Origin of the sequence: Paenibacillus sp. 4624, assembly GCF_050435065.1 — a bacterium.
Taxonomy (GTDB): domain Bacteria; phylum Bacillota; class Bacilli; order Paenibacillales; family Paenibacillaceae; genus Paenibacillus; species Paenibacillus amylolyticus_D.
Genome location: NZ_JBNDJR010000013.1, coordinates 1 through 57,671, shown reverse-complemented (window position 1 = coordinate 57,671; position 57,671 = coordinate 1). Strand labels below are relative to the sequence as shown.

The 57,671-nt window shown below is 46.5% G+C and carries 55 protein-coding genes, 1 pseudogene and 1 riboswitch (1 of these 57 running past the window's edge); of the genes and pseudogenes, 40 read left to right on the top strand and 16 right to left on the bottom strand.

Going from position 1 to position 57,671, the window contains the following annotated elements; translation table 11 throughout:
- The 3 genes from ABIE27_RS25495 to ABIE27_RS25485 all read right to left on the bottom strand — a co-directional run.
- Positions 1-1,522, bottom strand: partial view of a bifunctional diguanylate cyclase/phosphohydrolase gene (locus tag ABIE27_RS25495; RefSeq protein ID WP_429351839.1) — the 5' portion only. The gene continues 311 nt to the left of window position 1, outside the view; 1,522 of the gene's 1,833 nt are visible here — the first part of the coding sequence; its start codon is at positions 1,520-1,522; its stop codon lies beyond the left edge, outside the window.
- A gap of 380 nt (positions 1,523-1,902) precedes the next feature.
- Positions 1,903-2,496, bottom strand: a complete 594-nt coding sequence (locus ABIE27_RS25490) for a DUF5317 domain-containing protein (protein WP_429351838.1) — start codon at positions 2,494-2,496, stop codon at positions 1,903-1,905.
- A gap of 244 nt (positions 2,497-2,740) precedes the next feature.
- On the bottom strand, positions 2,741-4,168 hold the full coding sequence (locus ABIE27_RS25485) for a hypothetical protein (protein ID WP_429351837.1): 1,428 nt from the start codon (positions 4,166-4,168) through the stop codon (positions 2,741-2,743).
- A gap of 277 nt (positions 4,169-4,445) precedes the next feature.
- On the opposite strand from ABIE27_RS25485, the gene ABIE27_RS25480 reads away from it, so the two are divergent.
- The 6 genes from ABIE27_RS25480 (at position 4,446) to ABIE27_RS25455 (ending at position 10,859) form a co-directional block, all read left to right on the top strand.
- Positions 4,446-5,477 carry a BMP family lipoprotein gene (locus ABIE27_RS25480; RefSeq protein ID WP_123065523.1) on the top strand — a complete coding sequence of 344 codons (1,032 nt, stop codon included), beginning with the start codon at positions 4,446-4,448 and terminating at the stop codon, positions 5,475-5,477.
- 393 nt (positions 5,478-5,870) lie between these two features.
- Positions 5,871-7,370, top strand: a complete 1,500-nt coding sequence (locus tag ABIE27_RS25475; protein WP_123065524.1) for an ABC transporter ATP-binding protein — start codon at positions 5,871-5,873, stop codon at positions 7,368-7,370.
- The gene (locus ABIE27_RS25470) at positions 7,367-8,434 is read left to right on the top strand and encodes an ABC transporter permease (protein WP_429351836.1); all 1,068 of its coding nucleotides are present in this window, start codon (positions 7,367-7,369) and stop codon (positions 8,432-8,434) included. The genes ABIE27_RS25475 and ABIE27_RS25470 overlap by 4 nt, the downstream gene beginning before the upstream one ends.
- Positions 8,418-9,341: an ABC transporter permease gene (locus tag ABIE27_RS25465; protein ID WP_123065526.1), complete on the top strand. Its 924-nt coding sequence runs from the start codon at positions 8,418-8,420 to the stop codon at positions 9,339-9,341. Before ABIE27_RS25470 ends, ABIE27_RS25465 begins: the two co-directional genes overlap by 17 nt.
- Positions 9,342-9,433: 92 nt before the next feature.
- A complete protein-coding gene (locus tag ABIE27_RS25460) occupies positions 9,434-10,105 on the top strand; it encodes a sulfite oxidase-like oxidoreductase (protein ID WP_123065527.1) in 672 nt (223 codons plus the stop codon).
- Position 10,106: 1 nt separating this feature from the next.
- The gene (locus ABIE27_RS25455) at positions 10,107-10,859 is read left to right on the top strand and encodes a nucleoside phosphorylase (RefSeq protein ID WP_123065528.1); all 753 of its coding nucleotides are present in this window, start codon (positions 10,107-10,109) and stop codon (positions 10,857-10,859) included.
- Between the two features lie 104 nt (positions 10,860-10,963).
- Here ABIE27_RS25455 and ABIE27_RS25450 read toward each other — a convergent pair whose 3' ends face one another.
- Positions 10,964-11,842, bottom strand: a complete 879-nt coding sequence (locus tag ABIE27_RS25450) for a hypothetical protein (RefSeq protein WP_429351835.1) — start codon at positions 11,840-11,842, stop codon at positions 10,964-10,966.
- Between the two features lie 223 nt (positions 11,843-12,065).
- Here ABIE27_RS25450 and ABIE27_RS25445 point away from each other — a divergent pair, with 223 nt between their 5' ends.
- The 8 genes from ABIE27_RS25445 (at position 12,066) to nfsA (ending at position 19,304) form a co-directional block, all read left to right on the top strand.
- Entirely contained in the window at positions 12,066-12,254 is a 189-nt protein-coding gene (locus ABIE27_RS25445) for a hypothetical protein (protein WP_123065530.1), read from the top strand.
- Between the two features lie 94 nt (positions 12,255-12,348).
- Positions 12,349-12,834, top strand: a complete 486-nt coding sequence (locus ABIE27_RS25440; RefSeq protein ID WP_123065531.1) for a GNAT family N-acetyltransferase — start codon at positions 12,349-12,351, stop codon at positions 12,832-12,834.
- Positions 12,835-12,973: 139 nt separating this feature from the next.
- A complete protein-coding gene (locus ABIE27_RS25435) occupies positions 12,974-13,360 on the top strand; it encodes a metal-sensitive transcriptional regulator (protein WP_123065532.1) in 387 nt (128 codons plus the stop codon).
- Between the two features lie 69 nt (positions 13,361-13,429).
- Complete coding sequence (locus ABIE27_RS25430) at positions 13,430-13,630, top strand: copper ion binding protein (protein WP_090918799.1); 201 nt, start codon at positions 13,430-13,432, stop codon at positions 13,628-13,630.
- Positions 13,631-13,840: 210 nt separating this feature from the next.
- Complete coding sequence (locus tag ABIE27_RS25425; protein ID WP_123065641.1) at positions 13,841-16,348, top strand: heavy metal translocating P-type ATPase; 2,508 nt, start codon at positions 13,841-13,843, stop codon at positions 16,346-16,348.
- 304 nt (positions 16,349-16,652) lie between these two features.
- The gene (locus tag ABIE27_RS25420; RefSeq protein ID WP_123065533.1) at positions 16,653-17,813 is read left to right on the top strand and encodes a YhgE/Pip domain-containing protein; all 1,161 of its coding nucleotides are present in this window, start codon (positions 16,653-16,655) and stop codon (positions 17,811-17,813) included.
- A 158-nt stretch (positions 17,814-17,971) separates the two neighbouring features.
- The gene (locus ABIE27_RS25415; RefSeq protein WP_123065534.1) at positions 17,972-18,568 is read left to right on the top strand and encodes a TetR family transcriptional regulator; all 597 of its coding nucleotides are present in this window, start codon (positions 17,972-17,974) and stop codon (positions 18,566-18,568) included.
- Positions 18,561-19,304, top strand: a complete 744-nt coding sequence (gene nfsA / locus ABIE27_RS25410) for an oxygen-insensitive NADPH nitroreductase (RefSeq protein WP_123065535.1) — start codon at positions 18,561-18,563, stop codon at positions 19,302-19,304. The genes ABIE27_RS25415 and nfsA overlap by 8 nt, the downstream gene beginning before the upstream one ends.
- 664 nt (positions 19,305-19,968) lie before the next feature.
- Here the strand turns inward: nfsA and ABIE27_RS25405 are convergent.
- The 7 genes from ABIE27_RS25405 to ABIE27_RS25375 form a co-directional block, all read right to left on the bottom strand.
- The gene (locus ABIE27_RS25405) at positions 19,969-20,607 is read right to left on the bottom strand and encodes a hypothetical protein (protein WP_123065536.1); all 639 of its coding nucleotides are present in this window, start codon (positions 20,605-20,607) and stop codon (positions 19,969-19,971) included.
- 13 nt (positions 20,608-20,620) lie between these two features.
- Entirely contained in the window at positions 20,621-21,565 is a 945-nt protein-coding gene (locus ABIE27_RS25400; RefSeq protein ID WP_123065537.1) for a hypothetical protein, read from the bottom strand.
- Between the two features lie 414 nt (positions 21,566-21,979).
- The gene (locus ABIE27_RS25395; protein WP_123065538.1) at positions 21,980-22,789 is read right to left on the bottom strand and encodes a TatD family hydrolase; all 810 of its coding nucleotides are present in this window, start codon (positions 22,787-22,789) and stop codon (positions 21,980-21,982) included.
- Positions 22,790-22,894: 105 nt separating this feature from the next.
- A complete protein-coding gene (locus tag ABIE27_RS25390; protein ID WP_429351888.1) occupies positions 22,895-23,665 on the bottom strand; it encodes an ABC transporter ATP-binding protein in 771 nt (256 codons plus the stop codon).
- 299 nt (positions 23,666-23,964) lie between these two features.
- On the bottom strand, positions 23,965-24,723 hold the full coding sequence (locus ABIE27_RS25385; protein ID WP_123065539.1) for an ABC transporter permease: 759 nt from the start codon (positions 24,721-24,723) through the stop codon (positions 23,965-23,967).
- Positions 24,723-25,013, bottom strand: coding sequence for an MTH1187 family thiamine-binding protein (locus ABIE27_RS25380; protein WP_123065540.1), 291 nt, complete (start codon positions 25,011-25,013; stop codon positions 24,723-24,725). The genes ABIE27_RS25385 and ABIE27_RS25380 overlap by 1 nt, the downstream gene beginning before the upstream one ends.
- A 594-nt stretch (positions 25,014-25,607) precedes the next feature.
- The gene (locus ABIE27_RS25375; protein ID WP_123065541.1) at positions 25,608-26,648 is read right to left on the bottom strand and encodes an ABC transporter substrate-binding protein; all 1,041 of its coding nucleotides are present in this window, start codon (positions 26,646-26,648) and stop codon (positions 25,608-25,610) included.
- 215 nt (positions 26,649-26,863) lie between these two features.
- Positions 26,864-26,976, bottom strand: a riboswitch (TPP riboswitch).
- Between the two features lie 120 nt (positions 26,977-27,096).
- Between ABIE27_RS25375 and ABIE27_RS25370 the strand changes: the two genes are divergently transcribed.
- Positions 27,097-27,612, top strand: a complete 516-nt coding sequence (locus ABIE27_RS25370) for a hypothetical protein (protein WP_429351887.1) — start codon at positions 27,097-27,099, stop codon at positions 27,610-27,612.
- Between the two features lie 54 nt (positions 27,613-27,666).
- Here the strand turns inward: ABIE27_RS25370 and ABIE27_RS25365 are convergent, their stop codons facing one another.
- The gene (locus ABIE27_RS25365) at positions 27,667-27,846 is read right to left on the bottom strand and encodes a hypothetical protein (RefSeq protein ID WP_123065542.1); all 180 of its coding nucleotides are present in this window, start codon (positions 27,844-27,846) and stop codon (positions 27,667-27,669) included.
- 713 nt (positions 27,847-28,559) lie between these two features.
- Here ABIE27_RS25365 and serS point away from each other — a divergent pair.
- Complete coding sequence (serS, locus tag ABIE27_RS25360; RefSeq protein ID WP_123065544.1) at positions 28,560-29,858, top strand: serine--tRNA ligase; 1,299 nt, start codon at positions 28,560-28,562, stop codon at positions 29,856-29,858.
- A gap of 71 nt (positions 29,859-29,929) precedes the next feature.
- On the opposite strand, the gene ABIE27_RS25355 is transcribed toward serS, so the two are convergent.
- The gene (locus ABIE27_RS25355) at positions 29,930-30,547 is read right to left on the bottom strand and encodes a UbiD family decarboxylase (RefSeq protein ID WP_123065545.1); all 618 of its coding nucleotides are present in this window, start codon (positions 30,545-30,547) and stop codon (positions 29,930-29,932) included.
- A gap of 15 nt (positions 30,548-30,562) precedes the next feature.
- Positions 30,563-30,766, bottom strand: coding sequence for a hypothetical protein (locus tag ABIE27_RS25350; RefSeq protein WP_123065546.1), 204 nt, complete (start codon positions 30,764-30,766; stop codon positions 30,563-30,565).
- Between the two features lie 211 nt (positions 30,767-30,977).
- On the opposite strand from ABIE27_RS25350, the gene ABIE27_RS25345 reads away from it, so the two are divergent.
- The 20 genes from ABIE27_RS25345 (at position 30,978) to pstB (ending at position 51,514) form a co-directional block, all read left to right on the top strand.
- On the top strand, positions 30,978-32,090 hold the full coding sequence (locus ABIE27_RS25345) for an Ig-like domain-containing protein (protein ID WP_123065547.1): 1,113 nt from the start codon (positions 30,978-30,980) through the stop codon (positions 32,088-32,090).
- Positions 32,091-32,213: 123 nt separating this feature from the next.
- Entirely contained in the window at positions 32,214-32,765 is a 552-nt protein-coding gene (locus ABIE27_RS25340; RefSeq protein ID WP_429351834.1) for a GrpB family protein, read from the top strand.
- Complete coding sequence (locus ABIE27_RS25335; protein WP_240037008.1) at positions 32,762-33,187, top strand: DUF2809 domain-containing protein; 426 nt, start codon at positions 32,762-32,764, stop codon at positions 33,185-33,187. The genes ABIE27_RS25340 and ABIE27_RS25335 overlap by 4 nt, the downstream gene beginning before the upstream one ends.
- A 16-nt stretch (positions 33,188-33,203) precedes the next feature.
- Complete coding sequence (locus ABIE27_RS25330) at positions 33,204-33,761, top strand: GNAT family N-acetyltransferase (protein WP_123065549.1); 558 nt, start codon at positions 33,204-33,206, stop codon at positions 33,759-33,761.
- 51 nt (positions 33,762-33,812) lie between these two features.
- Positions 33,813-34,142 (top strand): DUF952 domain-containing protein, encoded by a 330-nt coding sequence (locus ABIE27_RS25325; protein ID WP_123065550.1) that lies wholly within the window; start codon positions 33,813-33,815, stop codon positions 34,140-34,142.
- A gap of 24 nt (positions 34,143-34,166) precedes the next feature.
- Positions 34,167-34,733, top strand: a complete 567-nt coding sequence (locus ABIE27_RS25320; RefSeq protein WP_123065551.1) for a DUF1572 family protein — start codon at positions 34,167-34,169, stop codon at positions 34,731-34,733.
- Positions 34,734-34,761: 28 nt separating this feature from the next.
- Entirely contained in the window at positions 34,762-35,337 is a 576-nt protein-coding gene (locus ABIE27_RS25315; RefSeq protein WP_123065552.1) for a histidine phosphatase family protein, read from the top strand.
- Positions 35,338-35,346: 9 nt separating this feature from the next.
- Positions 35,347-36,159, top strand: a complete 813-nt coding sequence (gene pxpB / locus ABIE27_RS25310; RefSeq protein WP_240037010.1) for a 5-oxoprolinase subunit PxpB — start codon at positions 35,347-35,349, stop codon at positions 36,157-36,159.
- Positions 36,156-37,181, top strand: a complete 1,026-nt coding sequence (locus tag ABIE27_RS25305) for a biotin-dependent carboxyltransferase family protein (RefSeq protein ID WP_429351833.1) — start codon at positions 36,156-36,158, stop codon at positions 37,179-37,181. The genes pxpB and ABIE27_RS25305 overlap by 4 nt, the downstream gene beginning before the upstream one ends.
- On the top strand, positions 37,178-37,957 hold the full coding sequence (locus ABIE27_RS25300) for a LamB/YcsF family protein (RefSeq protein ID WP_123065554.1): 780 nt from the start codon (positions 37,178-37,180) through the stop codon (positions 37,955-37,957). The genes ABIE27_RS25305 and ABIE27_RS25300 overlap by 4 nt, the downstream gene beginning before the upstream one ends.
- Before the next feature lie 26 nt (positions 37,958-37,983).
- Positions 37,984-38,442, top strand: coding sequence for an NUDIX domain-containing protein (locus tag ABIE27_RS25295; RefSeq protein ID WP_123065555.1), 459 nt, complete (start codon positions 37,984-37,986; stop codon positions 38,440-38,442).
- Positions 38,443-38,966: 524 nt separating this feature from the next.
- Positions 38,967-39,383: a pyridoxamine 5'-phosphate oxidase family protein gene (locus ABIE27_RS25290; RefSeq protein WP_090918752.1), complete on the top strand. Its 417-nt coding sequence runs from the start codon at positions 38,967-38,969 to the stop codon at positions 39,381-39,383.
- 500 nt (positions 39,384-39,883) lie between these two features.
- Positions 39,884-42,163, top strand: coding sequence for a bifunctional 2',3'-cyclic-nucleotide 2'-phosphodiesterase/3'-nucleotidase (locus ABIE27_RS25285; RefSeq protein WP_429351832.1), 2,280 nt, complete (start codon positions 39,884-39,886; stop codon positions 42,161-42,163).
- A 218-nt stretch (positions 42,164-42,381) separates the two neighbouring features.
- A complete protein-coding gene (locus ABIE27_RS25280) occupies positions 42,382-43,446 on the top strand; it encodes an EAL domain-containing protein (protein WP_429351831.1) in 1,065 nt (354 codons plus the stop codon).
- A 200-nt stretch (positions 43,447-43,646) separates the two neighbouring features.
- On the top strand, positions 43,647-45,737 hold the full coding sequence (locus ABIE27_RS25275) for a methyl-accepting chemotaxis protein (protein WP_429351830.1): 2,091 nt from the start codon (positions 43,647-43,649) through the stop codon (positions 45,735-45,737).
- A 169-nt stretch (positions 45,738-45,906) separates the two neighbouring features.
- The gene (locus ABIE27_RS25270; protein WP_429351829.1) at positions 45,907-47,199 is read left to right on the top strand and encodes an arsenic transporter; all 1,293 of its coding nucleotides are present in this window, start codon (positions 45,907-45,909) and stop codon (positions 47,197-47,199) included.
- 669 nt (positions 47,200-47,868) lie between these two features.
- Positions 47,869-48,801, top strand: a complete 933-nt coding sequence (locus ABIE27_RS25265; protein ID WP_123065561.1) for a phosphate ABC transporter substrate-binding protein — start codon at positions 47,869-47,871, stop codon at positions 48,799-48,801.
- A 145-nt stretch (positions 48,802-48,946) separates the two neighbouring features.
- The gene (gene pstC / locus ABIE27_RS25260; RefSeq protein WP_090919026.1) at positions 48,947-49,855 is read left to right on the top strand and encodes a phosphate ABC transporter permease subunit PstC; all 909 of its coding nucleotides are present in this window, start codon (positions 48,947-48,949) and stop codon (positions 49,853-49,855) included.
- Between the two features lie 2 nt (positions 49,856-49,857).
- Positions 49,858-50,745 (top strand): phosphate ABC transporter permease PstA, encoded by an 888-nt coding sequence (gene pstA / locus ABIE27_RS25255; RefSeq protein ID WP_123065646.1) that lies wholly within the window; start codon positions 49,858-49,860, stop codon positions 50,743-50,745.
- Between the two features lie 13 nt (positions 50,746-50,758).
- Positions 50,759-51,514: a phosphate ABC transporter ATP-binding protein PstB gene (gene pstB / locus ABIE27_RS25250; protein WP_123065562.1), complete on the top strand. Its 756-nt coding sequence runs from the start codon at positions 50,759-50,761 to the stop codon at positions 51,512-51,514.
- Between the two features lie 133 nt (positions 51,515-51,647).
- On the opposite strand, the gene ABIE27_RS25245 is transcribed toward pstB, so the two are convergent.
- Together ABIE27_RS25245 and ABIE27_RS25240 are read right to left on the bottom strand one after the other, a co-directional pair.
- Entirely contained in the window at positions 51,648-52,274 is a 627-nt protein-coding gene (locus tag ABIE27_RS25245; RefSeq protein WP_123065563.1) for an HXXEE domain-containing protein, read from the bottom strand.
- Positions 52,275-52,303: 29 nt separating this feature from the next.
- Entirely contained in the window at positions 52,304-52,876 is a 573-nt protein-coding gene (locus ABIE27_RS25240) for a TetR/AcrR family transcriptional regulator (protein ID WP_429351828.1), read from the bottom strand.
- 323 nt (positions 52,877-53,199) lie between these two features.
- On the opposite strand from ABIE27_RS25240, the gene ABIE27_RS25235 reads away from it, so the two are divergent.
- The 4 genes and pseudogenes from ABIE27_RS25235 to ABIE27_RS25220 form a co-directional block, all read left to right on the top strand.
- Positions 53,200-53,910, top strand: a complete 711-nt coding sequence (locus tag ABIE27_RS25235) for a response regulator transcription factor (protein WP_123065564.1) — start codon at positions 53,200-53,202, stop codon at positions 53,908-53,910.
- The gene (locus ABIE27_RS25230) at positions 53,907-55,412 is read left to right on the top strand and encodes a sensor histidine kinase (protein WP_429351827.1); all 1,506 of its coding nucleotides are present in this window, start codon (positions 53,907-53,909) and stop codon (positions 55,410-55,412) included. Before ABIE27_RS25235 ends, ABIE27_RS25230 begins: the two co-directional genes overlap by 4 nt.
- Before the next feature lie 5 nt (positions 55,413-55,417).
- Complete coding sequence (locus tag ABIE27_RS25225; RefSeq protein ID WP_429351826.1) at positions 55,418-56,509, top strand: LolA family protein; 1,092 nt, start codon at positions 55,418-55,420, stop codon at positions 56,507-56,509.
- Between the two features lie 161 nt (positions 56,510-56,670).
- A pseudogene (locus ABIE27_RS25220) lies at positions 56,671-57,671 on the top strand (collagen-like triple helix repeat-containing protein); the annotation flags it as partial.

Genomic DNA, 57,671 nt, shown 5'->3' with positions numbered 1-57,671 from the left:
TGCCCCAAGTCACATGACCCTTGATGGTATCCCATTCCTCACATGTCAGCTTGTCTCTTTTGTTCAATATGGACCAGGGAATCTCCAGCTTGCCAATATCGTGAATCAGCGCCCCAAGCACGAAACGCCGCTTTTCTGCATTGTCTAGTCTGAGCACTTCGCTAATATCGAGCGCGTATTTATAGACCCGTTTGGAATGTTTGAACGTATCCATATCCTTGTATTGAAACAGGTTCAGCTGCTGCTCAATGTCGCGGACGTCTTGAACCAGATCGATCTCGTGCTCCATACCGTCATTGCTGCCATGGCGGTGCACATTGTTTTTGCCCTGCTTTTTGGCATAGTAAAGCGCTTTGTCTGCCTGATCCACCAGTTGAGACTTGTTATACATATCCACTTGGTATGCAGCAATTCCGGCAGAGAAAGAGAGACAGCCATGCGGTAATACCTCGACACCTTCAAAAGGGGTATCATTCAGCTGTTTACGTAACTTGTTCATAAATCTGTAGGCCTCATCGAGTTCCATGCCTGGCATCAGCAACGTGAATTCTTCTCCACCATATCGAAAAGCGGTAACCGATGTGCCTTCCGTCTTCCGGATGAGAAAATCCCCGAGCAATGCCAGCAGGCTATCGCCTTGAAGGTGACCAAACTGATCGTTATATTTTTTGAAATCATCAATATCAAGCAATCCTAGACAGAGGGGCGTTCCTTGCGTTCGAGCTTTGTTTAGCTCAGTTTCCAGCATGCTTTCGAAATAGCTATGGTTGAACAATCCTGTACGCTGATCCGAATTCGCCTTCTCTTCGATGGACTGGTACATGATGAACAGCTGTTTGAACGCATGGGACAACAAGATGCTGAGACTGAGATACAAAAATAGACCGAGCACACCGTTATGTACAACCAGAATGGTGAGCACAAGCGCCAAAATAAGCGTACAGAGATAGACCAGAAGGGATTCGGTTACGAATGCCCGTTTCATCTGTTGCAATGCATCTTTGGTTGAGAAATGAAAGAACAATCCTAGCGTAATGGTATTAATAATGAAATAGGCAGCCAGGGCTGCAACATAAGGAATCAGGTTATAGCTATCAATTGCACCGGTCTGACCACCTGTCCATTCGAACACAGTAGCAGCCCCGGTAATCATGAGACTATAGATACTGAAATTGACGACATGTTTCCACCAGGTAAGCTTGCGGTCTTTAATTAATAGAATGATAGAAATGGGCAACAACACCGAGAGGCTGAATGCCCCGCCAAACATAAATATGCAGGCCAGATACACAGAGGAGTCCATCGATTGCTGGTTACCCTTCGGGGGAATCTGGAATGTAAAATAGTCGAGGATGAGCGCGGCTCCCAGCATGGTGTAAACCATGACCCAATCGGTTGTAGTCAGATGTATATAAGACCACTGGTTCATATAGATAAAAACGCCAATCCCGGTGCAGCTAAGCAATAAAACATACATCATGCTTCGATCTGCTTTGCGGATAAGGTTACGAATAAAGTTCATAGAAAATCTCCTGCTTGGATTTAGTCAACTCGTGATGTTAAGTATAAACCAACGATGCAGTATCACGTCTTTTTTGAAGATAACAGACTCCTGCTCGATGCATTTATATTGGTTATTCTTGTATAGGTATATACTATATTTTTTTTAACATAACAAGATCGCTTGCAAAAATCCAGCAAGAAAAAACAGGCCGCTCGCAGCCTGTTTGTCTGGTGTGGCGGCAGAACCTAACCGCCGAGCTTGTATCCCGAAGTAAGTGCTACAACGACAGACGCTACGATGATGGCGTTGATGACAATGCGGGAATATTTGATACCCTCGAATTTCTTCATGGAAAAGACCTCCCTTCCTTGGAGTCTGGTCCGATGCTTACCCTATTCTCACTGGGTTTGGTATGTTTCTGCGGACGATACATCTTCTTTGCCCCGATTCACCATCATGTACTGGATAAACAGGAATATGCCAACATTCATCACGACATCACCAATGCTGATGACCTGTGTACGCGGATAAGGACTCGATAGCGGGATGATGTCACCGAGAAAAGAGAGGTGAGTAGACGCGTCCATCATATAATGCTTGGATACAGCGCCGCCTTCCCGAAGCAGATCGACATAATAAGGACCGAGCACAGCAGAGGCTTCCACCGAAACGGGCATGCGACCACCATTAAAAGCCATCACGATGAAGTTGAGAAGCACCCCGATCCAGATCAGCGTGAAACCCCGATGATGTCTGTTGAGCCATAAAAAGATGAGGCCGGTAATATACACAGCGGCAAACAGATAACCATTAATGGATGCTACCCAGCTCAACCGCTCCTGCATATAGAAAATGCCAAACTGGAAAAGTAACAGCAGCGGAAAGATCCAGCCGCCGCGCAGCTGGAGTGTTGCAAACTGGTTGAGCCCATAACGGACTCCACCCCTGAACAGACCAACAATCAAGCCGATCAGAATACCGTCGTATACCATGATTAACCCCTGTTCTTGCGGATGTGCGCAACAATACTTGCGTGTTTGTGTACATAAGAAATTCGACCTGATATTGGCAATTCCTGCATGGTTAAAATGATTTTTAAGAAGAATTTTGTAATTGTATACATAAAAGCCGTCTTCCCGAAAAATAGAGGTCGAAACCTGAATCCGAATCGGTGAAAACGGCTTTATATTTTGCTAAAAAATGATCATTTCAGTCAAGTGGTTATCTAAACGATATTTACTCCGAACCGCCATTCAAGTAATTAAAGAAAGGCTGATCCACCCAGAAGTTGTATGAGGTGATATTGGCTTCAGGAGCGAGATTGCGGAATCCTTCCTGAATAGCCTTGGCATTTTCTTTCAGCGAGAAAGATTGGGCATAATAATGACCAAGTGTAATTTTATTGTTCGTAATCACTGGGAAGTTAGCCAGTGCGGTTGGCGAATAATACAGCGGCTGCCACCAAGAGTTGATAATCAGTGGAGATTGACTGTTGCTGTTCTTTTTGGCAAATTTCAGAACGATGTCGTTGAAACGGGCTTTGTCAGCCGTATTGTTAAATTCAAACTGAATGTCATATTCCTTCGCATAAGCGATATAGTTGCCATTCTCAATCTGTGTAACTTTGTAGTCTGGTGTTTCCTTCGGCTCGCCCCACTCTTTCAAATAGATAAAAGCAGATGTCTTCGGCTGGAATTGCACATCGGCATCAATGCCTTCGCTGCGAAGCAGGCCAATCAGCTGTACTGCATGATTAATGCTGTCATGACCATAAGTTAACGTCAGTTCATCGATAAAGTTGGAGTCGAAACGGCTGTCTTTCAGGTTGTACCCTGTAACCAGATCTTCCCGCAGTGCCTGATCCACAATTTTTCTGAGTTCAGGAGCTTCAATCAGATCTGCTGTGCGATATGCAGCATATAGCTTGGCGTAGATATCTGCATCATTGGAGCGTCCAATTTCATTTTTATATTTACCTTGGCTGATCAACACACGTCCAAGCAGTATGTTCGCTGCATCCTTGCTTGCTGCGCCGCCCTTAACCAGGATAGGATACAGACTCTCCGGAACCAGTCCTGTATCAATGGCCGCAGCCAGTTCTTGCCCAGCTTGTCCTTGCAAACGATTTGGCTTGATGCCCGCTTTGGCAAGGGCTTTCGCTGTTTTGTCCGCAGGGTAGGTGTAAGCGAGTTCTTTGAATCCAGCTGCTTTGACTGCGAGGAATACTGCTGTGTAAATGCTCAGTTGATCATTCGCACGTACCTCCGTTGATGTTAAAACACCGTTATTGAACAGAGCAACAGCTGCCTCGTAGGCATCGTCACCCGATTTCAGGTCGCTGAAGGCAGGCGCCTTTGCGGCATCCGTACTTGTAGTGGTAGCGGAACTTGCTTCCGTAATAGCTGCTATGGCTTTGATAAAATCACCCTTGGATGCTTGCTGTGGCAATTGGATGCTGTACTTGGCTTGCAGGAATTGAGCGAAATCTGCTGCACTCTCTGTGTAGACAGCTGGTGTTTTTACTGCAGGGGAGCTCACATTCAACGTTTTAGGAGCAACTGGCGTTGCGGATGCTGCAGAAGCAGAAGCGGGCAAACTAAGACTGCCGAGAGTTACCGGAGCGGCGAGCAGAGCCGCCAGCGTGATCTGGGTGATTTTTTTCAAATGAAAGGCCTCCTTAAAATAGGGTTGAAAATGATAGGTGAATGCAATATAATCCTGACAAATCCTATCAGAATAGAATAATTGGATTGACTTTAGCACGGAGTCGCGCCAAATGTCAACGAAAAAAAGCCAGCCGTAATGCGGATTCCAGAGTCTGGAAGTCAGTGTTGTTACGATGATCTTCCATATGAGTGTATACGCTGAAAGTTTTATTGACAAGGATCGACATTATCCGATAGGATATAAAAAAAGATTATTGAAAAGGGGAATTTTCAAAATGAAAAGAGGTTTATCGTTCGTCTTATCAATTGTTATGGTCGCTATTTTGCTGGCTGCTTGTGGGAATTCAGCTACTAAAGACGAACAATCCGCTCAAGGCGGCGATTCTGGAAAATCCCTGCGGATGGCATTAGTACTACCTGAAAAAATAGGGGTCAACCCTTTCTTTGTACAAATGGATGAAGGTTTCAAAAAAGCAGGTAAAGAGTTTAAGGTGGATACCAAAACGATCGAATCAACAGACCCTGCAGCATTCGAGCAAAACCTGCGTGCAGCTGTTGCTGAGAATTACGACCTGATTATTACAGCAACGTTCCAGGCAGAAGATGCACTGAAAAAGGTCGCTGCCGAGAATCCAAACAAATCATTTGCTATTGTGGACACAACTGTAGATTTGCCTAACGTTCGCAGTGTTGGTTTCCGTGAGTATGAAGGAGCGTACCTGCTGGGTGCTGCCGCTGGACTCTCCACGAAAACAGACAAAGTGGGCATGATCGCTGCAATGGACGTACCTTTGATCAAGAAGTATACAGAAGGTTTCAAAGCGGGTCTGGAATCGGTTAATCCAAAAGCAGAATTCCTGGTGAACTATGTTGGTGGTTTCAATGACCCGGCTAAAGCGAAAGAATTGGCACTGGTGCAATTCGGTAAGGGTGCTGACTTTATCGCAGGGGCATCTGCTGTAGGTGACCTTGGTGTGTTCGAAGCAGCCAAAGAAAAAGGCTTCTATACTTCTGGACAAGATACAGACCGTACGGTAGAAGATCCGGAGCATATCGTACTTTCCCAGTTGAAATCTACGGATACGGTTGCGTACGAAACGGTGAAGGACTTTGCAGAAGGTACATTCAAAGCAGGTGCAGTGAACTACGGCCTGAAAGAAGACGGTGTTGGTCTGACATACGTTACGCGTGACAGTGAGTCTCCGCTGAATGCATTTGTTGGTCAAGAAGTTATCGACAAAGTAAAAGCGATCAAAGATGATATCATCTCTGGTAAAATTGTAGTGAAAGATCCATTGCAACAATAGTAGACCTAGAAAATCATATCTTGAGAATGATCTGAAAAGTTTCATATGAAGAAGAGCAATGAATTGATGGATGTGTAATCAATCTAGTAAGCCGGCTGCCCAACCAGGCAGCCGGTTTTGCTACTGTTTACAGTGACCTTATATGTTGAACGTAACGTTTACACGATAACGGATAGGACAGAAGAAACCTGGAGAAGCGGAGCGGTTGCCTAAAAGCTTTCTGCAAGAAAGCTACATGGTAAGCATACGCTTATCACCGGATTTTCCCCTTATAAAAGGGAGTTCAAAAAAATCCGGGGATAACAGCGATCGAAAGGTTGTTCTGTCATCGGAGTGTCCAGTGTAACCATTTCACGTTGAACTTACATCACCCGAGAGGAGCGAACGCAAGATATGCTGTTGGAGATGGAGCAAATTACGAAGAAATACGGCAACTTCACGGCGAACAAGGAGATCCATTTTAATCTGCGCGAGGGGGAGATTCATGCTCTTGTCGGGGAGAATGGAGCAGGGAAAACGACGCTAATGCGTATGCTATACGGGATGGAGCAGCCGACAACTGGCACGATTAAAGTCCGTGGGCGCGAGGTGAACTTTGCAACACCATCCCAGGCTATGGCGAGCGGGATCGGCATGGTGCACCAGCATTTCATGCTGTTTCCATCCTTTACGGTAGCGGAGAATATTGTCATTGGACGTGAGCCTGCGGCGGCAGGGGTATTTGATCGAAAAAAAGCGGCAGCTCAGGTCCATGAATTGGGCAGACAATACGGTATGCCGGTCGACCCGTGGAAAAAAGTTGCCGAATGTCCTCTGGGTATGCAGCAACGTGTAGAAATTCTCAAAGTGCTTCATCAGGGAGCGGACATTATTATATTGGATGAACCTTCTGCGGTGCTAACTCCGCTCGAAGTGAAAGAACTGCTGGCGAATATGAAATCGCTCGCGAAGCTAGGCAAAACCTTTGTCATCATCACACACAAGCTGCAAGAGGTGATGGATGTCGCGGATCGAATCACCGTACTGCGGGATGGACAAGTCACAGGTATATTGGAAGCAAAGGATACTAATGTAGAGGAACTGTCTCGCCTGATGGTGGGACGTGAACTGGTGCGTATGGATAAACCGTCATCTGTTCCGGGTGAAGCGGTGCTCCAGGTGGAAGGCATTCATCTCTCGGGAGCTAAAGATCGGTCTGCCCTCAAAGACATTCATATGCAAGTCCGAAAAGGTGAAGTCGTCGGGATTGCGGGTATTTCCGGCAACGGTCAATCCGAATTGATTCAAGTGATTGCCGGGCTGCGGAAGCCGGATGGAGGACGCGTGCTCTTATCCGGGCAGGACACGACCAACTGGCCGGTACGCCGCATTCGTGAGCATGGACTGGCGCATATTCCGGAAGACCGTTACATGTGGGGAGCAGCGAAGGATGCCAGTGTGAAGGAGAACGGACTGATGGGGCACCATCATCGTATGCAGAAGCGGGGCATGATCAAAGCCAGAGCAGCCAAAGCAATGGTGGAGAGCTGGATCAAGCAGTTTAGCATCAAGACAGGCTCGGCGGAAACGAAAGCCCAATTTCTATCAGGTGGTAATCTGCAGAAGCTGATTGCAGCACGTGAATTTGCGCAGGATACACCGTTCCTGATCGCAGCAGAGCCTACACGTGGGGTGGATATCGGTGCGATGGAGACCATCCATGCGGAATTGTTGCGCAAACGGAATGAGGGAGCAGGTATCTTGCTGATCTCATCCGAGTTGTCAGAAATTTTGCAATTATCGGATCGCATTATTGTGATGTATGAAGGCGAGATTGCCGGAGAACTTCCGGCAGCGGAAGCGACAGAAGAACAGATCAGCTTGTTGATGGCAGGAGGGAAAGAGCGGGTATGAATCGGTTAAAAGAAACACTTCGCGGACTTGTACAGCCGCTGCTTGCCGTATTGATCGGCTTACTCGCCGGGGCGATCGCCATTCTGGTCGTTGGCGGCAATGTCGTGGATACGTATGCCGAGATGTGGAAGGGTGCCTTCGGCAACTTCTACTTCTTCACCAATACATTGGCTCGTGCCACACCGATTATTTTGGCGGGACTCGGTGTGGCACTGGCATTCCGTGCCGGATTTTTCAATATGGGTGCGGAAGGTCAGATGATTCTGGGCGGACTCAGTGCGGCGCTCACAGCTCTTTATCTGCCAGGGCCGGGCTGGTTCGTATGTATTGCTGCCATTCTGGCGGGAATTATCGCCGGCGGGGTGTGGTCCCTTTTTGCAGGCTGGCTGGATGCACGCTTTGGGATGAACCTTTTGATTACCACACTACTGCTTAACTATATTGCGACGTATTTTGGCGGTTACATGGTTTCGTATCCATTTAAAGATCGAACGGGATCGGCAGCGATGGCGCAGACACCAATGATTGATCAGAGTATCTGGCTACCGAAGCTGTTTCAGGGCATGGGACTGCACGCAGGCTTCATTATAGCGATTGTAGCGGCGATGCTGATCTACTGGTTTACGCACAAAACGGTAACGGGTTATGAAATTCGTATGCTGGGCAGCAATCCGTCTTTTGCGGCTTATGGGGGTGTTCGCCGAATTCGTATGATGATGCTGTCCATGGTGATCAGTGGTGGGCTTGCGGGTCTTGCTGGTGCTGGCGAAGTGCTCGGTACACAGTACCGCTTCCTGGATGGCTCGCTATCCTCGGCTAGTTATGCGTGGAGTGGCATCATGGCTACACTGCTTGCACGCTCACATCCACTGGGCACAGCTGTAGCGGCCATTCTGCTCGCGGCATTACAGACAGGTGCAATGGGCATGGAGCGCAACACGGATGTCCCTCTGGAAGTTGGCAGTGTAATTCAGGCAGTGTTGACACTGTTTGTCTCGGCACAGATCGGTTATTCCTTCCTGAAGCGGAGAAAGGAGAAAAAGTCCAATGCAACAACTGTTTGATGCAGCCATGTTTGGCTCAACCTTGCGGATTATGACGCCGATTCTGCTCGCAGCACTTGGTGGGGCCTTATGTTCGCGCGTAGGTCTGTTTAACGTGGGTTTGGAAGGACTGGTGCTGATCGGGGCATTCTCCGCGATTGTGGGCAACTACCTATTCGGTAACGTACTCTTGGCAGTGCTGTTTTCCATTATTATCGTGATGCTGTTCTCGGCGCTATTTGCATTTATAAGTATTAATCTAAAGGCTAATGCCATTGTCGTCGGTATATCGTTGAACTTTCTGGCGGCGGGACTCACGACCTTTGCCCTGCGGGCGATCTTCGATGTAAAAGGTGCATACTACGATAAGGATATGGTGGGACTCCCGAAATGGGACATTCCGCTGATCAAGGATATTCCTTGGGTGGGCACGGTGTTCTCAGGCCATAGTCCGCTCGTATATCTCGGCATTATTATTGTCATTGCTCTACAGTTCTATCTATTTAAAAGTGTATCCGGCTTCCGTCTGCGTTCCGTGGGTGAGAATCCGATTGCAGCACAGAGCATCGGCATCAAGGTACGCGGCATTCAGTATGGTGCTGTACTGATGTGCGGTGTACTGTGTGCACTGGCTGGAGCGCAGCTGTCGCTTGGTCAGGTGACGATGTTTACCGAAGGCATGACCGCAGGTCGGGGCTTCATCGCTTTGGTTGCTACGATGCTTGGACAAGCCAACCCGCTTGGGGTGATGGGGTCTAGCGTGTTGTTTGGATTCATGGAAGCACTTAGTATTCGTCTGCAAGGCTTCTCTCTGCCAACCCATTTCACCATGATGTTGCCGTATATTGTAACACTGGTGGCGATGTTCTTTTTCAAAGACCGGACGTATGCACAGGATGCATTGAAAGCGGGCGGAAGCTCACGTTAATCCTGTTGTGAACCCTAGCTATGATAGGATAGATATGTGAGTAACGGTTTCAGTTGCATAGTGACATCGTGAACAAAGGAGGAATCAGGGACGTGCATAACAAAGCTGAGCGTTTGAAAAAAACCAAAACACCACTACCGAAAGCTGGTGCCGATTACGGAGATCGGTTGCCGCCAGGTCAGGTGCTGACGGAGAAATTCCCGATTTTGCATGAAGGGGAGGTGCCGGAGTATGACCTTTCCACTTGGGATTTGAAGGTTTTTGGTGAAGTCGAAGAAGAGAAGGTGTTCTCTCTGGCTGAGCTTCAGGCGATGCCGCAGGTGAACATGGTTAGTGATATTCACTGTGTTACGCGCTGGTCGAAATTTGACACACCTTGGGAGGGTATTCGCTTCTCCGAATTCATGAAGCTGCTCGGGGTTAAACCAGAAGCGAAGTACGTCATGATTCACGCGGACCATGATTACGAGACCAATGTGCCACTTGAAGAACTGATGCATGATGATGTATTGCTTGCGTTTAAATATAATGGTGAGCCGCTCACGCCGAAGCATGGGTTCCCATTGCGACTGGTTGTGCCACAGCTGTATTTCTGGAAGAGTGCAAAGTGGGTGCGTGGACTGGAGTTTATGACAGAGGATCGCAACGGCTTCTGGGAAAGCAATGGCTTCCACCATTTTGCCGATCCGTTTAAGGAGCAACGCTTCTCGGGTGAAGATCTGCCGATTCCTGAGGATGAGTGGACGAAAAAGGAGTTTGATTAATATGTTGATGCCGATATTGCAGATTCATTCGGAAGATATGCCAGCTTATGCTATCGTGTGTGGCGACCCGGCTCGTGCGGAGAAAATTTCCCGCAAGCTGGAGAATGCCAGAGAGCTGGCGTTCAGCCGCGAATATCGCACATTTGTAGGAGAGTATGAAGGGGTTCAGATGGCGGTGGTCAGTCATGGCGTAGGTTCACCGGGCGCAGCGGTGTGCTTCGAGGAACTGATTCGCGCAGGAGTGAAAACCCTGATTCGAGTAGGCACAGCAGGCTCATATACAGCCGATTATCCAGCAGGCAGCGTTATTGTCAGCACTGCGGCTGTACGCTCCGATGGACTGACGCGTCAGCTAGTACCCGATGGTTTCCCTGCGGTAGCCGATATTGATGTAACCAGCGCATTGGTTGCTGCTGCACGGCAGACAGATCGTGGCATAAGTGAGGTTGCCAAAGTTGGCGTGGGTATCACGGTAACTTTGGATGCCTTTTTCACAGGGGTAGAAGAGATTCCTCACCGTAAATACAAACAGGCTGGAGCGCTTGCCGCCGAGATGGAGATCGCTGCGCTCTATATCGTCAGTACGTTGCGTGGTGCGCGAGCTGGAGCCATTGTGGCCATTGACGGCTTCGCAGACAGTGATCTTGCGGCTGAGTATGATCCGCATACCGATGCGGTCGCTAAGGCAGTAGAGCACGAGATCGAAGCTGCGCTTCGTGCGCTCGCTGCCCTTGCTCGCCAGGATCAGGCATAGGCAATAATGGAATAGAGTACACAAAATGGCGTCCCGAAAGGTCATAACTTGACCACCAGGGACGCCATTTTATGTTGTCGTTTTAAAAGAGAGGATCGTCACAGTTATTTATAGACAATATGCATGGAGTAGAAAGACCCATCGGAGTTGAAGCGGCCCTCCACGGTAGGAGCTCCTTTTTTCGTAAACAAGGCAAGATCAGAAGGGAATGCTTTTTTTTCCACCATATGACCATTCAGATCTATTCCGAACAGCAGCTCGGCTTGTGCCACACCGCTATCCTGTAATTGTCTTGCCGTGATAGCCTTTATTTTTTTATGATACTCATCAACAGCTTCCTGTCCTTTGTTAAAATAATCATCTGCCAGAGCCCTGGCATTAACCGCAACAACTATATGCGTGGCTTTGTCTACCCCAATCCAGGTTCCGTACTTATCGTTCGTGTACATCAATTCAATGATTTGTTTCTTTCCTTTGTGCTGTAACACAGCACCATCCAGTTCTCCCGATGGTAAATCTAGTTTGCTGAACACTTCTTCGGCTGCTTGAATGTCTTGTTCGGCAACGTCATTCATGTCTATGTTCTGTTGAGTGTAGCTTATTTTGTTGTTTTCAATGTAAAAGGTGATATGTTCTTCTTGTATATGTCCGGATTGAATATTCCCCTTCAAGTCCACCAGCAGTTGGCTTGGGAAAGGTGTGCCAAGGATGTTGAAATCCCAGCCGTAGTCGTCAATATAACTGCCTTTATCGAGCTTGTACGCTTTTTTGGTCAGTTTTTTGAGTGTTTGTTCTACTTTTTTAACAACCGCAGCTGACGCCTTTGTGTTTTTATTTGATTTTGTTGATGCAGTGTCAGCTGTCGTGGATACTTCAGCTTTGGTTTTGGCAGCGCTCGCTGGAGTGGGATAAGAAGCAATGGACATTGTGCCGATCATTCCTGCCAGAGCAATGGAGTTGATTACTTTATACATGGGTTTCACGATAAGATACCTCCAAGTCAAATAATTAGTCTATCTACTTATATAACTGGTTGAGGTGGCGCTTTTGTGACACTTATCCATACTAATTTTAGAAAAAGTGTTTTACCTCGAATGAGAAGAGTCATCGGTTTGCATGGATCAACTTCGAATGATTTTGAAATCATTGGGTAATTATATACAGGAACAGAATCCAACATGAGATTACAAAAGGAGGACTTACACGATGACACAGAACAATCAACCTCAGGATGAAGCAAAACTCCGCAATAAACTGGATGAAGATGGCGACTCCTTGATGGAGAAAAAGAAGATCTTGAATGGCGTGGACATTGAGCCACAGGCGGATGATTGGGCAGCTAAACCATCTCCGGTTGCTTTTAACGAAGAAATCAATACATCCTCTAAAAAATAGGATTGATCGACAGAGCGGATACCGTATGGTATCTGCTTTTTCGTCCTTGTATAATGTTGTAAATACAGCATAAGGAAGAGTGGAGGGGAGAAATATGAAAAATAACATACAGATCCGAGATGCACAGCTTGCTGACTATCCTGGTGTAGCCACGTTATTGGATCAATTACATGAGTTACATGTACAGGCAAGACCGGACATTTACAAACCTCTGCACCCAAGGCTTGGGGAAAAGGAATATGCCGATTGGCTTGCGAAGGATGACCGTTACCTCTATGTAGCGGAACATGTAGAGGCTGGGAAGATTGTAGGCTTTAGCAGCGCACAGCTGAGCGCCATTCAGGATCATTCGCTTTTTGCGGATCGCAGGATGTTATACATTCACGAACTTGTGGTGGATTCAAGCCACCAAGGACATGGAACAGGTAAACGGTTAATGCAGACCATGCTGGATCTGGGGAGAGAGCTTCAGGCAGACCACATAGAATTAACGGTTTCTACATTCAACTCGCATGCACAGGCTTTTTATGAACAGATGGGGCTAAGGGTGCGTAGCAGCAGAATGGAGTTCCCATTGTAATTGTAAGCCGAGTAGTGAAATAAGTCTGTTCATCAAGACTACATACACAAAACGTTCGATAATAAAAGAAAATAAACCCTTGAATACCCCATGGGGGTATGTTAATCTGGAAGAAGAACGTAAGAAAAGGGGTGTTATGATGGAAGATCACAGCCATCCCGAAGAGTCTGTACAGACTGCGGAACAGCAGTCCGAGCAACAAGCGGATTCATGCCATGCTTTGAACTTAGATAAGGACGGCAAAACTGTCCGTAAAAGCCACCATTCCCAGGAGATGAAGGGCAATCTCATCTCCAGGTTGAACCGGGTGGAAGGCCAGATTCGCGGCATCAAAGGGCTGATTGATAAGGACACATACTGTGATGATGTGTTAACCCAGATCGCTGCAGCACAGTCCGCGCTTAATTCGGTAGGCAAGCTTTTGCTGGAAGGACATATGAAGAGCTGTATTGTGGAACGTATTCAGGCGGGCGAACACGAAGTCGTGGATGAATTACTGGTTACTGTTAGAAAGTTGATGAAGTAGTACGACAAGGATAAGACCTGGTAAAGACATACCCATTTACGAACATATTTAACTAAGGAGGAATAGAACATGTCTAATGTTACGTTGAATGTCAAAGGAATGTCTTGCAATCACTGTGTAAAGTCCGTTGAAGAAGCGGTGAAAAATGCAGGAGCAAATGGTCAGGTGGATCTGGCAGCCGGTACGGTAGCTGTAGAATATAATGAGCAGGCTGTTACCGTGGATCAGATCAAAGCCGCAATCGAAGATCAAGGATACGACGTCGTTTAATTGATCCGAGGCATTGTTCATTAACAAATGATAGCAGTAAAGGCTTAGCCCTCTTGATTCTCAGTTGGACTTGATTATACAAGGGACGGTTTAAGCCTGATTTTCCGTCCTGAATATACCCCTATAGGGTATAAAATTCATTTGAAAGGAGCTGACATGATGACATCGAGCGCATCTGAAAATATAGAACCTGCACAAACTCCTGTACCTATGGAGAATTCGGGTCTCAAGACAACCTTGCACATCACGGGTATGACCTGTGCCGCATGTTCTACGCGTGTGGAGAAGGGGTTATCCCGGATGGAAGGCGTACATCAGGCGAATGTGAACCTTGCCATCGAACAGGCAACCATCTCTTATGATCCCAAAACGACAAGTGTAGGCGCATTGCGGGACAAAGTCGCGGCACTTGGCTACGGTACAGTGACGGAATCCGTCGATCTGGATATTACGGGCATGACCTGTGCGGCCTGTTCTGCACGTATTGAGAAAGGGCTGTCGCGGTTGCCGGGTGTCTCCCAAGCTAACGTTAATCTCGCGCTGGAGACAGGGCATATTGAATATGCAGCGGGTACCCTCAAACCGTCCGATATTACAGCCAAAATCAAGCAGCTAGGCTATGGCGCTACATTGCAATTAACCCAGGAGGAATCGACCTCTGTTCGGGAACGGGAGATACAGCGTAAGAAATGGAAATGGATGATCTCCGCACTCTTGTCCATTCCGCTATTGTGGGCAATGGTTGCCCATTTCTCCTTTACCTCGGGCATTTATGTACCTGAGCTGTTTTTGAACCCATGGTTTCAGCTGTTACTGGCGACACCAGTCCAATTTGTGATTGGTTGGCAGTTCTATGTAGGTGCATATAAGGCGCTTCGCAATGGTAGTGCTAACATGGACGTACTTGTGGCACTTGGAACAAGCGCCGCCTTTTTCTACAGCCTGTATCTGACGCTCACGAGCGGGTATTTACCTGATGCCAGTATGGGTCAGAGTATGGATCATGGTGCAATGGGAACGGATGTAGGAACTGCTGCAGGAGTTACCGCTATGCCGATGGTGGAGCTGTACTATGAGACAAGTGCGATTCTGATTACGTTGATTTTACTTGGAAAATGGTTTGAGGCTGTGGCGAAAGGGCGCTCTTCACAGGCGATCAAAAGCTTGATCGAACTCGCTCCCCGTGAAGCGCGTGTTATCCGTGACGGACAGGAAGTTTTGATTCCGGCTTCCTATGTAGCCGTTGGTGATCTGGTTTTGGTGAAACCTGGGGATAGCATTCCGGTGGACGGTATCGTAGAAGAGGGTCAATCCTCTGTCGATGAATCCATGCTGAGCGGTGAAAGTCTACCTGTAGATAAAAAGCCTGGCGACCCGGTCACAGGTGCAACGCTGAACAAAAACGGTGTTCTTCGTATTCAGGCGACCCGAGTTGGCTCAGATACGGCTCTATCGCAAATTATTAAAGTGGTCGAACAGGCGCAGGGATCAAAAGCACCTATTCAGCGGATTGCCGATGTGATCTCGGGTATATTTGTCCCTATTGTGGTGGGGATTGCCGTACTAACCTTCTTGATTTGGTATCTGTTTGCAAGTCCGGGAGATTTCGCCGGATCATTGGAAAAAGCGATAGCTGTACTCGTTATCGCCTGTCCGTGTGCGCTTGGGCTGGCGACACCGACCTCTGTCATGGCTGGATCAGGTCGTGCGGCGGAATATGGCATTCTGTTTAAAGGCGGTGAACATCTGGAGTCTGCTCAGCAGATTCAGACGGTTGTGCTCGACAAAACAGGAACCGTTACCCAAGGCAAGCCTGTATTAACTGATGTTATTGCTGCACCCGGCTGGACAGAATCAGAGTTGCTTAAACGTGTTGGAGCGGCAGAGCAGGGCTCCGAGCATCCGTTAGCCGAGGCGGTTGTGAGCGGTATTCGGGAGAAAGGTCTACTTTTGGAACCGACAGAATCGTTTGAGAATATCCCTGGTTACGGTGTTCGTGCAACGGTATCTGGTGAAGAGATTCTCGTGGGAACGCGCCGCTTGCTGGCAGATGCGAACGTAGATGTACCGGAGGAAAGCATACAGCAGATGAACGCTTTGGAGGAACAGGGACGTACGGCCATGCTGGTTGCTGCTCAAGGCCAGTGGGCGGGTATCATTGCGGTAGCAGATACGATTAAGGATACTTCTCGGGAGGCCATTGGACGGCTTCAATCTATGGGGATCGATGTCATTATGATTACGGGAGACAATGAACGGACAGCTCGTGCGGTAGCAGAGCAAGCGGGCATCCAGAACGTTTTGGCAGAAGTTCTCCCGGAAGGCAAGGCATCCGAAGTGAAAAAGTTGCAAGAGAGTGGCCGAAAGGTGGCGATGGTCGGAGACGGTATCAACGATGCCCCGGCACTGGCTACAGCCGATATCGGCATGGCGATTGGAACCGGAACCGACGTAGCGATGGAAGCGGCAGATATTACGTTGATGCGTGGTGACTTGAACAGCATTGCAGATGCAATCGAGATGAGCCGCCGCACGATGGGCAATATCAAGCAGAACCTGTTCTGGGCGCTTGGATATAATGTGATTGGCATACCGATCGCAGCCGCAGGATTTCTGGCTCCGTGGCTGGCAGGTGCTGCAATGGCATTCAGCTCGGTTTCGGTGGTACTGAATGCCCTGCGTTTGCAGCGGATGAAGCTTGCTCGAACGAAGTCATAAGATAAGAGACTAACATATGGGTAAGAAGAGCTATGTAATAGATCAATGAATGATCCGTTAAATGCGCGGCTCGCTTCACGGCGAACCGCGTATTTTTTACGCAAAAGTGGTCATAAGCCAACCAAGATTGACATTCATGAAAATAAACCCAGCTTCATTCATGAAAATACGTTGAACTTTTCTGAATATTACGAAAGTATGTTGACAATATAGACATATGCCTTTAAAATTTAAACGATCGTTTGATTCAAACGGATGTTTAAATCAAATTTGAACTATTTTGAAAATGGAGGAACATAATTATATGCTGCAAGCTCTACGTACATTGTTTAAAAAACCACCAGTGATCATAGGCATTGTTACTGCACTGATGTTTCAGGTTATTTTTAGTGTAATCTGGATGACTGCATATTCCGGTGTAAATGACCGGACGAAAGAATTAACGGTGGCTATTGTGAACGAAGATGGTGAACTGTCCAAAGGTATTGCGGATCGGTTGGCAGAGACATTGCCTTTCCACACCGTATCGAATTTAAGTGCGACTGAAGCGCTGGATCAATTGAACCATCATCAAGTGCACATGGTGCTGGACATTCCGGCAGGATTTAATGTTGCTCTTCAAACAGCTGGCGCCACTGCCGAGATCAAATATACGATTAATGAAGCCAATCCGGTAACGATTAAAAGCATGATGCAGGGTGTCTCACAGAGCGTGACCAACACGATTAACAAACAAGCTTCCGCGCAAGGCGTACAAACTGTTTTGACTGCTTCAGGTGCTCCTGCGGAACAGGCTGCTCAGGCCGCTGCGAACCTGACCAACCGTGTAGAAGGAAAAACGACATCCATTAACCCGGTGAACGGCATGAACAATCAGATGGTGCCGATGATGATGGTACTTGCCTCTTATGTAGGTGCCATGATTATGGGCATGAATCTTCAGGTAGCTATGGGCATGTTGTCTTCGATGTATTCTCGCCTGACTTTGTTCGGTGCCCGGGTCATCATTAATGTAGGTTCTGCGCTGGTTGTTTCCTTGCTGGGATCTTCTCTGATTGTGGCTCTGGGTGGACAGATTGCACAAGGGTTTGTGGCCTTCTGGTTGTTCCAGGCACTGTTCCTGTGTACCTTCATGTTCTTCTCCCAGTTTTTCCTGATCTGCTTTGGACCAGCAGGAAGTGTGTTTAACATCATCTCGCTATCCCTGCAACTGGTGTCATCCGGTGCGATGGTGCCGCGTGAATTGTTGAACAGCTTCTACAGCGGAATTGGTCAATACTTGCCTGCAACCTATGCGGTTCAGGGTATTCTAAGTGTGCAACTGGGTGGCCCAGGCGTGCAGTCTGCCGCAGGTTCCATCGTTGTTGTACTGCTCATTGCTGTTGCATTGTCCCTCGTTGTGACGCTGCTCAAAAAAGGTCGCAAACCGGCTGGGATGCCAAGCCCGGCTCCAGCAAACAGCTAATATATGTAGTCGTTACGAAGCTTCATCGTTTGTACCAAGCACCCCGATGATTTTCATCGGGGTGCTTGGTGTAATATAATAGATGGGATGAAGTGAGGGCTGCAGTCCGGGGAAAATGCTGCAGCAACTGACACGAACGGATAAGAGGAGAGAAACAAATGACGGAACCGGAATTGGATATCAAAACAAGGATATTGCTTGCAGCGAAGAAACTTTTTGCATTACAAGGGTATGATGGGACGAGTGTTCGTCAAATCTGTGATGAGGCAGGTGCGAACGTGTCGCTGGTGTCTTATCATTTTGGCGGTAAAGAGAAAGTGTTCGATGCACTATTTGAGCACTTTTTCCCCGAACATATTCTGAGTAAGCTGGCTACAGAATCGATGTCCCCTGTAGAAGGTATCCGCCGAATTGTTGGTGAAGTCGTGAGGTTTACGATGACAGATCGCGAGATGAGTGACATTGTACAGTTGGAGATTACGCTGCGTACTCATCGGACGGCAACGGTGTTTCAATATCTAGATCCCGTCTGGAATAAAGTGAGAGAGTATCTACAGCAAGGTAAAGATGAGGGACTGTTCAAGATCGAATCCTCATCCTATGCCATGCTTCAGGTTATGGGCGTAGCGCTTGCGCATAAGCGGGCCAAGCACTCGCGTTTTGGTTTTGATTATCAGGATATGAATACAGAGGAACTTGCCGAAGAGACGGTGGAGTTCGTACTTCGAGGATTAGGAGTGAACAGCCATGAATGAAACGATTGAACTGATGATGAGACACCGCTCTGTACGCAAATTCAAGCCAGACCCGGTCAGTGAGGAGCAACTCGCAGCTATTGTTGCGGCGGGACAGATGGCATCCTCTTCAAGCAACGTACAGGCGTATTCCGTGATCGCTGTGACAGATCAAGAGCAGAAAGCCAAACTGGCTGAACTTGCCGGGGGCCAGGCTTACGTCAATGAATGTCCGGTCTTTCTCGTATGGTGTGCTGACCTGTTTCGATTGAAGGATGCAGCGGCACGTCACCTTCCAGAGAAGGAGTCTTATGCGGACTCCACCGAGAATTTTATGGTTGCTACGATTGATGCTGCACTGGCTTCTCAGAATGCTGCTCTTGCTGCCGAATCGCTCGGTTTTGGCATTGTATATATCGGCGGACTTCGTACTCGGATTGAAGAAGTGGCAGACCTACTCGAATTACCGGATGGTGTATATCCGGTATACGGGATGTGTATTGGGGTTGCAGATCAGGAAACGGGCATTCGGCCACGTCTTCCAATGAAAGCCGTATTACATCATAACCGCTACCAGCCTGCCCAGACCTTGGAAGGTGTTCAAGAGTATGATGTGACCACGACAGAATACTTGAAAGAACGTACCCACGGTGAGCGTACAACCCCGTGGTCTGAACTCATGGCGAAACGTCTTACCGAGCCAGCACGTTTGCAGGTGAGAGCATTCCTTGAACGCAGAGGGTTTATGAAGCGGTAATCATTCTGAGTATTTAGTGGAACCACCATCTCTTACACTGGTATATATCGAATGTAATTCCTATTAAATTTATGAGGAGGCAGTGAAACATCAGATGGAAAAAGAAAAAGGTAATCAACGAATACCCCTGTATGACAAAGATGGCAAAACAGTTATTGGTCAATTTGAGATTACAACAACTGAATAGTTTTTACATCCTAGAGAATCTGCGTAATAGACATACTTCATACTTATTTGTATACATCGTAACAATCCTACTAGTATCTTACTTTTGAATGGAGAGAATCTTCTGAAAAATTTATTCGTCGGATTTTCTAGGGTGCTCCTAACAGTTTGTTTAGTTGGTTCATTAAACTTACCCTACGCAAGTGCGGCCAACTCAGACAAACAAGAACTATTCTCAGTCTAGCGACTCTTCATCTGCCCCATATTATGCTTACACCACAATTGCTAGAAAAAATTCTTCTGAGGAGATTCCTGTTGGTTATATGGGTGCGCAAGCAAGGATCTACGATTCGAACGATCACGAAATAATTAAAAAAACAGCGAACATCAGGATTACCAGTGTTCGCTGTTTTTTTGTTCTCTCTATGGCAAGTACTTGAAACTCACCCTTCAATATTTTAAACAGAGAGCTTCTGTTTACCTATGTTATTAATGAAAATTATTGAGCACTAGTAGATTGATTATTCTCCTCTATTAAAAATTCAAATACTTGTTTTTTTAAGGAAGAGTAATGATCTATTTGTTCATCTTCAAAATGAACTGTTTCAATACTGTTTCTAGCAAGGCTCTGTACACTAGAATTGGTATCAATTTGATACTGACCTTGATACATTCCTACGATCCGATAAGTTCCAGTATCAGTAGCAGCTAGGAAAAGAACATAGTTATCAAGATTGTTCATTAAGTTATATCCTTCGATTGTGTATACAGCCTCTTCATCTTCATAAGCAGGCTCCACTACGGTGATGACACTCTCTGGTTGTTTTCCCTTGTAAACTTGCTCGATTTGAAATTCTGATTTGCTCGCCTTAACAACGACTTCACCTTGATCGTCAGTTTGGAAGTATTCGTTTCGGTTACCAGTGTACTTTCCAGAAACAATAAGATCTGCATGTTCTTCGAGCTCATTCACGTTATTGACAACAGGGTAGTCTGCATGAGCTGAATAAACCTTTTTCTCACTTTGAACAGCTGTAGCTGCCTCACTATTTTCTGGAGCATAAAGCGTATAAGCCACAACTGTAAAAGCAACCAACGTGAAAAGAATAGTTATCTTTATACTTTTATTAATATTCATATTTAATTCCTCCTTACCATCTGTATTGAATATTGGCAATATCGAGTGGAGTGAATGATGTAATATTCTTCTTCCCTTTTTGCATGATGGAATTTACATCATAGTTTTCCTGGTGCTTCATAGAAACAAGATGCCCTGTTTCGTGAGTTACCGTTCCTTGTTTGTTATTTGCATTAAATCCCCAAGCTGTCATGACGCCATGATTAAGAACCATTGTTGCGTAGCTCCAAGTTTTTGTCCCCAATTCATCTATGGGTTTTCCACTTGAATCGTATGCTTGCACAATTGCAAAGTAATCTATATCACGGCTATTGTTTGCAGAAATCCTGACTTGGGCTGCAGTAGATGATGAGTTAGTGAAACCAATGTTTGCATTTGATATATTTTTCAGCTGGTTTAATGCTGTTGAGACATAGGAAGAATACCCATACGTAGAGACCGAAGGTGACTGGTAAACGGAAATATTACTCACAGAAGTGAATGAGTTAGGGAAAAATGCACTTGAATTAGTGAGTGGTGATGATGACCCATTGAACTCAATTTTGTCAATAAGATAACCGGTGCTTGTTTGACCATCATTGTTTACAATGAGGTTTACGTAAGCTGGTCCCGTTATCCAAGGTGTCCAAACATCAGTGGTGTATCCTCCGCCAGCAGAGTAGTAGATAGTACCAGCTTCTTGAGTTGTCTTACTGTAAGAAGAAGATACGGATACTCGATCTCCGTTAGCTAAAGCAATTCTATTAAAATGGAGCCTATAACTCGTAACTGTTGGAGATAAAGTAACAAATTTATCACTACTTCTTGAGTTTTCTTTATAATTACCAGGATACCCTTCTGATCTCAAATCAATCTCTTGAACAGTAGCAGCGTTTACTGGTGAGACAGAGATAATTGGAGATAATACAAACAAAAATACTAAAAAAGAGCAAAACAATTTATTGCGATAAAAAGCCATAAGTTTTTCCTCCTGTTGAATGTGTTGTATTTACAAAGTAGAATATAGGTTAAAATCCAAAATTTATCAATACACGGTGTAGAAAAAGAGAAAAAATACCTATATGTTCAATTTTTTTGTCAGTATGATCAAAGAATCTTTGACGAAATTTGTAGAAAATGAACGAAAAAGATTTGAATATATTTTAAAAACTAGTATGAATTGCTCCTTTCACTTGGTTTAACAGTGCAAATTAAAGCATATATGGTATAAAAAATGCTGATTTCTTGCACAATTTTGATCTTATTTTCAAACGAAGCTAATGTAAAAAATAAACCCACTATGGAAGGTGATGACCTACACAGTGGGTTATGCTTGCAATGAGGTTTAATAATTGCATACGAAGATCTATAAAATATCATGTTTCTTCTTCTCTTACTCCGGCAGGCGATAAAAGCGCTTGGTGTTTCGGTAAAAAAGACGTGCAGCTCGCTCGATTCCCATACCGGTAATCTCACTCCAGGCCTGAATCACCTGACGTGTCATAGCCGGATGTGTCATCTTGCCTTGAAACGGCCCTTCGAAGGGCCAAGGTCCATCGGTCTCGGCCATCACTTGCTCTGCCGGATATTGCCTTGCAAGCTCACGGATCTCCGTCTCGTATAGAATATCGGGTGTGAAGGAGATGTAATACCCGTTGTTTGCCATACGCCGAATGGTCTGCTTTGATCCTTTGAACCAGTGGAAATGGGCGCGTGTAAACTGATGTTTCTCCAGCAGTTCGCAGGCTATATCGGCATCCTCATACACAGCATGCAGGATGATGGGTTTATGGTGTTTTTTGGCGAGTATGATGAACTGCTCCAGCAGATCAATATATCCGCTTTGGTCAAAGCTAAGGCCTGCATGCCCTGCTTCTTCACGGCTGTAATAAGGCAAGCCTATCTCACCGATGGCAATAGCATGTCCAATGTGTTCTTCAATCCAAAGAAAGAACTTTTCCTGCTCGTTGAGGGAGGGGAGCTGCTGTTCGGGATGATAGCCAAACGCCGGGTAGATGTAACGCGCATGCTTTTTAGCAAGTTCCAGATTGGCCTGAGCAGAAGCCAGGTTCATGGAAACTGTAATGACCGCTTCGACCTGATGCGACGGTAAGCTTAGCAACATCTTCTCCTGTTCCTCCGGTGTGTATTTATCAAAATGAATGTGGGCATCGATTAACGGTGCAAACGTTGGAGAATGCATGGGGGAGAGCCTCCTTATATCGTAGGTATTCATATATATATAACGCCGAGTTCATGGTGTTGGATCACCCATATCAGGAAAAATATAACTAAAAAACCCGCACTATCAAGATAGGCGGGTTTTCTGCTGTTCTTCTTTCATCCACTGGGCAATTTGCCGTTTGCGTTCGAGAAAGGCAGGCTCTTCTGTTATTTCATCTCGTCTTGGGCGATCAAAAGGAACATGAACCTCGTGCAGCACAGCCGCCGGTCGATTGGATAACACATAGACCCGGTCCGCCAGCAACAGTGCTTCCTCGATATTATGGGTGATGAACAGCACAGAGCGGCGATTCTGTTCCCAGATATCCAGCAGCCAGCGCTGCATGTCGCTCCGCGTCAGAGCATCAAGCGCGCTAAATGGCTCATCAAGTAACATCAGTTCCTGCGGGCTGAGCAATGCACGCAGGAAAGCAACGCGCTGTTGCATTCCACCTGAGAGCTGATGAGGGTATGCCCGCTCGAAGCCTGCAAGGCCAACGCTGCCCAGCCACTGCCTTGCCTCGGCGAGCGCTTCGGCACGTGGAGCAACGGGGGCGGTATGCGCTGTAGCAGAAGCGATCTCGCCTGCGAGCAGCACATTGTCTTCAATGGTTCGCCATGGGAAAAGGGCAGGTTGTTGCGGCATGTAGCTGATATGTCCGCGTTGTCCCGTAACCTGCTTGCCGTTCATAATCACTTCGCCATTCTGAGGACGGAGCAAACCGCCGATGATGTGGAACAGGGTGCTTTTGCCGCAGCCGGAAGGGCCGACGATGGCAACAAACTCCCCTTTTTGCACCGTAAGGGATAAGCCGTTCAACACAGGAAGTTTCCGCCTTCTTTCCTTGAAGGACATATGCACGTTAACGATGTCTAGCGCAGGTGGAACCGAGATGGAATCCGGACCATTCGTTTTAGTGTGAGTCAGACGTAAAGGCGAATCGATCGTTTCACTGTCCGTCAATGTGGAAACGGAAGAAGATACTGCGGGCGGTGCAGATCCCGCTATGGAAGCCTGAGCAGATACGGAAGCTGCGTTGGCATCTCCGAATGGTGTGCTTTTAGCTTGTGCGGATTGCTCCAGTTCCTTCGGGTATCTTTTCATAGGGAATCACATCCTAATGTACATATTACGTTAACCTCTGATATGCAGAACTAACGCTTCTGTGGGCGCCAGCGAATGAGAAGCTTCTCTAATAGCGCAATGAGCAGGAAAAGCAGCAGGCTGAGCGCCACGATGATCATGATGGCGACAAAAAGGCGATCCGTACGGTAAGCTGATTTCTGTAGCATCATATAATAGCCGATGCCTTTGTCGGCACCAATCCATTCCGCAATGATAGCACCCATGACACTGTAGGTGGCGGCAATTTTGATACCGGAAAATATGGATGGCAGGGCATGCGGAAGCTCCAGTTTCCAAAAGATATGACGGCGATTCGCACCTGCCATGCGCATATAGTTCATCATCGCCGCATCCGTGCGTGTTAGACCATCCATGGCAGCGACCGCTACCGGGAAGAAGCAGACAAGAACGATGGTAATCAATTTGGGCAGCAGGCCAAAGCCGAACCAGATCAGCAGGAGTGGTGCGAGTGCGATGGTCGGGATATTTTGACTAAGAATAAGCAGTGGATACAAGGCCGATTTGAGAAAAGGGATCAGATGCAGTACCATCGCAATGAACAGACCGACCGCTGTCCCGGCAACAAATCCAATGAGGGTCAGCTGAATCGTTGCAGAGGCGTGCATACCCAAACGGTCAGCCTGGGAAGCTGCTTCGCGAGCAATATCGGACGGCGCAGGCAACATCCATTTCTCAATGTGGAATAGGGAGACGGCCCCTTGCCAAATCGCAATAAAGAGAATAACCGCCACGAGGGGCGGCCATACACTTTTGAAATAGGTAGACATTAGCGATATTTCTCCGTTAGTGTATCCATGCTGAATCCGTCCGGGCTATGTGCGATTTTGATTTGGGAGATGATGCTTGGACTGCCTGCTTCTACAAGCACCTCGTGCATTTTGCGGACAACCTCCAGCAGTTCATCCAGTTCGCCTTCCATGGTGGTATCCAGTGCGTTAACCTGATATTTTAGGCCGGATTGCTGAATGACTTCAATGGCGCGGTCTACGTAAGGATAGGAGCTCTCGCCGTGTGGTGTTTTGGGAATAACCTGTATGCTGAGTAATGTACTTGCCATGAGAGATCCATGCTCCTTTCGGGTGTGGGTGGATAAGTTGATACGCCATTGCACACGTTACCACTTTGATTGCAGTCCCCTCTTTAGATCGCTGTTATCCCCGAATTTTTAAGTCCATCTTATAAAAATTTTTCAATGTTTACACGGACACTTCGATGACAGAATAACCTTTCAATCGCTGTTATCCCCAGATTTTTTTGATTCCCTTTTTCAAAGGGGAAGATCCGGTGATAAAGGCGAAGCGTATGCTTCCGATGCTAGCTTTCTTTCAGAAAGCTTTTAGCTCCGCTTTTTCAGGTTTTTTCTGTCCCCTCCGTTTTTGTGTAAATAAATAGTTTAATTATCAAGACGAGTAAATTCGGGGATGCGGGCGACTGCTTCGCTTCTGTAGAGGGGTTCTGCCCTCTCCGATTCTTGTGTACAAAAAGTTAACTTATCCATTGAATTGTGGGAAGAAAATTCAGGAGAAAGCGTGCTTCTGGGGTAGCTTTCCATTGAAAACCTTATGAGTGATTGCTTCGCTCCAATTTTTTCCTGCCCTCTTCTTTCAAAACGTGTAAATAACAAATTTCATGGTTACATTTAGATTTAATATTACTGAGGTAAAAATTCGTTGGTGTAGGCTTTCGTTACATCGATCTCTTTATCCAGCAGTTTCTTGCTGAACATCCAGTCGGTGTAGTTCTTCCATACCTCTTCCTTTTGTTCACCCCAGCGTGGTGCATCATCTTTGTATTTCGGGCTGAGCCACTTTTGGCTTGCGATTACTAATTCTTTGTCCAGATCGGGAACAGCTTTGAGCAAAATGTTCGCTGCTTCTTCAGGGTGATCTATCGCATATTGATATCCTTCAGAAGTGGCCTTTAGGAAAGCTTTCACCAGTTCAGGGTCTTTCTGAATCGTCTGTTCATTGGTCACAAGTACAGGGGTGTAATAGTCCAGCGCTTTGGCATAATCTTTTACATATAACATGTCAATCGGTTCTCCGCGTAATTCCGCCTCAATTCCCGTCCAGGCATAGAAAATCCAGGCAAAGTCGATGTCCCGTTTCACAGCTGTGAAGAAGTCGGCATCGCCCATGTTAATCTTTTTGACTTTGGATACGTCAGCACCTTCGCCCTCCATAATGGATTGCATCACCGCTTCTTCTACCGGGGAACCCCAGCCGCCATAAGTTTTACCTTCAAAGTCTTTAGGTGATTTGATCTTGCGATCTACTGGAGCGGCAAAACCAGAAGTATTATGCTGAATAACTGCGGCAATCGACACAAGTGGAACGTCCTGCGTACGTGCCTGAGTGACACTTTCCTGATAACTGACGCCAAACGGTACCTCACCCGAGGCAACCATCGTATCTGCACCACCGGCTCCTGGCTGTACAATCTCCACATTTAAACCTGCTGCTTTATAAAAACCTTGGTCCACCGCTGCATACAGACCGGTATGATTCGTATTTGGAGTCCAGTCGAGCACAACCTTCACATCTTTCAGTGCAGTGCTGCTCTCCTCATTGGTTTGCGCCGAACCAGTCGCACCTTGCTGCTCTGCTGGAGCGGCTTCTTTGCCACCACATGCAGCCACGGTAACTAGTAGCACACACATGAGCAACATTCCCATCGTTTTACGCCAATTCATCGTGATTCTCTCCTTCGTTATGTCCGGCCGGATGGCACGGGGTACTCCTTGGCTTCATATCCAATCCTTTTGCATAAATCGACAGATTTATACTCGCGGGTTATCCGAATAACGTCATTTTTCTGTTTCTGCTTGTCAAAAGAAAACAAAAAAAGCGCCCCGTAATCCGGGACGCGTGCAGGCGTGAGAGAGTGGCATTCAGCTTATAGCTGTGCCGTTCCAATATACTCCGATTCCTACGCTGGCATGATCCAGATCAGGTCTAAGGGTTAGTATCTTGATGGGATACACTCTCAGCCGGCCAATTCCGACTCCCCTGGGAAACTATGAAGTTACGGGCATTACTAGATGTAATTATAGGCCAGGGACAGGATTGTGTCTACATGAGTTGGACTAAAAAAGTTTTCACAAAATGTTCACTTATGTGAGGGGAGCCCGATTGTCTATAATGATCCAAGTTACAGAAAGGATGAGTATATTGCCAGTTAGCAAGAAAGAACAAGTTGTTTTTGGACTTATGATGTGTACAGGAATGGTCGTAGTAATGATGACCTTCAATCTATGGCATACAGGCATGCTAGGTCAGATGTCCGTCATGCAGCTATTTCTCCAATTTGTGCTTTGTTTTGTTATTGCCTTTTTTGTGGAATCGTTTATCGTGGGGCCGATAGCGAGAAAAATTACATTTTCCTTCTCATTTGCGAGGTCGAGTAAAATCAAAGGTGTAGTTACGATGTCCTTTTTCATGGTGATCGGCATGGTTTTGCTTATGTCTTTATATGGCATCATTACTGCCTATACTGCAGGTCAGCTAGAAGGAGATTCCGTAATCAACGCTTATCTTCATACGATTGTACGTAACTTCGGTCTGGCATTGCCGTATCAGTTGATTGTATTAGGGCCGCTAGTGCGTTATGTATTTGGCAAGTTGTTCAAGGGACCAGCAGCCGTTGTGTCGGTTTAAATCATCGTATCGCAGTCCATTATGACAAAAGTATTTCCTGGGCAATCCTATGATTTAAGAAGTTCTACCGTAAGCGATCCAAAATAAAATACCAATAATCACAGCAGCAATAATGATCGTGGTGAAAACTCCACTCAACCATGTGCCTCGCTGAGCTTGGCGGGCAAGTTCATCTGCTCTTTGTTTGGCGGCTTCGCCTTGGGGTGTATTCAGTTGGTTGGGTTCCATATTCATGAAGCAACCCCTCCCTTCAATATACTGATTTTACCATAGTGCGTTCTGTTTACTGAGACACTGTAAATCTTGATAAATGATTACTCGACTAATTGTTTAATCGAGGCTAAAGCCATCACGATGCTAATCGCAAGAAGGAGAACACCTCTAAATTTAATACTGACGATGTCCGATTGAAGTAAATCGCCTTTATTACGATTGAATGGCCAAGAATTCGGTATGAGCAGGGCCCTGGTTCCAAAGACGAACCCGAATATGCTAATGAGCAGAAAGATGATGAAGTAAAACATGCAATCACTCCTTGTTGTCTTAGAAGTTATTTCAATTTTACTTGATCCAGCTTTGGAAAGATACGTAAGAGGGAACTGTAACGGCTTAGAGTTTGGACAAACGTGATAAAAAAGGAAGCTTCATTTTTTATTAAAATTGGGCATCTAGCAGTTGCAATGTTGTTCCGTCTTCGTATATACTGAGAAACACAATTACAGATCGGATCATGCCGTTGAAGAGAATCCAACTCGGAGGCGTTTTCGCCAGGGAGCGAATTAAAACTTTCCCAAGTTAACCGGAACCGCCCGTTATCGCGGACCAAGAGGCTGAATCAGGAGATTTGAACCGATTCGGCAAGTTGGGTGGCACCGCGAGCAGAGCGCTCCTCGTCCCAAGGGATGAGGGCGCTCTTTGTATTTTTTTAGCCAAAGGAGACGGTGACCATGTTAGACATGAAGTGGGTTCGGGCACATGCAGAAGAGGTACAGGCGGCGGCAGACGGGAAGAAGATTAAGGTTGATATTGCTGTGTTACTACAGCGGGATGACGAGCGTAAATTGCTTTTGCAACAAACGGAAGAAGCGCGTCGTCTGCGCAATACGCTGTCGGCTGAGATCGGGAAGCTAATGCAGTCGGGTGAGCGTGAGCAAGCAGAGAAGATGCGGGCACAGGTAAAACAATTGAATGAACAGCTGGAGCAAGAGGAAGCAAAGCTGGCATCAGTGCAGGAGGAAGTGACCAGACTACAATGGCTGGTACCCAATATTGTGTCGCCAGATACACCTGTGGGCTTGTCGGATGAAGATAATGTAGAGCTAAGGCGAGTTGGGGAGCTACCTGTGTTTGACTACCAGTTCAGAGATCATGTCGAGCTGGGGGAGATGCACGAACTGATCGACATTCCACGCGGCGTGAAAATCGGTGGAACGCGAAGCTATGTATTGAAGGGAGCAGGTTTGCTGTTACACCGGGCGGTACAGCAACTTGCACTGGACCTGTTGCTGAAGCAGGGATTCACCCCGCTGGAGGTTCCGCTCATGGTCAGGGAGGGTACTTTGGTGAACACCGGATTTTTCCCGACAGGCCGGGATCAGGTGTATGAGTTGCAAGGAGAGAACAAATGGCTGGTTGGCACATCGGAAGTACCGCTGGTTTCGTATTACGCAGATGAAGTAATTGATGTGAAAGAACCCGTGAAGCTGGCCGCAGTATCGACGTGTTTCCGCAGTGAAGTAGGCTCGGGAGGACGGGATGTACGAGGCTTGTACCGTGTACATCAATTTGCCAAAGTAGAGCAGGTCATCCTGTGTGCGCCGGATGCGGCTGAATCGGAACGGATGCTGCAGGAAATTACGGGACATGCGGAGGAATTGCTGCAACAGCTTGAATTGCCTTATCGTGTAGTGGCGGTATGTACGGGTGATATGTCGCAGAAAACGTACAAACAGTATGACATCGAAACATGGATGCCAAGCCGCGAAGCATATGGCGAAACTCATTCGTCGTCGAATTTGCATGATTTTCAGGCTCGCCGTTCGAACATTCGCTGCCGTGATGAAGACGACAAGTTGGTCTACTGCCACACGCTCAACAATACAGCCGTAGCTTCGCCGCGTATTTTGATCCCGTTACTGGAGAACCATCAGCAGGCAGATGGCAGCATTTATATTCCGGCAGCTTTGCGTCCATATATGGCAGGGGCCGAACGCCTGATTTTGCCAGAGCATGAGCAGGGTAAATAGAAGAAATACAGTGGTTTCAACTTAATGAAATGAAAGGAGCAAATAAAGAGGAGCCCGCATCGGGTTCCTCTTTATTCAAACATATGGTCAATAACCCATTGATATTCTTTTTCAAACCGGGATGCCAATTTGATATTTTCTATGTTTACCGTATTCCTTATATATGTCAGGTCAATGTTATCGAATTGGCTATACATGAGGTAACGAGCCCATTCCAGGCTACGGGCATCAGACCAGAACTCGGCTGCTCTTAATCGATCTAGGATCAGATCATCTATTCCAATCACATAACAATAACCTTCTGGTGTGTTTAATTTGATTATTTTTTCTTTCGAACCCTCAAGTGTATCCGAAGGGATTTCAATTGGTATATCCATCTCAGATACATAGTAATGCCTTCCTTCTCGGACGAAACCTAGTTCATCAAATAGGGCTCGTGCTAAATCATCTCGGATCATTACAAGATCAACATCAGCTGTCTTATAGCTTCCAGATGTATATAGTTCAACGGCATGTCCACCAACAATGATTGCTGGATCTGCATCTAGTTCATCAAGTATAGGAGTTATGATCCCCATGACATAGAATTCTTTAAGTTCTCTTCTGGATACATCGCCTGCAAGTTCAATAAGCTTTTCTTTAGCCCATTGAATTTTTTTCTGAATTTCTGGTGTTTTTATACGATCCATGATTCACCTGTATTCTTAACGCAGCTTCCATTCAAGCTCGTTAATAATTTCGATTTTTCCGGATTGCAATGCCTTTTCAAAACGATTGCGGGCCGTTCTCATCAGTAAGACCATCTCATCTTCTGAGCGTACCTTCGTGGATGTTGAAGTGGAAATGGTTCTCATGCGTTTGCGATTATTGGTGACAGCGACCACGTCCAGCAGATTCTTTTCGATCATACATGCCTCACCTCACTTGGTCAGCTTTATTAGAACAGTATTTCGTCGCTTATATATATTATACAATGAAAATCATAAAATGGTTCTACCTATCCTTGTACTTGTCATTTAACTTTAACCATCCAATGTCCGATATAAAGTATAATAGACAGTAAAATATTAGGCGAAAGAAGAAATTAAACGGTTGCATGATGGGAGAATGAGGCTGGACATGGACAAGAATAGAATCAAATGGTCGTTACGGGGTATGCTTGCTCTGATTATTGCACTCACGGTTGTTGTACCTGCATCAGTTTGGGCGGCAGCAGGTGATGTCATCTCCATTGAGATTCCAGGCAGCAGTCCGCGGAAGATGAATGTGGGAGAGACTACATCCTATCAGGTGCTCGCGACGGTGGAAGGCGCGGATCATAAACAGGATGTTACCGGCGGAGTAACCTGGTCCACTAGCAATACTGCTGTGGTGACAATCACAAAAGGTAAAGTCAAAGCGATCGCTGCAGGCGAAGCTACGATTGTTGCTCAAGTGAGCGGGGTTAAAGCACAGGTGGTTGTTCAGGTGCAGGATAAAATCAAAAGCATCAAGGCTTCACCTAATGCGTATACGTTTGTAAAAGGAAACGAAGGCACGCTCCCGAAAGTCAGCATTACGCGTGCTAATGGCAAGGAAGAGGAGGTCACATCCGATATTGTATGGACGGTGTCCAGTAACCTGGCTGTGATTGAAAACGGAAAGATCAAAGGCGTTACTCCTGGCAAAGTGATATTGCAAGGGAAGTACGGGTCAACTCTCGTTAAAGTGCCGATAACGGTGACAGACATCATTAGCAAGATAGAGGTTAAGCCTGCAACAATCCAGTTAACGATCAAAAAATCTACCCCACTTAAGGTGATGGGGGCGTACTCCAGTGGCAAAACAGTCAACCTTTCCAGATCGGTGATATGGACGTCATCCAATCCTGGCGTGGCTGCAGTGAAAAATGGTACGGTCAAAGGGCTGAGTGAAGGACAAGCCACCTTGACTGGTACGTATCAGGGTCAGACTGTCACTGCTGTAGTCAACGTGGTGCCTACGCTCCAGAAGCTGATTATGGGTCAGAAAAGTTTGGTTTTGTCTCCGCAGTCCAGCTGGGCGCTAGGGGTAATGGCTCAGTATGATACAGGGAAAACGTTGATGGTGACGGGAGGCGCGGTGTGGAGCAGTTCCAAGCCGAATGTCGCCACCGTAACGAATGGCAGAATCGTTGCTGTAGCCAAAGGTAAAACAAGCATCACCGCGAAGTGGGGCAATAAAAAAGTGACGATACCTGTGACGGTAAAATAATGTTCCCTTTTTCCATATAAGTGTTGATCAGATCGAATTGAATCCATGTATACTATGAGGGAGGCGTACTTATGCGTCTCCTTTTTTGAACATAGAATCCAGCTTCAAGGAGTGATTATGGAAATGAACGATCCCATGAACCCGGAGAATTGGCCTGCATGGGCCACGGAACCTGTAGAAGTTGTAGAAGCTAACTCCGCTTGGAGTAAGCAGGCTGAGGAAGAAATTGCGCAGTTAAGAGAACTTTTGAAACACCTGGATATACATACATTCGAACATATTGGGAGCACATCCATACCTGGTTTGTCTGCCAAGCCAATTATTGATCTGATGGGGGAAGTGCAGTCCTGGGATGATATGGGGCAAATTGCTGTGCAGTTGAACCCTCTAGGCTGGAATTATGTCCCCCCTGAGCTGGATGGCCGGGAATACAGACGGTTCTGGGTCAAAGTTAAAGATGGGAAACGAGCTGTACATCTGCATCTTATGCGTCCAGGTGAGGAACGTTGGGAGCGGCAGATCTGGTTTCGTGATGTACTGAGATCTCGACCGGATTTGGTGAAGGACTACGCCGAACTGAAAATCAAGCTTGCAGATGAGAATAAAGACGACAGAGAATCCTATACCACTGCCAAAACGGAATTCATCTTAAAGGTTCTGGACGGACGGCTGTGAAGCATCAGCACGGGCTGTTCATTAAGAACAGATGGGTCTACTTCATCGCCGTGATCATCACGATGGCAGCAGGACTAGCTTCCAGAACATATGGAGCGGTTTTGCCGTACTGGGTGTACGAGCATTTTGGAGATGCGCTATGGGCTGGCATGATCTATTTTGGCGTACGTATGGTATTCATCCACTTGAGCCGAGCCAGGGCAGTCTGGATCAGTGTTATGTTCAGTTGGGGCGTTGAATTCTCTCAGATGATTCAGGTACCTTGGTTGAATGAACTACGTTCTACCTTATGGGGCGCGCTCATTTTGGGCCGTGGATTTCTAGTCATTGATCTCATCCGATACCTAATTGGCATTTTATGTGTTTATCTTATAGACCGATTTATCCTGACTCGACTAATGCGCTATCGCATCAATTCATAGATAGGAGGTACGTGGAATGAATATCGATAAACTTTTTGCAGCATCCCCTGAGTTTGAAACCGAACGGTTGTACCTCAGACGTCTTACGATGGACGATCTCGATGAGTATTATGCGTTTGCGTCTGACCCGAAAGTTAGTAAGCAAAGCTTGTGGCAGTGCCACCAGAGCAAGGATGACTCCATCGGTTATCTGGAGCGCGTGCTGCGAAACTATGAGCAGAAAACGGTATATCTCTGGGCTTTTGTGCTGAAAGAAACGGGCACGCTGATTGGAAGAGGCGGCATTTTCCATCTGGATGAATTCATGCAGAGTGGGGAACTGGGGTACGCCATTGGTAGCGCCTATTGGGGCAAGGGGCTTGCCGCGGAAGCCATGCAACCTATCGTTGATTACTGCTTCGAGCAGCTGGACTGCAACCGGCTGGAAGGAAAATGTAATGCGGGCAACATCGGCTCTGCGCGTGTGATGGAAAAGCTGGGCATGGTGCAGGAAGGGGTGCTACGCAAACAGTTGAAAATTAAAGGTGTGTTTACCGACCAGAAATTGTACGCCCGCATCCGGGATGATCTATAATAGTTGTTTAATACGAGCTGTCTTACAGTGACGACCAAGGAGGAAGACTCTATGATCTACAGCATTATTTCCCGTTCAGTGTGGGAGGAAGTATCCAAAGGAGACACATATGCACCAGAGAGTTTAGAAACGGATGGCTTTATTCACTGCTCTACCGCAGAGCAGATTCCGTGGGTAGCTGGACAGTATTATGCAGGACGTACCGACCTGTTGCTGCTCGGGATCGAAGAGAGGACGTTGAAGGCGGAGCTGGTCTATGAAGATTTATATGAATTGAACGAGTTATTTCCGCACATCTATGGAGAGTTAAATCTGGATGCTGTAAGTAAGGTCCTGAACTTTGAACCGAATGAAGACGGCACGTTTTCTTTCCCGGCATAACTTTTTGAAATGGGGGTAAGACGGATGGACATGAATAAGGCTTTTTTGGAAACGGCAGAGAAACAGTTCCTTTACTATAAGCAGCTTGGTGAACGCGCAATGGAGCAATTGGAGACGGACCAATTGTTCCAGACATGGAACGAAGACACCAACAGCATTGCAGTCATTGTAAAGCATTTGTGGGGCAATATGCGATCCCGCTGGACGGATGTGCTGACAACGGATGGTGAGAAACCATGGCGTGAGCGTGATGCCGAATTCGTGGGTGATTTTCATACCAGGGAAGAGCTGCTTGCTAAATGGGAAGAGGGCTGGGACTGTCTGCTGGGAGCGCTGCGTTCGTTTACTCCGGATCACATGTCTCAGATCATATATATTCGGAATGAGGGTCATACCATTATGGAGGCGATTATGCGGCAGTTGGCGCATTATCCATATCATGTGGGACAGATTGTTCACACGGCCAAAATGTTAAAAGAAACATCGTGGGATAGTCTTTCTATCCCCAGAAACGGGTCAAATACTTATAACGAAGGCAAGTTTTTGAAACCAAAGACCAGAAAACATTTTACAGAGGACGAGCTAAAATGAGCTTTAGAGAAAAGAGGGAACGAGCACGATGACACAAATTGCGTTGATACGTCACGGCAGTACGGCGTGGAATAAAGAAAAGCGGTCGCAGGGACAGACGGACAACCCGCTCGATCAGGAGGGCAGAGAACAGGCGGCTTTGCTGGCGGCGAGGCTGGCGGAGGAATCCTGGGATGCCATCTATGCCAGTGACTTGGTGCGGGCAAGTGAAACGGCTCGTGTTATCGCAGATCGGCTTGGGATTCAGGAGATCCATCTCGACCCGAGATTACGCGAAATGGGCGGAGGTCAGGTGGAGGGCACAACAGAAGAGGAACGTGTCGCGAAATGGGGAGCAGATTGGAGTTCACTCGATTTGGGAAAAGAACACTCGGACGCAGGGGCTTCCCGAGGGAAAGCGGCACTAGAAGATATTCTTCAGCAACATCCGAATGGACGAGTCATCGTCGTGAGTCATGGGGCTGTGCTTCGTAATACAATGCGGGCACTGGTACCGGAACTGGATATCAGCGTAAAGCTGGGGAACACATCAATTACACGAATGGTTCATCAGGATCAGGCATGGCAGTGTGAATTGTACAATTGCAGCACGCATCTGGAGTGAGGGAAGGCCATGAACACAATCTCCTATAACTGGACAGCGGACATGTTATCTCCACTAGGAGAGCGTGGAATTATAATTCGCTGCGGCGATGAGCTGTCTGAGGTGGTGCATCAGAGAGTGATGTCAGTATGTGCTCTCTTGGAAAAGGAATCTGTGACAGCTGTGGTGGAGTGGGTACCTTCTTATTTGTCTGTTACGTTGTTTTACGATCCTTGGATATCGTCTTATGAGGAAACAAGTAGGATTCTGCTACAACATTTGCGACAACTCAATGAAAAGTTGCAGCCAAACGAGCTGAATGAACTAGATATGAAACCAAATGAACTGAACCCATCAAATCAATGGAGCGAATCTAATGCTTCGGAGTCCATTGAGATGGGGACTCCCCCTAGAATTGTGACTATTCCGGTATGTTACGGCGGAGAGTTCGGGCCGGATTTGGAATATGTGGCTAACGAACATGGCCTGACAATAGAGGAAGTCATTATGATCCATTCATCCGTTGATTACCTCGTACATATGATTGGATTTGCCCCCGGCTTCCCTTATTTGGGAGGGCTGCCTGAACAAATAGCCACGCCAAGAAGAGCAACGCCGAGGCTTCAAGTAGAGGCAGGAACGGTGGGCATAGGTGGTTCTCAGACGGGGATTTATCCGATAACGACACCGGGGGGGTGGCAATGTATAGGACGGACACCCATCTGTCTTTTCCGTCCGGGAATGAATCCTCCAAGTTTGCTTGAAGCGGGGAACTTTGTTCGCTTCAAGCCCATTACAATGCAAGAATACTTGCAACTGGCGCGGAAGGAGGGGAAGGGATGAGTATACAGATCATTCGTCCTGGCTTGTTAACAACCGTCCAGGATGAAGGTAGATTCGGGTATCGCCGTTATGGTGTGCCGGTAGGCGGTTCAATGGACATGTTCGCGGCCCGAGCAGCCAATGTACTTGTCGGTAACTCTCGGCACGATGCAGTACTTGAGATTACGATGTCCGGGCCGGAACTGCAAGTGCAAACCAATCAACTGATTTCGCTATGCGGTGCAGATCTCAGTGCCACGGTAGATCGACAGCCTGTACCTTTGTGGCGACCCGTACTGTTGCGGGCTGGCAGTGTATTGAAATTTGGCGCATGCCGGCATGGCCTGCGTGCATATTTGGCGTTTGCTGGAGGGATCGATGTACCAGAAGTGATGGGCAGCCGCAGTACGGATGTTAAGAGCGGGTTTGGTGGTTTTCATGGGAGGGCGCTGCGTGCGGCGGATGTACTGGATACGGCGGACATCCAAGACAAGGTTCGACAATGGATGTGTGGTATGGAAGGGCAATTAGGTGAAAACAAATCCATGGTCGCTCCGGCATGGCTATTATCAGAGCGGGAAAGACCCAACTATTACGGTAAATCTGTCATTCGAGTGATGCAAGGTCAAGACCATGCGGAATTCAGCGCAGAGAGCCTGAAACGATTTTATACTGAAGATTATGTGATCTCTCCCCAATCTGATCGTATGGGATATCGGATGCAGGGTTCACGGCTGAAACTGGTTCGGCCATTGCATCGTTTATCCGAGGCGGTCACCTTAGGCACGGTGCAGGTACCTGCGGATGGGCAACCTATCGTATTGATGGCGGATCACCAGACCATTGGAGGATATCCTGTGATTGCACAGGTAGCTGCGGTTGATTTGCCCATTCTGGCTCAGGCCAGGCCTGGAAGTCGCGTTTCTTTTGCAGAGATTACGCATGAAGAAGCACGTGATCTCTACATAAAACGAGAGCGGAATTTACGACTGCTGGATCAACTGATTCGCAGGAGAATGGCAGAAACGGAGGTGATATCATGAGCGTTTCATATTCACTAGATATCAATTGTGATCTTGGTGAAAGTTATGGTGCTTATCAGACGATGATAAGTTCCGATGAAGCCATGTTGCCACTGATCACTTCGGCGAATATTGCCTGCGGATTCCATGCGGGTGATCCCTCCGTCATGCGGCTGACGGTAGAACGTGCAATCGTGCATCAGGTAGCTATTGGCGCGCATCCCGGGTTGCCTGATTTGCAAGGATTCGGACGAAGAAATATGGAAATTACTCCTCGGGAAGCCTATGATATGGTGGTGTATCAGATTGGGGCTTTGCATGCTTGTGTCTGTGCCAGCGGAGGTCGTCTGCATCATGTGAAACCACATGGAGCACTTTATAATATGGCGGCGACAGATTCGAAGCTCGCTGAGGCCATAGCCGAAGCGGTTTATCGAGTGCAGCCTGAGCTGTATTTATATGGTTTGGCAGGCAGTGAGTTAATTGTGGCAGCAAATCGAATTGGTGTGCGAGGCGTGAATGAAGTATTTGCAGATCGGACGTATACTTCAGATGGCAGATTAACGCCTCGCAGTCACGAAGGTGCACTTATAGAACGGTCCGATGAAGCACTGGCCCAGGTGATTCGGATGGTTAAAGACGGAGTGGTCGTATCTACGGACGGAACCGCAGTTCCTATTATGGCAGATACAGTTTGCATCCATGGTGACGGCACACATGCTCTGACGTTTGCTCAAGAAATTCGTCTCATGCTGGAAGCTGAGGGTGTTGCATTGACCGCTTATCAAGCGAGATAAAGATGGAAAATGGAGAGGTGTATATCATGAAACCCATACGGAATTCGGCCAAAGCGATCATTGTTCAGGACGGAAGGTTGTTACTGATTCGTCTACAAGATCAGTATGGTGATGCTTATGTTTTTCCAGGCGGTGGGCAGGAGAAGGGTGAGGAACTGAAAGATGCGGTAGCACGGGAGTGTCTGGAGGAGATTGGGCAGGCGGTGCAGGTAGGTGAGTTATTACATATCCGGGAATACATCGGTGCCAATCATGAGTTTGCTGAGTGGGATGCAGATATCCACCAGGTGGAGTTTTATTTTGAGTGCAGTCTTGTTGATCCAAAAGCTTTAGTCTTTGAAGGCTCTAACCCGGATGATCATCAGGTTGCTGTAGAATGGATTACGCTTGAGGAACTGCGCAACATCCGTCTGTATCCCAAAACCATCGGTGAATTGCTGTTGAAAAAGGGAGAGCAGCGCATATACCTCGGGGATCTTAATTAAATAACATAAGTAACATTTCCAAAATTGTCACGCTTACGTTCTGGTTTAGGGATTCATCAAGGGTGAGGCGGGTACACTATAAGTACAGGCTTTTGTTACAAGGAATGGTTCTTGGAAACATATCTGTATGGCTTACATTACGGTGTCTTTGTCCAATGTAAAGATAAAGACTTTTACAATTAATCCAAGCAGGATTTTTAAAATCTTTTGGGCTTTGAACCGCTTCTACCGATGGAAGAATTGCAGCAGTAGTGGAAGGGACGAAATCGATCCTGAAGAAGTAAGTTGAAAGCTTGTTGTTTTGAATTTTAAATTCTAACTCTAATTTTGAGGAATTGTGCGTAGCGGAGAGAACGGAATCGATTCTGAAGAAGCGAAGCGTTCGCCTTTATCACCGGATTATTTACCATTAGAAAAATTCAATAATAAATCCGGGGATAACAGCGACCAAAAGAACGATCCGTACTCGTAACGCTTCAGCACGATTCCTCAAATACTCCCCCATCCCGAAAGGAGCAACCCCCATGAACCAGAACGAATTGGAACAAAACATTGTGAAGGCTTTGGAAAACAACCCGTATTGCAGTTTCTCCACCGTAGAGAATGGCAAGCCGAAGTCCCGTTATATGGCTATTTTCAATGATGGGCTGAATATTCATCTGGCAACTAACCGTCAGACGCACAAAGTAGAGGAACTGGAGAACAACCCCAATGTTAGTTTGCTGCTTGGTTACGAGGCCGGAGGCACCAAGGAAGTGGTGGAGATCGAGGGAACATGTGAGGTCACTAAAAATGAATCCTTGCGTGAGCAAGTGTGGAATGATGAGTTGAAAGCATGGTTCGATGGACCTAATGATCCCAACTATGTAATCTTGGATATTACCCCCGCTCGCATAGAATATACAGGGAAAGACCATGAGCATCATGTGTGGGAGCAATAAATTCAGGCGTAGTTTCAAGGTAACGCCAATCACAACATCATTTTAGCGAATCCTCGTTGTCAGACGACGAAAATATAGAGGACGTTCAACCGTGAATGCCTGTTCTAAGGCTTCGCGGTTTTTTATTAGATTCCAAAAGGCATGATATGAGCTCGATGTAACAGTGATGTAACATACGTGAATTTGAGTGATTATCCCCTAAACCCTTCCTTTTATACTGCAAAATATGTCGAAATCACGCATGAAAACGTAGATTAGACTAGTTATGTGCGGATAACGTAAAAATTAATGCTTTTCATTGTTTTAACATTACGTTATGATTTGATATGTAAATACACGCACAGATATGAATAGATGTTCATGTGAGATAAACTTACCTGAAGACACCGATGAATGCTCATTGGATCATCAGTACGCACAACCCATGAAATCTATTATTTTCTGTGCCTGTGTTTGCGGTATGGCATGATTTAATGTACATAAACCGGGAGGGGTTATTTTTGAAGAAAAGTAAGAAGTTGTTATCAAGCCTGACTGCCGCTTTCGTTGCATTTAACGTGCTTGCGGTATTTCCAGTACCTGTATCGGCTGCCGATGCGGCCAAAGTCAAATTGCGGATCATGGAAACAACGGACATTCATGACAACCTGATCAACTATGACTATTATTCAGACAAAGCGACGGATCAATACGGACTGGCCAAAACGGCTACGCTGATCAAGAAAGCCCGTGAGGAAGCGAAGAACAGCCTGTTGTTCGACAATGGTGACTTGATCCAGGGTAACCCGATGGGAGACTATGTTGCGAAGATTGATCCTCTGAAAAAGGGTGAGACTCACCCTGTATATAAAGCGATGAATCTGCTCGATTATGATGCAGGCAACATCGGTAACCATGAATTTAACTATGGTCTCGATTTCCTCGACATGACATTGGAGGGAGCAAACTTCCCTTACATCAATGCCAATGTCTATGTAGACGATGGTGACAAGGATGAAACAAACGACAAAAACTACTTCACTCCTTATAAAATTTTGGACAAAAAAGTAACGGATGAAAATGGCAAGGGGCATACCATTAAAGTGGGTGTGATCGGCTTTGTGCCGCCGCAAATTATGCAATGGGACAGTGCCAACCTTGAAGGTAAGGTTATTGCCAAGGATATCATTGCTACGGCAAAAAAATTCATTCCGAAGATGAAAGACGAAGGCGCGGACATTATCGTAGCGATTCCTCACTCCGGATTTGAAGATATTCCCCAAACCGACCTGATGGAGAACTCCGTTCTGTATCTGAGCCAGGTGGAAGGCATTAACGCCATTTTGTTTGGACATGCCCATAAAGTATTCCCTAGTGCTGATTTCAAAGGTAAAAAAGGAGTCGATCTGGAAAAGGGTACAATCAATGGTGTTCCTGCTGTAGAGCCTGGCTTCTGGGGTGATCACCTCGGAATCATTGATTTGGATCTGGAGCAAGTGGATGGCAAATGGAAAGTGGTTGATTCCAAAACAGAAGCACGTCCCATCTACGATACAGCGAACAAAAAACCGTTGGTAGATGCGGATCAGGCGATTGTAGATGCGGTTCATGATGAACACGAGGGCACACTGGAATATGTACGTGGTCCGGTTGGCGAAACGACAGCACCAATCAACAGCTTCTTCGCTCTGGTGCAGGATGACCCATCCATTCAGATCGTAACCAATGCACAGAAATGGTACGTGGAAAAGAAACTGCAAGGCACCGACTATGAGAACGTTCCAGTCTTGTCTGCGGGTGCACCTTTCAAAGCAGGTGGACGTTCCGGTGCGTCGTACTACACTAACATTCCTAAAGGCACAATTGCCATCAAAAACGTGGCAGACCTTTATGTGTATCCAAACACGGTACATGCTGTAATGGTTAATGGTGCTGAATTGAAAGAGTGGTTAGAATGGTCAGCAGGACAATTTAACCAGATTGATCCAGCCAAAGGCGGCCAGCAGCAATTAATCAATATGGATTTCCCAACGTATAATTTTGATGTTATTGATGGTGTAACCTACCAGATTGATGTTACACAACCAGCCAAGTACGATAGCAAAGCGACAGTTGTTAATACATCGGCCAGCCGGATTAAAAACTTGAGCTTCGAAGGCAAGCCAGTAGATCCAGCACAAAAATTCATCGTAGCAACGAATAACTATCGTGCTTCTTCATCCAAATTGGCTAACCCGGATGGTAAACGTATCGTTCTGGCTGCACCGGATGAGAACCGTCAAGTGATTATCGACTATATCCGTGAGAACAAAACGATTAACCCGACAGCGGATGGCAACTGGTCACTGGCACCAATTAAACCTTCTGGTGGTGTAACAGCAGCAACACTGAATGACCTTGAGGTGGTATTTGCTTCTTCCCCAGATGCGAAGGATCTGGTAGAAGCGAATCCGGCCATGTCCTTTATTGGTACCAATAAAGATGGGTTCGCAGAGTACGGATTGAAACTGACAGGTGAGGCAGCAGCGACACCAAAACCTGAACCAAGCCCGGCTCCGACACCTAAACCAGAACCAACACCAGCGCCGGCACCGGCGCCAAAACCTACACCAGCACCAAAACCACAGCCGGAGAAACCAGCTACAAACCATAAAGTCGTATATGTGGTGCAAAAAGGGGACAACCTGTATCGCATCGGTTTAAAACATGGTGTGGACTGGCGTGTCCTTGTCAAAACAAACAAAATCACCAATGTGTATAACCTGAAAGTTGGACAAAAAATTGTCATTCCTGTTTCATAGAGTCTAATAAAGGGTATAGTCGAAAGACTGGCAGTCATCAGACTGCTGGTCTTTTTTGTGGCAAGAAAGAATACAAATGTTTCTGTATACATCATATAGGAAGTCATTAAAACATTAGAGATTAATTTCTGGACCCATGATATACTATTTACAAACTTTGGGTATAAAACTTGGTAACATTAATGATGTAGCTTGATAAACTGGCAAGGGGGTTCTACATGAATTGCAGTGGCTGCAGTCCAATCTATCCGATAGAGGGCCAAGGTACGGTGTACCTGCGTCCCGTCTCCCCTGCTTTGCTGGAAGCGCTGCAAACCAAGGGAAGGCATGTTGATTATTCAAAAGAGATGCTTTGGTTCCATTTTTCAGATGTACAGGAGTTACAGGATCGGATGGAAGAGATTATAGATATGGAGAAGGTATTAGCGATCACCCTGGCCGTTCAGTTAAAATCTGCTGCGGATCCGTTCACGGATGATCTAGAGGGTGAGTGGATTAGTCTATCCATGCAGCATGCCAGAATCAAATATGCTGATATCGTTTCTACTATTTTAGAACGTCAGTTTACCAGTTATATGCAACCGATTGTAGATGCCTCAGAGTGCATTATCGGATATGAGTTTTTGCTTCGTCCGGCTGAACATGGAAGAGCATTTAGTTCCTATGAATTGTTTGAAGTAGCTCACGAAACGGGACTGCATTCGTTTCTGGATCGCACTGCTCGTATTAAGGCCATTGAAACAAGCGCCAAATATTTGCCTCGCGGTGTGAAACGTTTTGTTAATTTTCTGCCTTCCTCTATTTATAACCCCGAATATTGCCTGACACATACATTTGAGGCGATAGAACGTCTCTCGCTTGATCCGAAAGATTTCGTTTTTGAAGTCGTGGAAACTGAACAGATCCAGCAATTGTCTACATTGCAGCATATTTTTGAAGTTTATCGTTCTCGCGGTATGTCCGTAGCATTGGATGATGTAGGCGCTGGATTTTCGACGATCGAATTAATGAACCGCTTAGAGCCTGATTTTGTGAAAATTGATCGCAGCCTGATTGACTATTGTGATCAGGATGAAGTGAAGCAGCAGAAGATCAAGAACATTGTTCAGTTATCCAATCGATTTGGAGGCAAAGTGCTTGCCGAGGGGATCGAACGAATGGAGGAGTTTGATTTCTGCCGATCGGTTGGAATTGAACTTGCACAAGGATATTATTTTGGTAAACCCGCAGCACAACCTCTTGATGGTCCATATTCAGATCCATCGTACAGAGCAGCGAGATAACGACCGTTCACCTTTGGACTAAACACTAATATTCAACATTAACATTACAGCACAAGTCACTTTCCCCTTGAAGTGACTTGTTTGTTGTGAACTTTGTTTCTATTCAAAAAAACTCCGTCATTAGCCGATATATAGTATAGACCAATAGAAGTTCATACATATCTGGGAGCATGGTGACATAATAAAAGGGGGAGAACCGATTGAAAGAGACTAAAGAATACCAGCGTGAAAAAACGAAGAAACCCGTCAAAACAAAAGAAAATAAAAACAAAAAGAAAAGTAAAAAGAAAGCTTTTGTCTGGAATATCCGAAATAAAATGCTCGTTTCGTTTTTGGTTGTTCTCTTGGTACCGAGTTTGGCAATTGGCTTAGTATCTTTGTATATCGCGGAAGATACAGTACAAGGACAATTGAACGACAGTGCCCTGCAGAGCGTAAGTACGGCTAATAAAATTGTGGAAAGTCAGGTTAATAACAAAATCTTTGACATTAATTTCTTCTCGGATTCACTCGATTCTTCCTTGATCAAAGGAGAAAATGATAGCACGGAGCTTCAAGCCAAGCTTGTTCAGTATCTGGGGTTGCATCCGGATGCTTTGAATATTTTTGTAGGTTCGACAGAAGGAGTCATGGTTCGCGGCAAGCCGACAGCGAGCAGCCAGCGAGGAGAGGCTTTTGATCCAAGGGAGCGTGAGTGGTATAAACTCGCGATGGATAAGCCGGGTACGGTTGCTGTCTCACCTGTCACCAAAAATACAGATGGGGTAGCGGTTGTTTTTATCTCCAAAACGCTTAAGGATCAATCTGCTGTAATTGGTTTGTCACTTGATTTGGCCGAACTACGGGATCAGGCCGCGATTAAGGTTGGTAAAGAAGGGTACGTTATTATCCTGGATAAAGATAAACATGTTGTTGTTTCTCCTGTACAAGAAGTAGGTACACAGGAAAAAAGCGGCGTGTTGGATCAAATGTATGATGGCAAGGAAGGTCAATTTGACTATGATTACGAAGGTCGCTCCAAAACCATGATTTTCTCTACCAATGAAGCAACTGGCTGGAAAATTGCAGGTACGATGTTCAAAAGTGAAGTTACCGACGCGAGTAAGGAAATAAGGCTTGCTACGCTCATTGTCCTTTTGGCTTCTGTGTTCCTGGCCCTTATCTTTATTATCTGGTTCACTCGTTCGTTATTGCGTCCGATTAAACGGTTGCAGGAAAATGCAAGAGCTGTAAGTAAAGGCGACCTTACCGTGAAGATGGATAGTAAACGTAAAGATGAAATGGGTGAACTCGCGAAGTACTTTGAACGTATGGTGGATAACTTACGCATGATGATTCTGGGTGTGCAAGAAACGGCAGAACAAGTATCCGCTTCTTCACAAGAGTTGTCTGCAAGTGCAGACCAAACGACCAAAGCCATCGAGCATTCAACTATGGCCATCCAAGAACTGGCCGAGGGTGCAGAGCTACAAGTGAATAGTGTGAAGGATGGCTCTGGACAGATGAGCCGTATGGCAGAAGATGTTCGTCTGATGTCAGAGCGTGTTCAATCCATCACCACAGCGATGCGAAATACATCCGGGGCAGCATCCTCAGGGAATGAAGCAGCGGGAGAAGCCGTTGAACAGATGAATATCATCCAGGAAACGGTAGAACAGTTAGGAGATGTTGTACAGTCCCTGAACGCCCGTTCGGTCGAGATCGGTAGTATGGTCGATGTCATTGCGTCCATCTCGAAACAGACTAATCTCCTTGCATTGAATGCATCTATTGAAGCAGCAAGAGCAGGGGATGCGGGACGTGGATTTGCAGTCGTAGCTGGAGAGGTGCGCAAGCTGGCTGAAGAATCGGGTAGCTCCGCGGCTCAGATCGGTGAACTTGTGCATAATATTCGTCAAGACATGGATTCTGCGCTGATAGCGATGAATGCAGCCCAGAGCCGTGTCGGTGAGGGGATACAGGCTGTAAATACGTCTGGACAATCCTTCGCTCAAATCCGTGAAGCGGTGGAGGATGCCGTTCATACACTGGATGAACTATCTGAAACGACGAAACAATTGGAGAAGGGTGCCTCCCATGTGGCTCAAACGATGACGGATATTTCAAACGTCACTCAGGAATCTGCGGCGAGCACCGAATCCGTATCGGCTTCATCGCAGGAACAACTGGCTTCTGTTGAGGAAATTGCGTCGTCCTCCGCACATTTGAATAGTATGGCTGAACAGTTACAAGGATTGCTGGGTATGTTTAAAATGATGGATGATCCCGCAGAAGATAATAGCAAATCCTGACCGCAAAGGGTCAACGAACCCTTATTAAAATAATAGAAAAAAATAAATATAGACAATCCCCCTGCAGCCCTGTATAAATATATCGTCTGGTTCTTACGGGCAATCGTACGATGTATTTTAAATATGTAACGATCAATAAGCATATTGAGTCAGGACAGCAGGAGGAACTATGGTATATGTAGCAATATTAATATTTGTTTTGACCATTACGATGGTGATCTGGCAGCCTCGTGGCATCGGCATTGGCTGGAGCGCTTCAGGGGGAGCAATCCTTGCTCTGGCAGCAGGAGTAGTTAGTTTCAATGATGCTTCGGATGTGGCCTCAATTGTATGGAATGCTACGCTGGCCTTTGTTGGCATTATTATGATTTCATTGATTTTGGACGAGACTGGATTCTTCGAGTGGGCTGCCCTTCATATGGCCCGACTGGCCGGAGGTAACGGACGTAAATTATTCCTTTATTCTATTTTTCTGGGGGCCGCAGTGTCTGCCTTGTTTGCCAATGATGGCGCTGCGCTGATTCTGACACCAATAGTTCTCGCAATGGTTCGTGCATTGAAGTTTGATGAGCGTATGGTGCTGGCATTTGTCATGGCAAGTGGATTCATCGCGGATACGACCTCATTGCCACTTGTGGTCAGTAATCTGGTGAATATTGTTTCTGCCGATTTCTTTGGCATTACGTTTGTAGAGTATGCGGTGCGTATGATTGTGCCCAACCTGTTCTCCATTGCAGCGAGTACGGCGATGCTGTTTTTGTTTTATCGTAAAAGCATCCCGCAGACGTATGATGTCACTGCCGCTCGTGACCCCAAGGAAGCCATCCGTGATCCACGGGTGTTCAAGATTGCATGGTTTATGCTGGGGCTGTTGCTCGTAGCTTACGCCTCCAGTGAATTTCTGCCGATTCCCGTCTCCGTTATTGTAGGTGCGGTGGCCCTGCTTTTCGGTATACTTGCACGCAAGAGCGAAGCGGTGGATTTGAAAAGAGTGGTTAAGGAAGCACCTTGGTCTATTGTTGTCTTCTCGGTAGGAATGTACATTGTTGTGTATGGTTTACGCAATGCCGGATTAACGGATCATCTGAGTAGCTGGCTTGATGCTATAGCGGATTACGGTCTGTTCGCAGCATCGCTAGGTATGGGCCTGATCGCTGCGGTATTATCATCCGTAATGAACAATTTACCAACGGTATTAATCAATTTGCTCGCCATTCAAGGTGCACACACTGAGGGTATTGTTAAGGAAGCCATGATCTATGCCAATGTCATTGGCTCTGATCTAGGTCCAAAGATGACGCCGATTGGGTCGCTCGCAACCTTGTTATGGCTACATGTATTGTCTCGCAAGGGCGTTAAAATTACATGGGGATATTATTTCAAGGCAGGCTTTGTTCTAACCATTCCAACATTGTTGATTACGTTGGCGGGCTTGGCACTATGGCTGTGGATTTTGGGATAATTATAAGCATCGAGCTTAAATTTAAAAAATAGTTATGATTCAAAAAGGCTGTTCTCATCAGATGTGTAAAACACATCCGTTGAGAAGGCCTTTTTTGTTTGCAATCATAAATACCGTGTCCGTTCTTCTCTTATATAAAAGAGGCTAATTATCCTATATCTATTTCCGAGGCCAGCCTTGTTTGAGGCAGGTCTTTTATTACTACCACCCATAGCTGGAATCAAAGCTTTTGGAATTCCAACAAAGTGATCAAGTGCAGGAGACGGAATCGATTCTGTAGAAGCGAAGCGCTCGCCTTTGTCTCGGAATGTGTACATTTGAAAAGTATAATCTCTAACCATTCGGAACCAAATAAGGCGCCGACTCAGCGGAGGGAACGGAACGATTGTGGAAAAGCGGAGCGTTCGCCTTTATCCCCGGATATATTCCTCTTAAATATACAATCAAATATATCCGGGGGAACAGCGATTGAAACAACGTCCGTTCCCGAAGCGGCTGCCAGCGCACAAAAATATGTTTCGTATTTTATCTCCAGCCTATATTTTTAACATTGCGTTTACAAAACATTGATTTTCAGATGACATAACGAAACTACAATGATTAAAGAGTTGATGGTGATCACACAAATTCACAAAACGCCATCACTACATTGGGGGAGGAAAACAAAAAATGTTTAAAAAGTTGCCGTTTATTTTGATGACCTTAACGTTCGTACTGGTGCTTGCGGCATGCGGATCGAAAAACGACGCAGGTACTACTAATGGTGCTGCAAGTAATGGATCAGGAGAAGGTACTGCTGCTGAACTCAGCGGTAACATTCTGGCTGTTGGATCAACAGCACTGCAGCCTCTGGTAGAGCAAGCTGGACAAAAATTTATGGCAGTTGATCAATATAAGAACGTGACAGTACAAGTGCAAGGCGGCGGTAGTGGTACAGGTCTGACTCAAGTATCTGACGGACAGGCTACCATCGGTAACTCTGACGTATTTGCTGAAGAGAAGTTGAAAGACGAAGCAAAAGCTAAAGAATTGGTTGACCACCAAGTAGCAGTCGTAGCGATTGCACCAGTAAGCAATAAAGATGCAGGTGTAACGGATTTGACGAAGGAACAACTGGTTGATATTTTCTCCGGTAAAATCAAGAACTGGAAAGATGTTGGCGGTAAAGATCAAGCCATCGTTATCGTTAACCGTCCAAGCAGCTCCGGTACGCGTGCAACTTTTGAGAACTTTGCGCTGGGAACGAAAGTAGAAGATATCCAAGGTTCGATCCAAGAAGATTCCTCGGGTACAGTTAAGAAACTTGTATCTGAGACTCCAGGAGCAATCGGTTACCTGGCTCTGTCTTACCTGGATGACAGCTTGCAAGTTCTGAAATACGGCGGTGTTGAAGCTACTGTTGAGAACGTGGAAGCAGGAAAATATCCAGTATGGGCATATCAGCACATGTATACAAAAGGTGAGCCGGATGCAGCAACAAAAGCATTCCTCGATTACATGCTCAGCGATGAAATTCAACAAAATGACGTTAAGGAACTGGGCTACATTCCGGTATCCGGCATGAAAGTAAAACGCGATGCAGCAGGTAATGTGACTCAGTAACATTCTTTGAACTTGCGCATACTGCGAAAGAGGCGGACCCAGGTCCTGCCTCTTTGCGCGGTTTGCTCAAAAATTATCCCATATTTTGCACTAATTCTACTATAGAAGGATGGTTGTTATGGAACAGACCGAAGGGGGAACGGTAATGAACAATAAACTGAAACCACGCCGGCCCTTGAGAGAGAAACATTACTGGGAAGAGTGGACGGGACGGATTTACACGTCGATATGTGTCGTTTTCCTGATCGTTGTCATGTTTTCCATCGTATATTTTGTCGCATCCAAAGGATTGTCTACCTTTTTCCAGGACGGCGTCAGCCTGCGTGAGTTCATTTTCGGGAAAACGTGGAATCCAACAGGTGAGCCTGGCGTTTATGGTGCATTACCGTTTATCACGGGTTCCTTTACAACCACCTTGCTTGCAGCATTGATTGCGAGTCCGCTTAGTCTGTGTGCAGCGCTCTTTATGACCGAGATTGTACCGGGTAAAGGTAAAAAGATTTTGCAACCCGCGATTGAATTGCTTTCCGGTATCCCATCCGTTGTGTACGGATTTATTGGCCTGAGCGTAATTGTTCCTATGTTGCGCAGTATCTTCGGAGGACCCGGCATCGGGATTGCAGCCGGATGTCTGGTGTTGTCCGTCATGATCCTGCCTACAGTTACGAGTATCATGGCAGATGCGTTGTCTGCTTTGCCTAAAGGTTTGCGTGAATCTTCTTACGCGCTTGGCGCAACACGCTGGCAAACGATTTATCGTGTAATCATTCCGACGGTGCTGCCTGCATTGCTGACAGGTATTGTCCTCGGTATGGCTCGTGCATTTGGTGAAGCACTCGCTGTACAGATGGTTATCGGTAATGCGCCGCATGTACCGACATCCCTGCTTGAGTCGGCTTCAACATTAACAAGTGTAATCACCCTGAGTATGGGTAACACCACGATGGGTTCCGTTCATAACAATGCATTGTGGAGCATGGCGCTTGTCCTGCTGGTAATGACCTTCGTCTTTGTCATTCTGGTTCGCCTGCTTGAAAGGAGGAACCGGGTATGAGAATGAAGCCAAAAACAGCGGATAAAATTGCAACAGTAGTTATCGTCGTTCTGGCTCTATTCATTGTTGTGCTTTTGCTCGGTTTACTCGGATTTATTCTTTTCCGGGGGATCGGTCAGATCAACTGGCACTTCCTGACGAGTGCACCGCAATTGCTCAAAGGTGGCGGCGGAATTGGACCGCAGCTCTTTAACTCTATCTTTTTGCTTGTATTAACGTTGATTATTACGATTCCGCTCGGCTGGGGCGGAGGAATTTATATGGCGGAATATGCCAAACCGGGTCGAATTACAAGCTTCATTCGACTGGTTGTCGAAGTTTTGTCATCTTTCCCTTCCATTGTAATTGGTTTGTTCGGACTTTTGCTGATTGTAAATAAGTTCGGCCTGGGCTTCTCACTCTTATCGGGTGCGATGGCACTGGCGATTTTCAACTTGCCACTTATGGTACGGACGACAGAGCAAGCTTTCCGAGCTGTTCCCAAAGAGCAGAAGGAAGCAGGACTTGCTCTTGGTTTGTCCAAATGGAAGATCATTACGTCCATATTGCTACCGGTGGCACTGCCAAGCTTGATTACGGGAACGATTCTGGCATCCGGTCGGATCTTCGGTGAGGCGGCAGCCCTGATGTTTACTGCGGGCATGAGTAGCCCACCGCTCGACTTCACGGACTGGAATCCAACAAGTCCAAGATCACCGATCAATCCGCTGCGTCCTGCGGAAACACTCGCTGTGCACATCTGGAAAGTCAACAGTGAAGGCATAGGACCAGATTCCAAAGAAATTGCAGCAGGAGCTTCTGCCGTGCTGGTCATTCTGGTACTGGCTTTCAATCTGAGTGCACGCTGGATCGGCAGGGTTGTGTACCGCCGTATGACAGCTTCGAAATAAGGAGGAAATCCACATGGCCATACCTTTTGGTACGGAACAGTTAAGCATATATTATGGGCATTTTCAGGCCGTGAAGCAGATCAGCCTGACTTTCCCCGAAGCCAGTGTAACGGCCTTGATTGGGCCGTCCGGTTGCGGGAAATCCACATTTCTCCGATCATTGAACCGGATGAATGATGAGATTGCCGGGTCCCGCACGGAAGGGCACATCTGGATGGATGGCAATGACCTCAACGAACCGGGGACGGATGTAATTAAGCTTCGTCAAAAGATCGGCATGGTATGGCAGAAGCCCAACCCTTTTCATAAATCCATCTACAACAATATCGCATTTGGCCCCCGCTACCGCGGTACGAAGAGTAAGAAGGCACTGGATGAAATTGTGGAAAAAAGCTTGCGCCGTGCTGCCCTCTGGGACGAAGTAAAAGACAGGCTGCATGATTCAGCCTTGGCACTTTCGGGTGGTCAGCAGCAGCGTCTTTGCATCGCTCGTGCGTTGTCTGTTGATCCACAGATTCTGTTGCTTGATGAGCCCGCATCTGCCCTTGACCCGGTATCTACAGGTAAAGTTGAAGAACTGATCTCGGAGCTGAAACAGGAGCTGCGGATTGTTATTGTTACCCATAACATGCAACAGGCGGCCCGTATCTCGGATTATACAGCTTATTTTTATTTGGGCAGTTTGGTTGAGCATGGGGAGACGGAGCATATTTTTACCAACCCGGACAACCGATTGACGCAGGAATATATTATGGGGCGTTTTGGTTAATTGTTACATGGGTTAGAGTAGGTTTAGACTGTACCCTATGGAGTAGACACTTCTTAAGAATGTCTCTCTATAGGGTATTTTTCCTATGCCAGGAAAGAGCAGGGTCCGGGAAGTGGGTTTGGTTTTCATATAGTCATTTGGTCAGATATGGTCCCATCTGTTTGTCGGAGAAATGATATGGTGAGTGGATATCTTTCATCCACATATTTCCTTTAATGATGAAGAAATATACAGCGACTACAAAATATACGAACCCGATGATCCAGTCGGTTGTGCTTGCCAGATTGTGCACCGTGATGTAGTACATATACCATCCTCCAATCGGAAAATGGAAAACCAGCACAGCGAACAAACCGGGATTATACCATGTTTTGGCTTTGATATTGGCAAATATACCATGCCAGATGAACTGGAAAAATCCCATAAAGATAGGAGCCAGTGCTAGCCAAAGGAGGTTCGGGAAGAAGACTGGAAGGAGATAAAAAATATAGGCTATGACCAGATTAATGATCATCGCTGAATGCGGATTGAGCGGGTAATGCTTGGGCTGTTCACTCTTAAATATAACAATGTTGAATAACCCGCCAAAATAGCCAGGCCAACGATATTCTTCAAATTGATGCACCAGGATTGCAATGAAGCTGAGCCACAAAATTATACTTAGTTCGGACATGGAACGATAATTCATCATGATTCCGATCACGGTTGCCGCCACGACCAGCATCCCCAGATCAGGCCAGTATTTTCGCAATACATTCATGATTTATCTCTCCTCAGCACCTTAGATTTTTATAAATAACGTTGCAGCAGCAGGTCAATCTGACGTTCGACGGGTTTCATTTCTACGCCAGACCCGGCTTCAAGAGTCCGTCTCATCAGTGCAGGCATGAACACAGCCCCAAAAATTTGCGTCACCATCATCATGAGAATGTCTTGATCCTGTTCATTCGTTAGTTCCTTGAGAAGACTCTTGACTTTATCAAATCCGATCCTCCGCATAAACTCCCCATATTCCTGCTGCGACGCAAATAAAGCAGTGCCCATTGTAATTATTCGCGACAACAACTCCGGATACTGCTCCACTCCCCGTACATAATGCAGCAGAAAAACCTTCAAGCGATGCTTCGGTGGCAGAGACAGATCATCCAGCACATCAAACGATTCATGAAAACCCGACAGCAGGATCTGTACCACTTCGCTGATCAGCTTATCCTTGGAGCCGAAGTAATAGTTCACCAGTGCAACGTTCGTATTCGAATGTTTTGCAATATTGCGGATCGTGATCTTTTCAAACCCATCCTGCTTGATCATCTCTAATGCAGTTTGAAGAATGATTTCTTTGGTTTCATTGCTTTTATTCATATGTATACTCTTCCGCTTCCTTTCCAATAAATTAAACAATGTTTAAAACGGTGTTTAATTTACATTAGCACTCTTTACCTTTTGAGTCAATAATCGCTTTTCCACACATACGGAGAGACCTCTGGAATTGACCATGAATGGAAAAAATGCGAGGCTTGATGTATCTCTATGGATATATTTTCTTCATAAAACATTCGTGAATTTGGCGTTTTGGATGGCAAGCGAGAGCATGTTCAATATGCTCAGTTATAAAGAAAGTATTAACTTTTCAGAATCATATGTAATCTTCGCTACACTGTAGACATGGGAGGATGGAAAGCACAATGAATGACAAGGATAAAATCCTGCTGGTCGAAGATGACCCGGAAATTGCCCGTATTTTAATGGACCATCTACGCCGTGAAGGGTTTGCAGTAACCTGGGCATCAAGCGGACTGGAGAGCTGGGAAGATTTCAGGAAGGGACAGTACCATCTTGTCCTGCTTGATCTGATGCTGCCGGAGATGGACGGTTTCACTGTATGCAAACATATCAGGTTAACCAGTGACGTTCCGGTATTGATCATGAGTGCTCGCACACAGGAGGAAAGCAAGCTGAAAGGGCTCGGCTTGGGGGCAGATGATTATATCACCAAACCATTCAGTCTGGCGGAGCTTACGGCTCGGATCGAAGCTCACCTGAACAGATACCGCAGATATCAAGGTGGCCAGTCCAATTCAGTGCTTCAGCAATATAATGATGGTTTAATGATCCACCCGCTGAATCAGCAGGTAAAGCTGCATGATGTCGAGCTTCAGCTCACGGGAAAAGAAGGAGCACTGCTTATGCTGCTGGCTTCGCATCCGAATCGGGCCTTCACGAAAACAGAGATTTACGAGCATGTGTGGGGTCAACCGGCTGAAGGAAGCTCAGGCACAGTTACCGTGCACATCAAAAGTTTGCGGGCGAAGCTGGGGGATGAGCCGCATCAGCCACGCTGGATTCAAACGGTCTGGGGCAGTGGTTATCGTTTCATCGGAGAACGAATCAAATGAAGCTGAAATATTGGCTGATGGTGGCATTCCTGATTGTTATGCTGCTTCCTGTGGCAGCAGGCTGGGCTTTATTTTCCTTGTATAACTACTATGAAAACCAGCGTTCCGTAGCTGAGTACGTGGAGTTATCCGAACGTCTCGCCCCTATTGAGCAGGTTCTGGATGATCCAGCGCTTTACCAGCTGCAGTCTTCCGAGCATCATCTAAACCTCTCTAAGCTTGCGAACGAACAAGTAAGTTTTAATCTGTATTTGCCCTCGGGTATTCGGGTGTTTACTTCTGGCGGAGATGCCTGGAAAACGAGCGGATATACCATCAGAAGCTCAGAGTTATATCGAAATCTATATCAACTGCAGATTCGGCACCGCACGTTTTCACTGAAAAAACCGGTCTGGCATCAAGGAGAACTGGCGGGTATTTACGAAATAACGATGCTGCGTCGAGACTGGCTGGACGGAATCTCTATTCGGACAACCTGGGTCATTAGCGGAGCCGTGCTATTCTTTGTGCTGTTGTATGGAACAGTGTTGTGGTTACTGTCTCGAAAGCTTATCTCTCCCATGAAAGTGTTGATGAATCGGATGCATACCTTTGCCCGTGGAGAAGAACCCGGTGATATAGGAGGCACCATTCGCCGCGATGAGATGGGCACGTTGTTACAGCAGTTTGATGCAATGCAGCAGACCATAAGACAAACCCATATGGAAGTGGAAAAGCAACAAAAAGAAAAAGAGATGATTGTGGCTTCTCTCTCCCATGACCTGAAAACACCACTGATGTCCATCAGTGCCTATGCAGAAGCACTAAGTATGGATGTACGTTCTGAACGATTAGAGAGACAGGAGTATAAAGAGGTTATTGCTAGGAATGTTGAGCGTATGAAACAGATGATTGGAGAGCTTGAGATGTATACCGCGCTGGGCTCCGAGGATTCGGAACTCGCTATGGTTGAGGTAGAAGGGGGAGAATTTTTCGAAATGCTCCTTGGCAGTTACAGAGAACTTGCGGAACGTGAAAAGCTCAACATGCAGATGTCTGTACGGACCAATCATTTCTACCGGGTTCACCCTGAATCAATGATGCGTTTGACTGATAATCTGGTGCATAATGCACTACGTTATACTCCGCCCAAAGGAAAAATTGGTCTTGCAGTAATCGACTCATTGGAGGAGTTGCCTGAATGGATCGATTTGTCACTGAGAGCAGAACTGGATATGTACAGAAGCGGGATGACTATAATTGTGGTGCAAAATGAAGGTTCAGCAATTCCGGCAGAACAGCTGGAACGAATATTCGAGCCTTACGTTCAGTATCAAAACCAGGAAATACTCCGCTTCGCAGGAGGCTCTGGATTAGGACTGAGTATAGCCAGAAGAATTGCATTGAAACATGGAGGGGATATACGTATGTGGTCTTCAGAAAAGCAAGGGACTGCAGCTGTATGCCGATTGTTGGAACTAGAAAACGGCGATGATCCACAGACATTATCTAAGAAAGGATGATAGTTATGATTAAAAATGGATGGAAGCTAATAGGAGCGGCTTTGATCGCGGGTTCACTGTTTGCAGGTTGTGCAGAAAAGGGTTTGCTTGGGATGTCAGGGGACGACATGATTGAGAAAATTATTACTGCCGAGTCGGAGCCAGCTTCTTACTATGCAGAAGGTGTGTTAAAGATGTGGACGGATGAGGAGATCACCAACACCATGCAAGTGAAAGAATGGGTGGACGGAAAAACCGGGCGACAGCGGATTGAGACAGAAGACAATGGAAATGTGAGCTATGCCGTTCATAACGGGTCAGAGATTCTGATCTATGAGAAAGAGGCAAAGACTGCATTTTCGATGGACTCATCCTCGCTTCAACAAGAGCCTAACCAAACCCAAAAGCAAATGTTAGTGGATCAACTGGAGCGGATGCGTGATACCCATAACGTGAAGATGTTGGGGCAGGAAGAGCTTCAAGGTCATGAAGTAATCCATATTGAACTGACCCCCAAGGACAACAATTCGTTGGTGATGTCATCCCAGTATTGGGTGGACCCCAAGAAATGGATGGTTGTTAAAGCTACTAGTACGTATGGGGATACCAGATCCGAGGTTTTGTACGACCTGATCGATTACAATCCTAAGTTCACGGACCAGACGTTTACACTGGATATCCCTGCAGACGTTGAAGTGAAAAACATGAATGATGTGATGAATACCAAGGAGGTTACATTGGAAGAAGCAGAGCAGGCTGTGGGCCAATCTTTCCTGCAATATGGTGGGAAGGATCTGGAGTTATCGAGAATCGAGTTAACCTCGTCCTTGGGTGAACATAGCCGGGATGAAGTGACATTATACTATGTGAAGAATAACAAGCCTGAGGTCAGTATGACCATATTCAAGGCGACAGATGAAAATATGGATGAACAGCTTCTGCCAGAGGAAAAGAAAATAACGGTCCGAGAAAAGGAAGGCTCATACATGTCGATCATTCGGAATCTGTCATGGAGTGAGGAGGACCTGCGTTATTCGGTGATGGGGGATAGTGGGGCATGGACGCTCGAGAAGCTTCAAGCATGGGCGAAGGAACTGAAACTGCCTGATCAGTCTTGATCAGCGGGCATGCAGAGGTGGCCCATTATTCATTGTTATTTTCCAATCTCCATTCCTAAAAGAAGTGGTGGTTAAACTTCACGGTTGCCATGCGATAAGCATATCTTTATAAGATAAAGTTGATCTGGCGATTGGGAACGGAGAAAGGTAGGTATCCGAATATGGCTGTTCTATCAACGGGGCCGATCGAAAATAATGTTGTCGATGGAAGTGGGCGCCCCACCCAGAGAATTACAGTAAGACTGGATAATCGGAATACAATCAGCATTTATACAGTCTTAATTCAAGGTTATTATTTGGCAGGCACACGTACGTTATATGTTGAAGAGCTGTTCAACGTTCTCCCGAATCAGGTAATAACCAGAGACTTTTATGCAGATTTGGACGGGTTTGAATTTGTCTTTTCAACAGGGGATGCTGCTGTGGAGGAAGTTCAGATTTCAGTCTGGGGGAAAAATCAGAGTGGAGAGCTTGTCACTGCCCATCGTCTCGTATCGCAGGAATTACTTGGAGCCGAAATTGCCCTTTCGGGCGTAACGGGAGCCACGGGTGCAACCGGATCGACTGGTGAAACAGGAGCGACCGGTGTGACCGGTGCTATGGGACTTACGGGAGCGACAGGTACGACGGGTGTAACTGGAGCAACTGGTGAAACAGGAGCAACCGGTGTGACTGGCGCCACGGGAGTAACGGGAACGACAGGCGTGACAGGTGCTACTGGAGTGACTGGTGAAACCGGGGTAACTGGAGTGACTGGAGCTACGGGGATTACTGGTGAAACAGGTGCGACAGGAGCCACGGGACTGACGGGAACAACAGGTGTGACGGGGGTGACCGGAGCCACGGGAGTGACGGGAACAACAGGCACGACAGGTGCGACCGGAGCAACCGGTGTTACTGGAGCCACGGGACTGACGGGAACAACAGGTGTAACGGGGGCGACCGGAGCCACTGGTGGCACAGGAGCGACAGGTATAACCGGAGCCGCGGGAGTGACGGGAACGACAGGCGTGACAGGCGTGACCGGATTAACTGGTGAAACAGGAGCAACCGGTGTGACTGGAGCTACGGGACTGACGGGAACAACAGGTGTAACGGGGGCGACCGGAGCCACTGGTGGCACAGGAGCGACAGGTATAACCGGAGCCGCGGGAGTGACGGG

Excerpts from the sequence above, each read along its gene's own strand:
- ABIE27_RS25490 (WP_429351838.1), bottom strand. The coding sequence starts at position 2,496 with ATGGTATACGACGGTATTCTGATCGGCTTGATTGTTGGTCTGTTCAGG.
- ABIE27_RS25480 (WP_123065523.1), top strand. The coding sequence starts at position 4,446 with ATGAAAAGAGGTTTATCGTTCGTCTTATCAATTGTTATGGTCGCTATT.
- ABIE27_RS25475 (WP_123065524.1), top strand. The coding sequence starts at position 5,871 with ATGCTGTTGGAGATGGAGCAAATTACGAAGAAATACGGCAACTTCACG.
- ABIE27_RS25470 (WP_429351836.1), top strand. The coding sequence starts at position 7,367 with ATGAATCGGTTAAAAGAAACACTTCGCGGACTTGTACAGCCGCTGCTT.
- ABIE27_RS25465 (WP_123065526.1), top strand. The coding sequence starts at position 8,418 with ATGCAACAACTGTTTGATGCAGCCATGTTTGGCTCAACCTTGCGGATT.
- ABIE27_RS25455 (WP_123065528.1), top strand. The coding sequence starts at position 10,107 with ATGTTGATGCCGATATTGCAGATTCATTCGGAAGATATGCCAGCTTAT.
- ABIE27_RS25445 (WP_123065530.1), top strand. The coding sequence starts at position 12,066 with ATGACACAGAACAATCAACCTCAGGATGAAGCAAAACTCCGCAATAAA.
- ABIE27_RS25440 (WP_123065531.1), top strand. The coding sequence starts at position 12,349 with ATGAAAAATAACATACAGATCCGAGATGCACAGCTTGCTGACTATCCT.
- ABIE27_RS25435 (WP_123065532.1), top strand. The coding sequence starts at position 12,974 with ATGGAAGATCACAGCCATCCCGAAGAGTCTGTACAGACTGCGGAACAG.
- ABIE27_RS25430 (WP_090918799.1), top strand. The coding sequence starts at position 13,430 with ATGTCTAATGTTACGTTGAATGTCAAAGGAATGTCTTGCAATCACTGT.
- ABIE27_RS25425 (WP_123065641.1), top strand. The coding sequence starts at position 13,841 with ATGGAGAATTCGGGTCTCAAGACAACCTTGCACATCACGGGTATGACC.
- ABIE27_RS25420 (WP_123065533.1), top strand. The coding sequence starts at position 16,653 with ATGCTGCAAGCTCTACGTACATTGTTTAAAAAACCACCAGTGATCATA.
- ABIE27_RS25415 (WP_123065534.1), top strand. The coding sequence starts at position 17,972 with ATGACGGAACCGGAATTGGATATCAAAACAAGGATATTGCTTGCAGCG.
- nfsA (WP_123065535.1), top strand. The coding sequence starts at position 18,561 with ATGAATGAAACGATTGAACTGATGATGAGACACCGCTCTGTACGCAAA.
- ABIE27_RS25405 (WP_123065536.1), bottom strand. The coding sequence starts at position 20,607 with ATGAATATTAATAAAAGTATAAAGATAACTATTCTTTTCACGTTGGTT.
- ABIE27_RS25400 (WP_123065537.1), bottom strand. The coding sequence starts at position 21,565 with ATGGCTTTTTATCGCAATAAATTGTTTTGCTCTTTTTTAGTATTTTTG.
- ABIE27_RS25395 (WP_123065538.1), bottom strand. The coding sequence starts at position 22,789 with ATGCATTCTCCAACGTTTGCACCGTTAATCGATGCCCACATTCATTTT.
- ABIE27_RS25390 (WP_429351888.1), bottom strand. The coding sequence starts at position 23,665 with ATGTCCTTCAAGGAAAGAAGGCGGAAACTTCCTGTGTTGAACGGCTTA.
- ABIE27_RS25385 (WP_123065539.1), bottom strand. The coding sequence starts at position 24,723 with ATGTCTACCTATTTCAAAAGTGTATGGCCGCCCCTCGTGGCGGTTATT.
- ABIE27_RS25380 (WP_123065540.1), bottom strand. The coding sequence starts at position 25,013 with ATGGCAAGTACATTACTCAGCATACAGGTTATTCCCAAAACACCACAC.
- ABIE27_RS25375 (WP_123065541.1), bottom strand. The coding sequence starts at position 26,648 with ATGAATTGGCGTAAAACGATGGGAATGTTGCTCATGTGTGTGCTACTA.
- ABIE27_RS25370 (WP_429351887.1), top strand. The coding sequence starts at position 27,097 with ATGATCCAAGTTACAGAAAGGATGAGTATATTGCCAGTTAGCAAGAAA.
- ABIE27_RS25365 (WP_123065542.1), bottom strand. The coding sequence starts at position 27,846 with ATGAATATGGAACCCAACCAACTGAATACACCCCAAGGCGAAGCCGCC.
- serS (WP_123065544.1), top strand. The coding sequence starts at position 28,560 with ATGTTAGACATGAAGTGGGTTCGGGCACATGCAGAAGAGGTACAGGCG.
- ABIE27_RS25355 (WP_123065545.1), bottom strand. The coding sequence starts at position 30,547 with ATGGATCGTATAAAAACACCAGAAATTCAGAAAAAAATTCAATGGGCT.
- ABIE27_RS25350 (WP_123065546.1), bottom strand. The coding sequence starts at position 30,766 with ATGATCGAAAAGAATCTGCTGGACGTGGTCGCTGTCACCAATAATCGC.
- ABIE27_RS25345 (WP_123065547.1), top strand. The coding sequence starts at position 30,978 with ATGGACAAGAATAGAATCAAATGGTCGTTACGGGGTATGCTTGCTCTG.
- ABIE27_RS25340 (WP_429351834.1), top strand. The coding sequence starts at position 32,214 with ATGAACGATCCCATGAACCCGGAGAATTGGCCTGCATGGGCCACGGAA.
- ABIE27_RS25330 (WP_123065549.1), top strand. The coding sequence starts at position 33,204 with ATGAATATCGATAAACTTTTTGCAGCATCCCCTGAGTTTGAAACCGAA.
- ABIE27_RS25325 (WP_123065550.1), top strand. The coding sequence starts at position 33,813 with ATGATCTACAGCATTATTTCCCGTTCAGTGTGGGAGGAAGTATCCAAA.
- ABIE27_RS25320 (WP_123065551.1), top strand. The coding sequence starts at position 34,167 with ATGGACATGAATAAGGCTTTTTTGGAAACGGCAGAGAAACAGTTCCTT.
- ABIE27_RS25315 (WP_123065552.1), top strand. The coding sequence starts at position 34,762 with ATGACACAAATTGCGTTGATACGTCACGGCAGTACGGCGTGGAATAAA.
- pxpB (WP_240037010.1), top strand. The coding sequence starts at position 35,347 with ATGAACACAATCTCCTATAACTGGACAGCGGACATGTTATCTCCACTA.
- ABIE27_RS25305 (WP_429351833.1), top strand. The coding sequence starts at position 36,156 with ATGAGTATACAGATCATTCGTCCTGGCTTGTTAACAACCGTCCAGGAT.
- ABIE27_RS25300 (WP_123065554.1), top strand. The coding sequence starts at position 37,178 with ATGAGCGTTTCATATTCACTAGATATCAATTGTGATCTTGGTGAAAGT.
- ABIE27_RS25295 (WP_123065555.1), top strand. The coding sequence starts at position 37,984 with ATGAAACCCATACGGAATTCGGCCAAAGCGATCATTGTTCAGGACGGA.
- ABIE27_RS25290 (WP_090918752.1), top strand. The coding sequence starts at position 38,967 with ATGAACCAGAACGAATTGGAACAAAACATTGTGAAGGCTTTGGAAAAC.
- ABIE27_RS25280 (WP_429351831.1), top strand. The coding sequence starts at position 42,382 with ATGAATTGCAGTGGCTGCAGTCCAATCTATCCGATAGAGGGCCAAGGT.
- ABIE27_RS25270 (WP_429351829.1), top strand. The coding sequence starts at position 45,907 with ATGGTATATGTAGCAATATTAATATTTGTTTTGACCATTACGATGGTG.
- ABIE27_RS25265 (WP_123065561.1), top strand. The coding sequence starts at position 47,869 with ATGTTTAAAAAGTTGCCGTTTATTTTGATGACCTTAACGTTCGTACTG.
- pstC (WP_090919026.1), top strand. The coding sequence starts at position 48,947 with ATGAACAATAAACTGAAACCACGCCGGCCCTTGAGAGAGAAACATTAC.
- pstA (WP_123065646.1), top strand. The coding sequence starts at position 49,858 with ATGAAGCCAAAAACAGCGGATAAAATTGCAACAGTAGTTATCGTCGTT.
- pstB (WP_123065562.1), top strand. The coding sequence starts at position 50,759 with ATGGCCATACCTTTTGGTACGGAACAGTTAAGCATATATTATGGGCAT.
- ABIE27_RS25245 (WP_123065563.1), bottom strand. The coding sequence starts at position 52,274 with ATGAATGTATTGCGAAAATACTGGCCTGATCTGGGGATGCTGGTCGTG.
- ABIE27_RS25240 (WP_429351828.1), bottom strand. The coding sequence starts at position 52,876 with ATGAATAAAAGCAATGAAACCAAAGAAATCATTCTTCAAACTGCATTA.
- ABIE27_RS25235 (WP_123065564.1), top strand. The coding sequence starts at position 53,200 with ATGAATGACAAGGATAAAATCCTGCTGGTCGAAGATGACCCGGAAATT.
- ABIE27_RS25230 (WP_429351827.1), top strand. The coding sequence starts at position 53,907 with ATGAAGCTGAAATATTGGCTGATGGTGGCATTCCTGATTGTTATGCTG.
- ABIE27_RS25225 (WP_429351826.1), top strand. The coding sequence starts at position 55,418 with ATGATTAAAAATGGATGGAAGCTAATAGGAGCGGCTTTGATCGCGGGT.